The 57,671-nt window shown below is 36.5% G+C and carries 56 protein-coding genes, 2 pseudogenes, 1 riboswitch and 1 other annotated feature (2 of these 60 running past the window's edge); of the genes and pseudogenes, 32 read left to right on the top strand and 26 right to left on the bottom strand.

The genetic code is table 11. From position 1 onward, the window contains the following. From KHA87_RS15955 to KHA87_RS15940, 4 genes and pseudogenes are all read left to right on the top strand, one after another. Positions 1-360 carry the 3' portion of a cell wall hydrolase gene (locus KHA87_RS15955; protein ID WP_213095125.1) on the top strand. 81 nt of this gene lie to the left of the window's left edge, so 360 of the gene's 441 nt are visible here — the last part of the coding sequence; its start codon lies beyond the left edge, outside the window; the stop codon is at positions 358-360. Between the two features lie 299 nt (positions 361-659). Next, positions 660-1,700, top strand: a complete 1,041-nt coding sequence (locus KHA87_RS15950; protein ID WP_249310422.1) for a DUF3231 family protein — start codon at positions 660-662, stop codon at positions 1,698-1,700. 80 nt (positions 1,701-1,780) lie between these two features. Continuing rightward, positions 1,781-2,225, top strand: a pseudogene (locus KHA87_RS15945) (hypothetical protein). A 251-nt stretch (positions 2,226-2,476) separates the two neighbouring features. Next, a complete protein-coding gene (locus KHA87_RS15940; protein WP_213095124.1) occupies positions 2,477-2,983 on the top strand; it encodes a GNAT family N-acetyltransferase in 507 nt (168 codons plus the stop codon). Positions 2,984-3,751: 768 nt separating this feature from the next. Here KHA87_RS15940 and KHA87_RS15935 read toward each other — a convergent pair. Both KHA87_RS15935 and KHA87_RS15930 read right to left on the bottom strand, forming a co-directional pair. Continuing rightward, positions 3,752-4,150 carry a multidrug DMT transporter permease gene (locus tag KHA87_RS15935; protein ID WP_213095123.1) on the bottom strand — a complete coding sequence of 133 codons (399 nt, stop codon included), beginning with the start codon at positions 4,148-4,150 and terminating at the stop codon, positions 3,752-3,754. Positions 4,151-5,072: 922 nt separating this feature from the next. After that, on the bottom strand, positions 5,073-6,002 hold the full coding sequence (locus KHA87_RS15930; protein ID WP_213095122.1) for a DMT family transporter: 930 nt from the start codon (positions 6,000-6,002) through the stop codon (positions 5,073-5,075). 127 nt (positions 6,003-6,129) lie between these two features. Here KHA87_RS15930 and pdxR (KHA87_RS15925) point away from each other — a divergent pair, with 127 nt between their 5' ends. Then, on the top strand, positions 6,130-7,515 hold the full coding sequence (gene pdxR, locus KHA87_RS15925; protein ID WP_213095121.1) for a MocR-like pyridoxine biosynthesis transcription factor PdxR: 1,386 nt from the start codon (positions 6,130-6,132) through the stop codon (positions 7,513-7,515). 640 nt (positions 7,516-8,155) lie between these two features. Here the strand turns inward: pdxR (KHA87_RS15925) and KHA87_RS15920 are convergent. Beyond that, positions 8,156-8,554, bottom strand: coding sequence for a nuclear transport factor 2 family protein (locus tag KHA87_RS15920; RefSeq protein ID WP_213095120.1), 399 nt, complete (start codon positions 8,552-8,554; stop codon positions 8,156-8,158). Between the two features lie 73 nt (positions 8,555-8,627). Then, positions 8,628-9,092 (bottom strand): DinB family protein, encoded by a 465-nt coding sequence (locus KHA87_RS15915; RefSeq protein ID WP_213095119.1) that lies wholly within the window; start codon positions 9,090-9,092, stop codon positions 8,628-8,630. Between the two features lie 189 nt (positions 9,093-9,281). On the opposite strand from KHA87_RS15915, the gene KHA87_RS15910 reads away from it, so the two are divergent. After that, complete coding sequence (locus KHA87_RS15910) at positions 9,282-10,193, top strand: LysR family transcriptional regulator (RefSeq protein ID WP_213095118.1); 912 nt, start codon at positions 9,282-9,284, stop codon at positions 10,191-10,193. Between the two features lie 256 nt (positions 10,194-10,449). Here KHA87_RS15910 and KHA87_RS15905 read toward each other — a convergent pair whose 3' ends face one another. The 8 genes and pseudogenes from KHA87_RS15905 to KHA87_RS15875 form a co-directional block, all read right to left on the bottom strand. Continuing rightward, positions 10,450-10,923: a divergent PAP2 family protein gene (locus tag KHA87_RS15905; RefSeq protein WP_213095117.1), complete on the bottom strand. Its 474-nt coding sequence runs from the start codon at positions 10,921-10,923 to the stop codon at positions 10,450-10,452. A gap of 781 nt (positions 10,924-11,704) precedes the next feature. Then, positions 11,705-11,794: pseudogene (locus KHA87_RS22265) on the bottom strand (oxidoreductase); the annotation flags it as partial. A gap of 29 nt (positions 11,795-11,823) precedes the next feature. Further along, entirely contained in the window at positions 11,824-12,435 is a 612-nt protein-coding gene (locus tag KHA87_RS15900) for an alpha/beta hydrolase (RefSeq protein ID WP_213095116.1), read from the bottom strand. Positions 12,436-12,438: 3 nt separating this feature from the next. After that, the gene (locus tag KHA87_RS15895; protein ID WP_213095115.1) at positions 12,439-13,380 is read right to left on the bottom strand and encodes a ring-cleaving dioxygenase; all 942 of its coding nucleotides are present in this window, start codon (positions 13,378-13,380) and stop codon (positions 12,439-12,441) included. Positions 13,381-13,395: 15 nt separating this feature from the next. Next, positions 13,396-14,004: a flavin reductase family protein gene (locus tag KHA87_RS15890; protein WP_213095114.1), complete on the bottom strand. Its 609-nt coding sequence runs from the start codon at positions 14,002-14,004 to the stop codon at positions 13,396-13,398. A gap of 23 nt (positions 14,005-14,027) precedes the next feature. After that, entirely contained in the window at positions 14,028-14,966 is a 939-nt protein-coding gene (locus KHA87_RS15885) for a ring-cleaving dioxygenase (protein ID WP_213095113.1), read from the bottom strand. A gap of 23 nt (positions 14,967-14,989) precedes the next feature. Then, the gene (locus KHA87_RS15880; RefSeq protein WP_213095112.1) at positions 14,990-15,610 is read right to left on the bottom strand and encodes a nitroreductase family protein; all 621 of its coding nucleotides are present in this window, start codon (positions 15,608-15,610) and stop codon (positions 14,990-14,992) included. A 427-nt stretch (positions 15,611-16,037) separates the two neighbouring features. Next, complete coding sequence (locus KHA87_RS15875) at positions 16,038-16,424, bottom strand: RidA family protein (RefSeq protein WP_213095111.1); 387 nt, start codon at positions 16,422-16,424, stop codon at positions 16,038-16,040. 230 nt (positions 16,425-16,654) lie between these two features. Between KHA87_RS15875 and pdxR (KHA87_RS15870) the strand changes: the two genes are divergently transcribed. The 3 genes from pdxR (KHA87_RS15870) (at position 16,655) to KHA87_RS15860 (ending at position 20,415) form a co-directional block, all read left to right on the top strand. Next, entirely contained in the window at positions 16,655-18,073 is a 1,419-nt protein-coding gene (gene pdxR, locus KHA87_RS15870) for a MocR-like pyridoxine biosynthesis transcription factor PdxR (protein WP_213095110.1), read from the top strand. Positions 18,074-18,239: 166 nt separating this feature from the next. After that, positions 18,240-19,295 carry a M42 family metallopeptidase gene (locus KHA87_RS15865; RefSeq protein WP_213095208.1) on the top strand — a complete coding sequence of 352 codons (1,056 nt, stop codon included), beginning with the start codon at positions 18,240-18,242 and terminating at the stop codon, positions 19,293-19,295. Next, entirely contained in the window at positions 19,288-20,415 is a 1,128-nt protein-coding gene (locus tag KHA87_RS15860) for an aminopeptidase (RefSeq protein ID WP_213095109.1), read from the top strand. Before KHA87_RS15865 ends, KHA87_RS15860 begins: the two co-directional genes overlap by 8 nt. Positions 20,416-20,643: 228 nt before the next feature. Here the strand turns inward: KHA87_RS15860 and KHA87_RS15855 are convergent, their stop codons facing one another. Together KHA87_RS15855 and KHA87_RS15850 are read right to left on the bottom strand one after the other, a co-directional pair. Next, positions 20,644-21,525 (bottom strand): NAD-dependent epimerase/dehydratase family protein, encoded by an 882-nt coding sequence (locus tag KHA87_RS15855; RefSeq protein ID WP_213095108.1) that lies wholly within the window; start codon positions 21,523-21,525, stop codon positions 20,644-20,646. A 191-nt stretch (positions 21,526-21,716) separates the two neighbouring features. Continuing rightward, positions 21,717-22,733 carry a DUF3231 family protein gene (locus KHA87_RS15850; RefSeq protein ID WP_213095207.1) on the bottom strand — a complete coding sequence of 339 codons (1,017 nt, stop codon included), beginning with the start codon at positions 22,731-22,733 and terminating at the stop codon, positions 21,717-21,719. A gap of 480 nt (positions 22,734-23,213) precedes the next feature. Here KHA87_RS15850 and KHA87_RS15845 point away from each other — a divergent pair, with 480 nt between their 5' ends. Then, on the top strand, positions 23,214-23,435 hold the full coding sequence (locus KHA87_RS15845; RefSeq protein WP_213095107.1) for a hypothetical protein: 222 nt from the start codon (positions 23,214-23,216) through the stop codon (positions 23,433-23,435). Positions 23,436-23,737: 302 nt separating this feature from the next. Beyond that, a complete protein-coding gene (locus KHA87_RS15840; RefSeq protein ID WP_213095106.1) occupies positions 23,738-25,009 on the top strand; it encodes a coiled-coil domain-containing protein in 1,272 nt (423 codons plus the stop codon). A 71-nt stretch (positions 25,010-25,080) separates the two neighbouring features. On the opposite strand, the gene KHA87_RS15835 is transcribed toward KHA87_RS15840, so the two are convergent. Together KHA87_RS15835 and KHA87_RS15830 are read right to left on the bottom strand one after the other, a co-directional pair. Then, on the bottom strand, positions 25,081-25,983 hold the full coding sequence (locus KHA87_RS15835; RefSeq protein ID WP_213095105.1) for an ArsR/SmtB family transcription factor: 903 nt from the start codon (positions 25,981-25,983) through the stop codon (positions 25,081-25,083). A gap of 28 nt (positions 25,984-26,011) precedes the next feature. Continuing rightward, positions 26,012-27,238, bottom strand: a complete 1,227-nt coding sequence (locus KHA87_RS15830; protein ID WP_213095104.1) for an MDR family MFS transporter — start codon at positions 27,236-27,238, stop codon at positions 26,012-26,014. A 290-nt stretch (positions 27,239-27,528) separates the two neighbouring features. Between KHA87_RS15830 and KHA87_RS15825 the strand changes: the two genes are divergently transcribed. Next, positions 27,529-28,335, top strand: a complete 807-nt coding sequence (locus KHA87_RS15825) for a CPBP family intramembrane glutamic endopeptidase (RefSeq protein WP_213095103.1) — start codon at positions 27,529-27,531, stop codon at positions 28,333-28,335. Positions 28,336-28,393: 58 nt separating this feature from the next. Here KHA87_RS15825 and KHA87_RS15820 read toward each other — a convergent pair whose 3' ends face one another. Further along, positions 28,394-29,221 carry a class I SAM-dependent methyltransferase gene (locus tag KHA87_RS15820; protein ID WP_213095102.1) on the bottom strand — a complete coding sequence of 276 codons (828 nt, stop codon included), beginning with the start codon at positions 29,219-29,221 and terminating at the stop codon, positions 28,394-28,396. Positions 29,222-29,453: 232 nt separating this feature from the next. After that, positions 29,454-29,723 (top strand) — a binding site (T-box leader). A 59-nt stretch (positions 29,724-29,782) separates the two neighbouring features. Here KHA87_RS15820 and metG point away from each other — a divergent pair. Further along, positions 29,783-31,417: a methionine--tRNA ligase gene (gene metG, locus KHA87_RS15815; RefSeq protein WP_213095101.1), complete on the top strand. Its 1,635-nt coding sequence runs from the start codon at positions 29,783-29,785 to the stop codon at positions 31,415-31,417. A 331-nt stretch (positions 31,418-31,748) separates the two neighbouring features. Here metG and KHA87_RS15810 read toward each other — a convergent pair whose 3' ends face one another. Then, positions 31,749-32,855, bottom strand: coding sequence for a GerAB/ArcD/ProY family transporter (locus KHA87_RS15810; protein WP_213095100.1), 1,107 nt, complete (start codon positions 32,853-32,855; stop codon positions 31,749-31,751). A gap of 203 nt (positions 32,856-33,058) precedes the next feature. On the opposite strand from KHA87_RS15810, the gene KHA87_RS15805 reads away from it, so the two are divergent. After that, positions 33,059-33,448, top strand: coding sequence for a VOC family protein (locus tag KHA87_RS15805; protein WP_213095099.1), 390 nt, complete (start codon positions 33,059-33,061; stop codon positions 33,446-33,448). 43 nt (positions 33,449-33,491) lie between these two features. Here the strand turns inward: KHA87_RS15805 and KHA87_RS15800 are convergent, their stop codons facing one another. Next, a complete protein-coding gene (locus KHA87_RS15800; protein WP_213095098.1) occupies positions 33,492-33,698 on the bottom strand; it encodes a hypothetical protein in 207 nt (68 codons plus the stop codon). 193 nt (positions 33,699-33,891) lie between these two features. On the opposite strand from KHA87_RS15800, the gene KHA87_RS15795 reads away from it, so the two are divergent. From KHA87_RS15795 to KHA87_RS15765, 7 genes are all read left to right on the top strand, one after another. Next, positions 33,892-34,128: a hypothetical protein gene (locus KHA87_RS15795; protein ID WP_213095097.1), complete on the top strand. Its 237-nt coding sequence runs from the start codon at positions 33,892-33,894 to the stop codon at positions 34,126-34,128. Positions 34,129-34,170: 42 nt separating this feature from the next. Then, complete coding sequence (locus tag KHA87_RS15790; RefSeq protein WP_213095096.1) at positions 34,171-34,404, top strand: hypothetical protein; 234 nt, start codon at positions 34,171-34,173, stop codon at positions 34,402-34,404. Positions 34,405-34,431: 27 nt separating this feature from the next. After that, entirely contained in the window at positions 34,432-34,668 is a 237-nt protein-coding gene (locus KHA87_RS15785) for a spore germination protein (protein ID WP_249310420.1), read from the top strand. 190 nt (positions 34,669-34,858) lie between these two features. Beyond that, positions 34,859-35,719 (top strand): AraC family transcriptional regulator, encoded by an 861-nt coding sequence (locus tag KHA87_RS15780; RefSeq protein WP_213095095.1) that lies wholly within the window; start codon positions 34,859-34,861, stop codon positions 35,717-35,719. Positions 35,720-35,866: 147 nt separating this feature from the next. Beyond that, entirely contained in the window at positions 35,867-37,153 is a 1,287-nt protein-coding gene (locus KHA87_RS15775; RefSeq protein WP_213095094.1) for a protoporphyrinogen/coproporphyrinogen oxidase, read from the top strand. A 14-nt stretch (positions 37,154-37,167) separates the two neighbouring features. After that, positions 37,168-38,037: an RNA polymerase sigma-70 factor gene (locus KHA87_RS15770; protein WP_213095093.1), complete on the top strand. Its 870-nt coding sequence runs from the start codon at positions 37,168-37,170 to the stop codon at positions 38,035-38,037. Positions 38,038-38,134: 97 nt separating this feature from the next. Beyond that, complete coding sequence (locus KHA87_RS15765) at positions 38,135-38,446, top strand: iron-sulfur cluster assembly accessory protein (protein WP_213095092.1); 312 nt, start codon at positions 38,135-38,137, stop codon at positions 38,444-38,446. 114 nt (positions 38,447-38,560) lie between these two features. On the opposite strand, the gene KHA87_RS15760 is transcribed toward KHA87_RS15765, so the two are convergent. Continuing rightward, positions 38,561-39,049, bottom strand: a complete 489-nt coding sequence (locus tag KHA87_RS15760; protein ID WP_213095091.1) for a PCYCGC motif-containing (lipo)protein — start codon at positions 39,047-39,049, stop codon at positions 38,561-38,563. Positions 39,050-39,313: 264 nt separating this feature from the next. On the opposite strand from KHA87_RS15760, the gene KHA87_RS15755 reads away from it, so the two are divergent. Both KHA87_RS15755 and KHA87_RS15750 read left to right on the top strand, forming a co-directional pair. Then, complete coding sequence (locus KHA87_RS15755; RefSeq protein ID WP_213095205.1) at positions 39,314-40,633, top strand: alanine/glycine:cation symporter family protein; 1,320 nt, start codon at positions 39,314-39,316, stop codon at positions 40,631-40,633. A 316-nt stretch (positions 40,634-40,949) separates the two neighbouring features. Beyond that, the gene (locus KHA87_RS15750; RefSeq protein ID WP_213095090.1) at positions 40,950-41,807 is read left to right on the top strand and encodes an SAM hydrolase/SAM-dependent halogenase family protein; all 858 of its coding nucleotides are present in this window, start codon (positions 40,950-40,952) and stop codon (positions 41,805-41,807) included. Positions 41,808-41,936: 129 nt separating this feature from the next. Here KHA87_RS15750 and KHA87_RS15745 read toward each other — a convergent pair whose 3' ends face one another. Then, positions 41,937-42,728: a hypothetical protein gene (locus KHA87_RS15745; RefSeq protein ID WP_213095089.1), complete on the bottom strand. Its 792-nt coding sequence runs from the start codon at positions 42,726-42,728 to the stop codon at positions 41,937-41,939. A gap of 21 nt (positions 42,729-42,749) precedes the next feature. Further along, positions 42,750-42,835, bottom strand: a riboswitch (cyclic di-GMP riboswitch). A gap of 205 nt (positions 42,836-43,040) precedes the next feature. Here KHA87_RS15745 and KHA87_RS15740 point away from each other — a divergent pair. From KHA87_RS15740 to KHA87_RS15715, 6 genes are all read left to right on the top strand, one after another. Further along, on the top strand, positions 43,041-44,507 hold the full coding sequence (locus KHA87_RS15740) for a helix-turn-helix domain-containing protein (protein WP_213095088.1): 1,467 nt from the start codon (positions 43,041-43,043) through the stop codon (positions 44,505-44,507). A gap of 187 nt (positions 44,508-44,694) precedes the next feature. Next, positions 44,695-46,362, top strand: coding sequence for a urocanate hydratase (gene hutU, locus KHA87_RS15735; RefSeq protein ID WP_213095087.1), 1,668 nt, complete (start codon positions 44,695-44,697; stop codon positions 46,360-46,362). A 20-nt stretch (positions 46,363-46,382) separates the two neighbouring features. Next, positions 46,383-47,660, top strand: a complete 1,278-nt coding sequence (gene hutI / locus KHA87_RS15730; protein ID WP_213095086.1) for an imidazolonepropionase — start codon at positions 46,383-46,385, stop codon at positions 47,658-47,660. Next, entirely contained in the window at positions 47,654-48,655 is a 1,002-nt protein-coding gene (locus KHA87_RS15725; protein WP_213095085.1) for an agmatinase family protein, read from the top strand. The genes hutI and KHA87_RS15725 overlap by 7 nt, the downstream gene beginning before the upstream one ends. 325 nt (positions 48,656-48,980) lie before the next feature. Then, entirely contained in the window at positions 48,981-49,505 is a 525-nt protein-coding gene (locus KHA87_RS15720; protein WP_213095084.1) for an RNA polymerase sigma factor, read from the top strand. Beyond that, positions 49,492-50,445 carry a hypothetical protein gene (locus tag KHA87_RS15715; protein WP_213095083.1) on the top strand — a complete coding sequence of 318 codons (954 nt, stop codon included), beginning with the start codon at positions 49,492-49,494 and terminating at the stop codon, positions 50,443-50,445. The genes KHA87_RS15720 and KHA87_RS15715 overlap by 14 nt, the downstream gene beginning before the upstream one ends. Positions 50,446-51,304: 859 nt before the next feature. On the opposite strand, the gene KHA87_RS15710 is transcribed toward KHA87_RS15715, so the two are convergent. The 3 genes from KHA87_RS15710 to KHA87_RS15700 all read right to left on the bottom strand — a co-directional run bounded on the left by KHA87_RS15710 (position 51,305) and on the right by KHA87_RS15700 (position 53,412). Beyond that, on the bottom strand, positions 51,305-51,751 hold the full coding sequence (locus KHA87_RS15710; RefSeq protein ID WP_249310419.1) for a C40 family peptidase: 447 nt from the start codon (positions 51,749-51,751) through the stop codon (positions 51,305-51,307). A gap of 174 nt (positions 51,752-51,925) precedes the next feature. Beyond that, a complete protein-coding gene (locus KHA87_RS15705; RefSeq protein WP_213095082.1) occupies positions 51,926-52,474 on the bottom strand; it encodes an NADPH-dependent FMN reductase in 549 nt (182 codons plus the stop codon). Between the two features lie 77 nt (positions 52,475-52,551). Continuing rightward, positions 52,552-53,412 carry a pirin family protein gene (locus tag KHA87_RS15700; protein WP_213095081.1) on the bottom strand — a complete coding sequence of 287 codons (861 nt, stop codon included), beginning with the start codon at positions 53,410-53,412 and terminating at the stop codon, positions 52,552-52,554. A gap of 210 nt (positions 53,413-53,622) precedes the next feature. Between KHA87_RS15700 and KHA87_RS15695 the strand changes: the two genes are divergently transcribed. The 3 genes from KHA87_RS15695 to KHA87_RS15685 are packed head-to-tail and all read left to right on the top strand — an operon-like array spanning position 53,623 to position 55,293. Further along, positions 53,623-54,252 carry a TetR/AcrR family transcriptional regulator gene (locus KHA87_RS15695; RefSeq protein ID WP_213095080.1) on the top strand — a complete coding sequence of 210 codons (630 nt, stop codon included), beginning with the start codon at positions 53,623-53,625 and terminating at the stop codon, positions 54,250-54,252. A gap of 3 nt (positions 54,253-54,255) precedes the next feature. Then, positions 54,256-54,945 carry an MBL fold metallo-hydrolase gene (locus tag KHA87_RS15690; protein ID WP_213095079.1) on the top strand — a complete coding sequence of 230 codons (690 nt, stop codon included), beginning with the start codon at positions 54,256-54,258 and terminating at the stop codon, positions 54,943-54,945. Between the two features lie 15 nt (positions 54,946-54,960). Then, complete coding sequence (locus KHA87_RS15685) at positions 54,961-55,293, top strand: YrdB family protein (RefSeq protein WP_213095078.1); 333 nt, start codon at positions 54,961-54,963, stop codon at positions 55,291-55,293. A 38-nt stretch (positions 55,294-55,331) separates the two neighbouring features. Here KHA87_RS15685 and KHA87_RS22445 read toward each other — a convergent pair whose 3' ends face one another. Next, positions 55,332-56,780: a glycine betaine ABC transporter substrate-binding protein gene (locus tag KHA87_RS22445; protein ID WP_349305590.1), complete on the bottom strand. Its 1,449-nt coding sequence runs from the start codon at positions 56,778-56,780 to the stop codon at positions 55,332-55,334. Positions 56,781-56,896: 116 nt separating this feature from the next. Further along, positions 56,897-57,671, bottom strand: partial view of an ABC transporter ATP-binding protein gene (locus KHA87_RS15675; protein WP_213095077.1) — the 3' portion only. It continues 356 nt past the right edge of the window; the window shows 775 of its 1,131 coding nt (coding positions 357-1,131); its start codon lies beyond the right edge, outside the window — the gene reads right to left on this strand; the stop codon is at positions 56,897-56,899.

Genomic DNA, 57,671 nt, shown 5'->3' with positions numbered 1-57,671 from the left:
CAAGGAATGTTATATGTTGGAAATGTAATAGTAAATCGGTGTGTAGCAAACTGTTTAGACTTCAAAGATGTAAGAACCATTCATGATGTAATATTTCAAGTACAAGGTGGAAATTATTCTTTTGAAGCAGTTCAAAAAGGAAATATTTTTTATCAAAGAGCAAGAACATTCGAAAAAAGATTAGCAAAACAAAATTTGAATTATTGGAGAGAACACCCAGCGAAATTTGCACTATGGTATTTTAATCCACATGGTCCATGTCCTCCAACATGGTATGGTCAACCTCATACTGGTCAATTTAAAGAACATTGTTTTTATGAACCACAACCTGGAACATGTGATAGTGTTTATATGGGTTAAGCTTACTCTTTGATTAGGCTTTTTTCATGTTCAAATATTTAAATAAAATCAATCTTTAGTAATAGTTTTATACAAGAAATAAAGATTGTGAAACATTATACTTAAACTAATAGGGGCTTTAATTTATGATCCAGCTGCCATTTCGGCGGCTTTTCTTATTGAACAAAAGGGGCAGATTAGTTGAAGAAAATGGATTGTTTTACCTTTCATTATTGTTATAAGTTTAGGGTGAAATTCATTGAGTTTAGATTATTTTCCAATGGGAAACCTAAATAAAAATAAGGAAAAGGGGATTACTGATGGATATTATTAACCCAATGGACATAATGGAACCAATTAACTTAAGTACATTTGAATTAGACGAATCGCAACCATTTACTTCAATTGAAATGGCTAAACTTTGGGCTACTTATATGGGAAACAGTATGTCCACTCAAATTTTGACGTATTTTCTTCAACATTGTGAAGATGAATATATTAGGAAGATAGTGAAAAATGCACTAACTTTATCTAAGGATTTTAAGCAAAGGGTAGAAGATTTTTTAAAAAAAGAGGGCGTTGCTATTCCAGTGGGATTTACTCAAGATGATGTAAATTTAGGTGCCCCCCGTTTATACGAAGATGATTTTTATCCGCAGTACATTAAATATGCTGCTAAGGCAGGTCTTAGTTTATATGCAGTAGCAATTCCGTTAGTAATGAGGGAAGATGTTAGGGAATTTTTCGTTTATGCTAATCAATGCACTACTATCCTATTAGGACAAATAAATAATGTTATATACGATAAAAAATTAATTGCAAAACCTCCTATTCTTCCTATACCTAAAACACCTGATTTTATCAATAAACAAAGCTATTTAAACGGTTGGTTTGGGCATGTTCGACCTTTACATGCTATGGAAATTACTCATCTTTACGATAACATTGAAAATAACAGAACAAGTAAAGCTTTATTATTGGGATTTTATCAGACGGTTAGGGACGAAAAAATAAAAGCATTATTTAAACGGGGTTTAGAGATGACTGACAAAGCAGTAAAGCAATGTGTTGAAAAGCTTCAGGCAGAAAACTTACCTACTCCGTCATTCATTGACCATCTGGTTACAACGTCAAACAATCCGCCTTTTTCCGATAAAATTATGTTATTTCATAAAGTGGACATGTTCTCCATGAAGATAAGGTCATTTGGAAATTCAATAGCGGTAAACGGAAGAAGAGATATTAGTGCATTGTATCTTAGAACTACGACTAATGTTAGCTTGTTTGTTGACGATGGTGCCAATATCTTAATTGATAAAGGTTGGTTTGAAACACCGCCATTGGCATATGATAGAACATAATTTTCAATTGAAAAGCTGAAACACCTCCAATAGCAGCTAGTTGAATGAAAAAAAGACTTTTAGAAAAGGAATAGGACAATGTGGCGAACAAAAAAGATGCGTTGTTATGGAGTATTGCACTTCCTGGGTTTGGTCAACTTCTAAACGGTAAACCATTAAAAGGTATTGTTTTTGTGTTATTAGAATTTCTCATAAATGTTCAAGCAATTTTAATTAAATAATAATTTTAAGTTTTCGTAGGGAGATTGAAAAAGCGATAGAACATACTGATTATCAATGGTTAATGTTTTATCCATGTCGTATTTTTTTGCGATGTGGGACGCATTTAAAGATGCAGAGGGAGAAACAGGAAAGAATACTTTTCTACCGTTTGTATTTTCAGCGTATTTTGTAACAGTTGGTTGTATATATTCATAAAAATTAAAGATATTTGGGGTATTATTCGGTCCTGTTTGGCTTCCAATCCTATTTGTAATACCAGGATTAATTGTCGGTTTAATAATAAACAAAATTAGTAAACAATAAGTTCCGTTCTTCAACAAACAGGGGCATTAATCCAAGAAGGATTAATGCTTTTTTTGTTGAAGTTATTAAGCTAACGGGAAGATCTGTTATAGAATGAAATTAATTTTAAGTATGGAAATAATGGAGATAATTTAAGTTTTTTTCGATACTAAAATTGAAACATTTTTTATAAAATAATATTTATTTTCTACTAACAAGTAAAATAAATTGTTTCTCGTGAGAATATCTTGACTTGAAAAGGAGGTTATAAAATGACAGATAAATTCTCGGCAATGAATTTTGAAATAATAACTGAACGGCTTTACTTGAGTATGTGGGAGAAATCAGATGCATCCTGGTATAGGGAACTTGTTGGGGAACGGGGCGTTGCTAAGCCAACTCTTGAAGCTGCTCTCAATAATGTTATCAGTTTACGCGAAAGAGCACTGGAAAGTGGTATAAGTCCACTCACAATCCGACGCAAAGATGAAGGAGATATTATTGGATATTGCGGGTTAATTATCGGTCGTTCTACTATTGAAGAGCCGGAAATTGCTTATGAACTGTTCCAAAGAGTCCACGGAAATGGCTATGCAACTGAAGCCGCATCGGCAATTATAGAAGCTGCGGTCGCCACTGGACGGCGACGTCTGTGGGCTACTGTGGGTTCTTGGAATATTGCTTCCTTTCGAGTTCTTGAAAAGATTGGTTTCATTCGCCACCATAGTACCTGGAAAGAGAATGGAGAAGAAGTTGTTTGGAACATGCGTGATCTTTAGATAACAAAGGTTTGTTTTGCGAATAAACACTATTCGATTATGAAGATTACATATATAGAATACTGAATTCCAAAAGTGAAAGTAGACTGATAGCTTTATGTAATATCAGAAACACTTGAATGAGTTACCTTTTTTATTTTGTAAGAAATATGCACATTAATTAACAGATGCTTTCCTTAAATAATAAGGGTGGTTTTTTTTGTACAAAAAGTTGCTTTTTTATATAACCAGGAGAACTTTTTCTTATTATATAAACGGTGAGTACTCCTGTAATAATTGAAAATGAATCTAAAGTTTGTGATCAAATGAACTTAAACTATTGAAGACATTTCTTTAAGGGAAGCCTTTTTTCTTATGTTACAAAAGGGGCAGGTTAGTTCAACAGTGATTTTTAACTTATGTTCAACAATCGGGCCAGATTGTTGAACAAGATCAAAGTATCTAAATTAGACTTTTAAATAGAAAAAAAGACATTCTTTTCGAAAGTCTTTAACTTGTGAATAAATTCATAAACCATCTCTTTAAAACAAAGGGAAAACAAATAAAAAAGCTTGAAAAGATTTATCATTATTTTAAAAGATTAGACCGCTAGATACCTATAATCTTTAACTTGAATTCTCATAATGGAATAAAATGAAAAATTCCTTCTTTCAATATAAAAGTAGGAATTTTTGTCGTTTTAATATCCTTAGGGTTGCTCAAAAGACTAGTTCAGCATAGTGAACTTAAAAAGAGAGACCCCCAATATAAATCCCCGTTTACTATGCGTTAGACAGACATTTTTGATTGATTGCTTAAAGGATTCGAGCGCATAACCAATGTAAACCAGACGGCAAACCCAAGATAAACTAATGTCAAAATAACGAATATGAAATGAAACTGCTCCGCCAACTGCCGGATTAGAGCAAAAAAGACAACGATGTAATGTATTAGATTTCCCAATACGACAGGTTTGTTATAGATGCCGCCGATCAGGGCAGAACGTTTAAACCAGTTCAACATTGCGAACCCTAAATATAGTCCTCCGATGATTTGCAGAAGAATCAGAGTAATGGGTGAAGGGTCAGTCCCTAATATTTTTGAAATTTCTTCGGGAATAAAGGTTCCTGCCAACCCCAACAAACCCATCATCACGGCACTACTACTCAAAAGCCATTTTGTTTTCATTTTGTTTCCCCTTTTCATCTAAACTTGGAATTTTCTAAACAGCAACCAGAGAATTCTAAACAAGGCATGTGTTAGCTTCAAACCTAGAGGCATAAAATTGCTTCCCTTTAGGAGATCGATGAAAGTTTTAGACATTTTGGGCGAGAAGGGTGTGACATCAAATGTTCATGTAAACGAGTTCTTTTATTCCATAAGAGTCTCCACTAAACACAACAATCGTTAAATTAGCCTTTATATAACCTCTGGATAGGTAATTTATTATATTCGAGGAAACTCCAATTTTTACCTTCAAGCAAGAGCTAGCTTCAACAAATTTTGACGTTCCCTAATCAAGAGCATTTCAGTAGCAAGAATGACTTTCTTTTCTCATGTTTTAGGCCATGCTGGCTTATAACTCGTTGGAGTACCACTTTTCATTCTTGCAAAATTCTTTGAATGGATTTTCTAATTAGTCCAGCTATTCAACAATCGGGCGCGATTGTGGATTAAGCAAGTTTTCTCCAGCTTCTAATCAAACATGAATTTGTTGAGTTGAAAATTGTGATATATGGATAATAAGTAAAATACTTTTTTATAATGTAATCAATCGATCCTGTAACAATTATTACAACTAGTAAAGAAGTTTATTTTTTATCATATAAAATAGTTTTCTTGAGTTTAAAAAGTTTTACACGCATAACGGTAAAGAACTATTTTTTCATACAACAATTTTTTGTGGACTAGAAAAGAAAGATGTACCGTTGAAAGTTATATCGTTTATAAAAAAAGTTGCACTGTTTTACCCCTTTGGATAATTTTGTCTAAAGGGGTATTTTTATGTCCAACAGAAAAAGCACATCTAAAATGGATAAATGGATTTAAGATGATCTTTGCAAGGTAGATAAGAGGTTGTTCCCAATTATAGGTGCTAAGCCACTTATCTTTATGGCATGATTTCTGTTGTTATATTCTTTTCTTTTAATGTATTTGGCATGGATAGAAAGGTAACTGCGGATAGGATAAAGATTCCACCTAATAATTGATAAGCTCCAAAAGATTCGTTTAACCATAGGATGGAAACAATGGCTGTGACCAGTGGTTCAATACTGGATAATAGACTTGTTTCCGTTGCACTTAAGTATTTCAAACTCCCGATATAGAGAATAAAAGAGACTGTTCCGCTGATTATCACTAAGAGCATTATCGATAACGTGTTAACCGTTAATGATTGTGCCAAATGTACAATGCTAAACTCTTGTTTGTAAATAATCAAGGCAATGCCGCCAATTAACATTCCCCATCCAATAATGACAACTGTTCCCCATTCTTTAATTAGTGAAACAGGATGAAGCGTGTAAAATGTAAAGCCGAGGGTGGTCATTAGACCAAGGATAATGGCTTTTTTTGATAACACAACATTTTCTATTGAACCATTCGTAATTAGGAAAAAGGTTCCACCCAATGCTGCAATAACAGCCAGTAATTGCATTACTGTTGGTATTTTTTTTGTTTGCATTGCCACATAGATGGTTATTAAAATAGGGCCAAGAAATTGAAACAGTACTGCTGTAACCGCATTACTGACATGGATGGTTTCAATAAAAGCGTACTGTGCGCCAAGCATTCCCAAAACGCCAAAAATAATGAGTTGAATCCAATGTCGTGGATGCTTCCAAATACCAAATATATTTTTATTAGTGAGGAACAACAGCGATAAAGTTAAGGTTCCAGCTAACATTAATCGTATAGTGAGAAAGTTATTCGATGTAAGATCACTATTTTGAAAAAGCCATTGAATCATCGGTCCAGATATTCCCCATAATGTCGCCCCGCTAATAATCATTAATAGTCCAACAAAACGATTTGTTTTCATGATGAATACCTCCTTGTTGAAAAATTTCTTAATTCCAATTAATAGAATGCTTTTACAGTGGTATTATAATTAGAAACTGACATTATGTTTAGGGTCACATTTCATTAAGATAAGGGGGCCAGATGGAATGCTGGAAATAACACCGAAGCTTGATGTGCATAGTAAAGTACCTTTATATTTACAGCTATATAATTTTATAAAACAGGAAATGGAAACGGGCAACCTCAAACCATACACTAAGCTACCGTCGAAACGGAAACTTGCTAAGTATTTGCAGGTGAGTCAAAACACTATTGAAGCAGCGTACGAGCAGCTTGTTGCGGAAGGGTATATCGAAGGAATTCCACGTAAAGGATATTATATTTGTGAAGTGGAGGAAACATTTTCTAACGAAAAACAAAGCATCGTGTATATCAAAGAGAAATCTTATGAAGATAATGTTATCTTTGATTTCACCCAGACAGGGGTTGATGGTCAATCATTTCCTTTTGCTATATTTCGAAGAATATCGAACGATGTCTTGAAGGATGAGAATAAACAGTTATTAAAGATAGGACATCCACAAGGAGAGTATGAGCTTCGTGAAGCCATTGCCTATTATTTGTATGAATCACGTGGTGTCCAAACTTCGCCGAGTCAGATAATCGTTGGGACAGGTACACCAACACTTATTAGACTTCTGTTTAAATTGCTAAACGGAAGTATCTATGCCGTTGAAGACCCTGGGTATCATCAAAGACTTGTGACATATGAAATGGAAAATAAAAATATCCGGTTGATTCCACTTGACGATGATGGGATGATGATCTCCAAATTAGAGGAAAGTGGTGCTGATATAGCTTTTGTTACGCCATCACATCAATTTCCTTGTGGAATGATTATGCCCATATCAAGACGAAAGCAGTTTTTAAATTGGGCTGAGGAAGACGAAAGACGTTACATCGTGGAGGATGATTATGACAGTGAATTTCGTTATTCAGGAAAACCTATTCCTGCATTGCAAAGCTTAGATTCTCACGAAAAGGTAATCTATATGGGGACGTTCTCTAAAGCATTACTGCCGTCATTACGAATCAGTTACATGGTCCTACCAAAACGGTTAATAGAAAAATATCATGAAAACTATTTCCACTTTACTCCTTCTGTATCCCGTCTTGATCAAGAGATCATAAAAAAATTTATGCGGGAAGGATATTGGGCAAAACATATTAATAAAATGCGAGTCGTTTACAACAAAAAAAGAAATGCACTCGTTTCGGCACTTTCGACTTATTTTCTAGATTCAGTTCAAATCATTGGTCAAGATTCTGGATTACATGTATTAGTCCGTCCGAATAATGGTATGATTGAAAAAGAACTTATTGATCGGGCAGCAAAATATAGTATCAAAGTATATCCGGCATCAGAATATGGTCGAAGTGATAATCAAACAGTGCTGTTAGGTTTTGCTGTACTATCTGAGGAAGAGATCAACACTGCCGTACAATTGTTGGTGAAGGCATGGACAAGGTAACACTCAAGTGGCTAGCATAGCTTTCTTTTCCTTTTAGTTTTATTAAGTTAAGCTTTTTTCCTCTATATATTATTAAAAACCATAGTTTAATAACAAATCAAAGTGCAGTATTACCATACTTTTAACTGATAGTGATTCGATAACTACATCAATTAAACAACAATATTTTAAACCCCGTAGAACAGGGGTGTTTAAGCTTTATAATTCAATAACTTTATGGTCATTTCATAAAAGGTAAAAACCATTTTGATTAAACTTTTTTATAAAAAGTAAGTCTAGATTCATAAATGAGGAACAGGAATGATTCGAGAGATATTCGTATAAACTGAGGAAGTTGAATATGAATTAATATCTGTTTTAATAAAGTTTGATGAAAAATAACCTCTTCGGATAAATATATCCCTAAGAGGCTATTTTTACTTTTCTGAAAAGACTTAGTGACAGGGGAGTTGCTCTAGAATGATAAGTATTACTTTCATTCTTGTATCAATGGATTACACTCAAATTAGTAATTACGCTAGATTAGGGGAGATATGTTTAAAAAGAAGATTTAGAATCATTGTCTGTATTAATCTATTGGCATGCAGATCTAAAGTCCGCTTATCCCGATAATCCCCCTATGGATGCTTACCAGAAAAAATTAATCGACTAAAAAAGCAGCCTCCAAGGCACCAGTATCTTCAAAGCCACGGAAATACTTAATCTTGCCATCTTCAACTTCGCAAACCACAGCCCAATAGCTTTCAAAAACTTTATCGGTATATCGGATCCGGTGCTTAAATCTTCCCCAAGCTAAAGCGGTGGTTTCATCAGCAAGTACCTTATTGACTTCGAATTCCTGGGTATCTAGATCTTTCTCAAACTTGGACAATAGTGTCCTTACACCCTCTATCCCGTAATAGGTCCCATAAAAATAGTGTCTATCCGACTCTTTCTCGAATGCAGCGATAAACTTGGCGTCCTTGTGTATATAATGGAGGGCTTTATCGATATCCACTAAATGGTGGAAGTATTGAAGTAACACTTGATCCGGTTTCATATAGCATCAATCTCCTATTTTAAAGTTGGAATGTTATGCATATCCTTTCATCCTATTTAACAAAATGATACCTTTATTGGATTGCTTTAACTTGGCTTGAAATAACCCCAAGATGTATAGCTTCATGCATCAGAGCGAAGTTAAACAACTCACCGGAGGACACGAATTGGAATGGGCCCATGACAAAAGGAGATTCCAGGTTTATATCTAGCATTTCGGGCGTTAGCTCTGAGAATCGGATAAGTTGAGCCTTTAACTGTTCGATCAGCACTTCCTTTGAGGGTGGTGTAGTTACCCATTCCGAAGGATTCGTTCCGGTGCCGAATAACATTTCATATTCAGGCGGAATGGTAGACTTAAATCCGAAAGATAACTTTGAGTATTTATCCGTCCAGTACACTATGTGACCTATATTCCAGCGAATCGTGTTATTGAAACCTTTTGCTTGAATGTCAAATTGATTTTCCGAAATGTCCTGAAGCTGACCAATCAAGATTTGACGTAGAACCTTACCAGTAGTAATAATCGATTTTTCCATAGTTAAAATTCCTCCCGTTAAATTGTTTTGCTTTCACATCTAAAGTGTAACTTTCTCCTCACCAAGCAACAATCACGAGATTCCGATTTAATTAATCGGTTTTAGTAATGATTATATGGAATAAAATGGGTCATATATTATAATTAATAATGAAGATGAATATTTAACAAGGGGAAGGGGAAGTAGGGGATGGAATTTAGACAGCTTGAGTATTTTGCCGCGGTTTGTAAGGAATTGCATTTCACAAGGGCGGCCGAGAACCTATGCACGACACAGTCTAATCTAAGTCAGCAGATTAAATTTTTGGAAAATGAGCTTGGGATGCCGTTGTTCGACCGCATTGGCAAGCGGATTGCGTTGACAGAAGCAGGTAAGATCTTGTTGGAACAATGTGATATCATTTTCGAGCGAGTCGACTATATAAAAGGAGCTATTACGGATCTAAAGAAAATGGAAGGTGGCAGGCTGGACATTGGGATTCTTCCTGGAGATGGAGATTTGCTGTTTGATACACTATTGATCAACTTCCACCGCACATATCCCAAACTTTCCATTCAGGTTACGGAGACCGTAGATGTGTATGAACAGGTTGTCAACGGAACACGGGATCTAGGAGTTACCATTGTCCCAACGAATCCGGATGATCGCATCTCGGTCATCCCTTTGTTCCATGAGGAGTTTGCATTGGCTATTCATTCGGATCACCCCTTTGCGAAGTCAAAGGCGATCCCCTTCGAACAATTACAGCAACTTAAACTAGTAATGTTCGGCCCCGAGCATCAGATTTCAAGGGTAATCCAATCTTGTTGTAAGGAAAAAGCGATTGTTATAGACAATTCCATTGTAACCTCAACGTTATCAACGCTTCTGTCTTTAGTCGAACAAGGGATAGGAGCGGCAATTCTTCCGCGAATGCTGCTTGATTATCTGAAACGCGATAACATTTCTGTCGTATCGCTTCTCAATCCTACACCAAGTCAGGATATTTGCATCATATATCGAACGGACAAATTTATGGGGAAAGCTGCAAAAATATTTATAGACGAATTACAGTCCTTCATTCAAAATGTAGAGAATCTTTCTAATCGTTCGTTGGGGTAAAAAAGTGTAGATCAGGGGCATGTTGGTAGAGTAATGGCCAGCTTGATCGGCTGCTTCATGAATGCTTTACAATAATGCTTGTGCCAGGAGGGCTTGGAACTGGAGGTGTTGGATGGAGGCTACAATATCCGCCGTAGTTAGTGCTATTACACTATTAGCTAAAGAAGGGTAAGGAACAGAGGTAATATTACCTTTCTTTTAAAATACGACTTAGAACTTCAAGAAAAGTACATGACCTAATCCATGTGGAACTAGGTCATTTTAATGGATAAAAGTAATACGTTAACACTCCTACTAATATTCCTGTTATGGCACCAAAAAACACTTCGATTGGCTTATGTCCTAATAATTCTTTTAGTTTTTCTCTATACTCGGCTTTCTCTAAATTTGGATTTTTTAAAGTATCAATTAATCTATTAAAATCAACTAATAATTTATTTAGAACTTCTGCATGAAAACCAGCATGTCTTCGAACTCCGGTAGCATCATGCATAACGATAAAGGATACGACGATTGCGATGGCAAATTCATTTGAATAAATACCCGAAGTTAGTCCAATTGCCGTAGTCAAAGCGATAATCGTAGATGTATGAGAACTTGGCATTCCACCAGTACTGAACATTAATTTCCACTTTAATTCCCTTGTTGTTAAAAAATGAATGGGGATTTTTACAAACTGTGCAAATAGCATCCCCAAAAGAGCAGCTAAGATGGGATAAGATAAAAACATTTTTCCTCCTAATGTTTAAGAAAATATTGTATTCAAGGACTTTTTAGGATGAGATTTATAATTAATACAAAAGATTCATAAACGAGATAAGTCCTACAGTTTAAATTAGCAAAGAAGTGCTAAGAATCACTTATTGTTTCGTTAAAGTTTCATAAAAAAATCCTCCTTTTAATAAAAGACTGAGTATATCATTAAAAATGAATTAATATACAAGAATTCCTCGAAATGGGTGATACAGTGTAAGGGCTAGGACTTATAGTTGTTTTAGTCTTACTTAGAATTAATTAATCGTTATTTAAAAAATGGTTACTTATAGAACCGGAACTGAGACATATGAAAAAAATTTTGTTATTACCCCTATTACAAATGCAATTGGGGCATCATCAAGTTGCTGAGGCATTAATGGATTTATTATAAAATCATACCTATGGAATTGCTTTAAAAAAGTCAATTTGTTAAATTTTACTAATAAAATTTCAGAAAAAATGATTACAAGTGGATATTTAAAATGGATTTACTACTTACCAGATACTTATAATCTGGTCTATAATAAATTATTCTATGCACCATCAACAAAAGAACATTCATCTAGGTGGTATTAATTCATCTTTTAAAAAAATGGAGCAATTGTTAAAGAAATGTCTCCATTTTGGGATATTCCTTTCTTCTACCAATAATATTTAATTCCTTCATAAAAAACAGGGTACGCTAATCGAAGAAGGATTAACGCACCCTGTTATGAAAATTATTAAGCAAACTGGCTGATTTGTTGAAAAAGGGACCCAAACCGTCCGAATAATTTCTGAGTTCTATAAAAGAAGAACACAATTCCAACCATTATGCGAATTAATTGTAGCCCTAATTCTTGCATAAAATATAAACTCTAACTTTTATTTTCAATTACTTAAATGTTTTTTGTTTATACCATTGAGCGGCTGCTTCGACTTCATCAATTGTTAATTGATGACCTCTATTTTCCCAATGAAGTTCTACATCAGCATTAGCATTCTTTAATAATGATTGTAACTCTTCCGATTCCAATGGGGAACAGATTGGATCGTTTGTTCCTGCCGCAATAAATATTGATTTCCCTGATAAATCAGGAAGATTAATTCCTCTTCTCGGTACCATTGGATGATGGAGAATTGCCCCTTTTAAGGCATTCTGATAATGAAATAATAAACTTGCTGCTATATTTGCCCCATTAGAGTAACCTATTGCGATGATATTATTTCGGTTAAACTGATATTTTTCAGCTGCTTCATCGAGGAAGTCATTTAACTCCTTTGTACGAAAGATTAGATCTTCTTCATCAAAGACGCCTTCAGCTAATCTACGAAAGAATCGTGGCATCCCATTTTCTGATACATTTCCGCGTACACTTAATATGGATGCTTCATCGTCAACTCTTCCCGCAACAGGAAGTAAATCCAACTCATTACCACCTGTACCATGCAGCAACAGTAAAGTTGGCTTTAAAGAGTCCTTTCCTTCTTGAAAGAAATGTTTCATCTTTTATTCTCCTTTCAAACTCTTAACCTCAATACGAGGAAGTAGTTCTTCCAATCCTTTTCGTTTATCCTCTAGCCATGGGGGTAACATGAGATTATTCCCCAGTTCAGACAGTGGTTCATCAACAGTAAATCCAGGTGGATCTGTTGCGATTTCAAAGAGAATTCCCCCGCCTTCATGAAAATAAAGTGCTTTAAAGTAATTACGGTCTAATATCTCAGTTGGAAAATATTCTGCTTGTTCGAGCAATTCTCTCCACTTCTGAAGCTGCTCCTCATCCTTGGCTCTCCATGCAATATGGTGGACAGTTCCCGCCCCCATTAGCCCTCTTACTGATGCGGACAACTTAATATCAATAATATTCCCAAGGTGTCCATCGGCCGTAAACCTTAGGAATTCCCCATCTTGACCAAGACATGTTAATCCTAAGACAGCTTCTAGAACCTCAGAGGTCTTATAAGGGTATCTTGACAATAGAGTCGCTCCAGCAAATCCTTTTATTGCATATTCAGCAGGGATGTCTATTACTTCCCGTGCATTTATTGCCTCCGCTTCTCGCTCCACTAATTCAATGTGTAGTCCGTCAGGATCACTTAATTCCAAATAAGATTCACCAAATCGAGAAGAAGATTGATAGGATATCTGATATTTTTGCAAACGACTTTCCCAGAAAGAAATAGAGCCTTTTGGAATCATATAAGCCGTTACGCCGACCTGTCCTGTTCCGATACGCCCTTTCAGTTGTTTTGCCCAGGGAAAGAAAGTAATTATCGTACCTGGTTCTCCTGTCTTATTTCCGAAGTAAAGATGATAAACTTCAGGACGATCAAAATTAATAGTTTTCTTTATCAGCCTTAATCCAAGTACTCCTGTATAAAAATCAATGGTTCTTTGCGCATCATTTACCATCGCGGTTATATGATGAATCCCTTCTGTTTTCAACATGTGAACACCTCCTTTTTACTTCGGTCTCTCCATGGAAAAAACCTCACCTATTTTCGCGTAATTTATTCCTGCCAATCTACTTACTGCCGCTAAACCTGCTGGATTGATTCTTCCATCTTCATAAATTTCCTCGTCTATATGAAATTGAACTATTTTCCCGATAATTAGGTCACAGCCTATCGAATCATTCTCTCCTAGTTCTATAGAGTATTCCAAAGCACATTCCATCCGAACCTTTGACTCGCTCACCCCAGGCACCTTGATTTTTTCACTATCAACCAGCGTTAAATCAGCTAATTTAATTTCACTTTGATTTGGTGGAAGATTAGCGGCCGTTTGATTCACCTTTTCCACGTTTTGCTCATCCACAATATGAACAACAAACTCTTTTGCATGAATAATATTACGTGCAGTATCCTTTTGTTTCCCTCCAGAACGCTGTATAGAGAGGGAAATCATTGGCGGGTTCGCTGAAACAATATTGAAGTAGCTAAAAGGCGCTCCATTTATTGTCCCATTGTTTGAAACCGACGTTACAAACGCGATTGGTCTTGGAATAATGCTTCCAATTAAAAGTTTGTAGTTTTCCCTTTCTGTATTTAAAGATGGGTCAATAGAGAGCAAAGAAAATCATTCCTTTCGAAAAATTAATCTATTTCTCTTACTTGAATCGGAATCAAAGCATCATTTAGTCGGCTTCGGTACATTTCATATTGTTGTGGCAACATCAATTTTTCACCCATTGTCTCGTATGATTCATCATGAGCGAAGCCTGGAGGGTCTGTAGCAATTTCGAATAATATTTCTCCATGTTCTCTAAAGTAAATAGCGTTAAAATAATTGCGATCTCTAACAGGTGTCACTCCATATCCATATTTGCTGACATGTTTTTGCCAATCTAATTGATCCTCGTCATCTTTGGCCCTCCAAGCAATATGGTGGACAGTTCCAACTCCCATCTCTCCGCGTCCTACAGGAGTTAATTTTAAATCGATGATATTTCCAATATCACTCAGTGAACGGAAACGACGGATATCATTTTCTTCTCCAACAACTTCTAATCCTAACACTTTTTCCAAAAGTTCTGCTGTCTTATCCGGACGGGCCGATAATAAGGTAGCACCGCCAAACCCTTTAATGGCAACATCAGGTGTTACTTCTCCAAATTGCCATGTATTATTGTCTCCTTCTTCTCTTTCGACAATTTCCAAATGAAGACCATGTGGATCATCAAATTCTAAATAGGTCTCACCAAATCGTTCTGTCTTAACAAAGGAGATATTAAACTTTGTTAATCGATTTTCCCAAAAATTCATTGCCCCTTCTGGAACTACATAAGAAGTTACTCCTACTTGACCGCCTCCGATTTTCCCTTGTGAAGCATTTGCCCAAGGAAAAAAGGTAATGATGGTCCCAGGCTTTCCGCCCTCATTTCCGAAATAAAGATGATACGTTCCTGGGTCATCAAAATTAATAGTTTTCTTAACCAATCGTAAACCTAAAACCCCTGCATAAAAATCTACATTTTCCTGTGGATGTCCTACAATTGCAGTAATATGGTGAATTCCCATTGTTTGTTTTTTCATTCTACACACGTCCTTTCGAATTTTTAAAAGTAAGATACAAATTCACTGACAGGTTTTCGATAGCCTCTCGGTTTTCTGCTTTCCACTTTTTCTTTCCCTATTGTGATCATCATAGCTACTTCGTGTTCATCATTAATACATAACAATTCTTTAACAGCTTTTGGATCAAATCCTATCATCGGGCAAGTATCCCAACCTTTTTCCTTAGCAGCTAACATAAAAAGCATAGCTGATAAGGAAGCATTTCTTATGGCATCTTCTTTATGAAATTCATGTCCCCTTGATTCATAAAAGGAGATAGTATCCGAGACCAATTGATTGTATTCTTGCTGATTGACAATCCCTAACATTTTCAAGCCTTCATAGATCTCAGGAGCTTGATTAAAGGCATTCTTATCACCTAAGACTAAAATGACCGCAGATGAACTTTTCACCTTATATTGTCCATTTGCCGCTAATCTCATTTTTTCCTTTATCTCAGGATTAATTACGACAAAGTACTTGGTATGTTGCAGATTAAACGCAGAGGGAGCCAGTTTTACAAGTTCAAAAATTTCATTAAGCTCCTCTTTAGTGATAGGAATATTATCAAGAAAGTTACTTGTAGATCTTCTTTTATTCACCAAATCAATAAATTGAGTCATATTATCAACTCCTGTTATTTGTTTCGTATTACTAATATCTCGAATTCGAGATATTTTGTAAAAAAATATATGCTTCTAATCAAATCGAAGATAAAGTTCATAATAAGTTACAAAAAGTAACTAACTATATCTTAGTTAGTATTATATAAAACTAATTTGTAAAAGTAAAGATTATTTTATAAGTAATTTTACTTAAAATGTTTTCCTAGCTTCTCAAGAAACTAACGGATTGAATTGATTCGACTCTTAGTTAAGCTGTCGCCTTTCCTCACCTCCAAAATTGCTTGGGAGCATCATTTAGTAAGAGTAATATGGTAAATGTTTAATGGAAAATAGGCTTTGTAAAATGGGATTCCTCCTATTATTACCGCGGAAAAATAAAATAGGTGCACTTAATGCACCTATCTAACTAAGAAATTACTATTTATTATTTCGCAGCCCAGGCTTCCACCTCTACTTTTAATTCAGGTCTGGCTAATGCTGCAACATATGCCAGGGTAGTAGCAGGAGGAGACTGATGATGGAATTCACTCCACGTTTTTAAGTACACATCTCTGTTGATACTTTCCGTTAACCAAATATTTATTTTAAATACATTAGTAACATCAATACCCTCGCTTTGTAGTATGGATTTAATATTTTCTAGAGCATTGACAAATTGAGTTTCAATATCCTCTGGTAAAGTCCCGTTTTTGTCATTACCTACTTGTCCAGATAATACCACTAATTCAGCATCTTTTGGGATTACGGTTACATGATGATACTGCGCAATTGGGGGTGCAACATTTTCTGGATTCACTTTTTTGATTTGCATTTTTTTACCTCCTTTAAATACAGTATACCAATTTTTTAAAAAGTTCGTAAATTCGCTGAGTGATTTAACATTATAATCATTGAATAGTGTGACGAAAGGACCATTAGAATAATTACGGATAACTGCAATTTTTTTCGTGTTTGTGGTATCTGGCTAATTTATAATGTTGTTAGCGAGATTTTGAAGTCGATTGAATTTTTTAGAGTATATATGATAAACGGAGGGTTTTGATGAATAAACTTTCTCTTCTTACTCCAAATCTTCAAAAGGATGGGGATAATCCACTATACTTACAATTGTTTTTATTCATTAAGAAAGAAATAGAAACACAAAAACTTTTAGAAGACACTCGTTTGCCATCCATTAGAAATTTGGCTGAGTATCTATGTCTCAGTCGTAATACGGTTGATCTTGCTTATCAACTATTAATACAAGAAGACTTCATTCGATCAGTACAAGGGAGTGGATTCTTTGTAAATAGAGTTCGGGAGCATAAGGAAATTCCTCGAGAATCAACCACATCATTACATAATCCCCCGATTCGTTATGATTTTTATCACAAAGCAGTAGATTATCGTGAATTCCCTTATGCAATTTGGAATCAAATTGCAAAGACAAATTCGTTACTCAGTGGTTCGGATGACACTCATTCGATGGATCCGAAAGGAGAAGGGTATTTAAGAAAAGAAATAGCCAAATATCTTTATTCGGTCAGGGGGCTACATTGTAACCCTGATCAAATTGTGATTGGAACAAGCTCTACCCAATTATTACAAATTCTTTTAACCTTAACAAACTCTAAGTCGCATGGAGATACAGTAGTTTATTTCGAAGATCCAGGATATGATGTAGTCCGTAATTTTTTCATACATCAGGGTTATGAAATCCAACCAATTAGAATGGAAGTTGACGGACTATGTGTGGAAGATTTAAAGAAGCATCAGTTAAATGGATATCTATACACTAGTCCATCACAACAGGTTCCATTAGGAAGCATGATGTCTCTAACGAAAAGAAAAGCTTTAATGGAATGGGCAGAACAAAATCAAGTTTATGTGATTGAAGATGATTTTGATTGTGCTTTTACTTATGAACATTCACCCATACCAGCTCTTCAAAGTTTTGATCAAAATGAAAATGTAATTTATCTAGGAGGATTCTTTCGGATTCTCTGCCCTGAAATTTTATGTAGTTATATGGTACTTCCCCCTCATTTATTAAAAAAATATAATTCGACAGTAGCTACCTATTCAACTCCTGGAATTTCTATTCATCTGCAAAAGCAATTGTTTACCTTTATCTCAGAGGGGAATTTATATAAGCATACTAAGAAAATGAAGATAATTTATAAACAAAAAAATAAAAGGATTATTGAGATAATTGAACAAAATTTTGGACCTACAGTTAATGTTATCGATACAGGAGCAGGAACTCATTTGGTTCTTGAACTAGTGACAAAAGGGATAAATGAGGAAGATGAGTTGGCTCAATTAGCTATAAGCTCAGGCGTTTATTTAATATCTACGAAAAAGTACCGTTACCTATATACACCAGAAAATCCACAATTCATTTTAAATTATGGTGGTTTGCAAATCGAGGAACTAGAAGAAGCAATTGTTCATCTAAAAATTGCCTGGTCAATAGAATAGAACTAAAAGAAGGGAGTCACCTTCTTTTTTTATTTTGAAATGGAAGAGGTACAGTTTAAAGAGATTTATTAAAAAATTGCACCTTTTTGAGAAAAAATAATAATGATACCATTTACATGAATTCACGACATAAAGAAAGGTGGAGCATGTAATGAAGGATTTCGCTATGGAAAATACCTACAATCTACTAAAACAGTTGGTGGAAATACCTAGCCCTGCAGGGAACACCTTCGGAATCATATCCATTATTGATGAATACCTACATGAATTGTGCATTGAAACAAAGTGGAATCATAGAGGGGCTTTACTAGTAACTTTGCCAGGTAAGGATCAGAATCATCACCGCTTTGTAACAGCGCATGTAGATACATTAGGTGCTATGATTAAGGAAATCAAACCTAGTGGTAGGTTAACCATGGATTTAATCGGTGGTTTCACTTTCAATTCTATTGAAGGGGAAAACTGCAGAATAGAAACCTCTTCAGGTAGGGTCTATACAGGCACCATTTTAATGCATCAAACTTCACTACATGTTTACAAGGATTCTGCAAAGGCGGAAAGAAATCAAGCAAACATGGAGATTCGAATCGATGAACAGGTAAGTAATGCGGATGATGTTCGATCATTAGGAATCGAAGTGGGAGATTTTATTTCGTTTGAACCAAGAATGGAGCTTACCCCATCAGGTTTTATAAAGTCCAGGCATCTTGACGACAAAGTCTGCGTAGTAATAATGCTTCAAATACTAAAGAAACTTCATATGGAAGAAATTTCTTTACCTTATACCACTCATTTCCTTTTTTCTAATAGTGAAGAAATTAGATATGGTGGAAATGCTAGTGTACCTCCAGCAACAGTGGAATATCTTGCACTTGATATTGGTGTTATCGGTGACGGCCAAGCTTCTGATGAGTATTCTGTCTCTATTTGTACCAAAGACTCAAGTGGTCCTTATCATTTGGGGTTAAGAAAAAGTTTACAACAGCTTTCCGAAAAAAATAATATTGCTTACAACCTTGATATATTTCCTTTTTATGGATCAGATGCTTCCTCAGCTATTCATGCTGGACATGATATTATTCATGGCTTAATTGGGCCGGGAGTAGATGCCACCCATGCATATGAAAGAACCCATTTATCGTCCATTCAACAAACAGCTTCCTTACTCTTTTGTTATTTACAATCCAATATGATGATAGAAGGAGGGATAGAAAATGGATAGAAATGCATTATTGTCCAGTCAAATTGTTCATCACTCTTTAGGTCTTCAAAAGAATGAAAAAGTTCTAATAGAAGCATTTGATGTAGAACGTATCGAAATTATACGATCACTTATTGAAGAAATACAAAAAATTGGGGCATATCCAATTGTAACATTACGGGATAACCAAGTAATAAGCGACTTATTATTGAATGCTTCGAAAGAACAGATAGAATTATGGACGACTGTTGATAAATATCAGATGGAAACCGTAGATGCCTATATAGGAATTCGTGGCAGTCATAATTTATATGAATTATCAGATATTCCGGGTGAAATCATTCAGACTTACAATCAGATTTACCAAAGGGAAGTTCGTTTTTTAACTTGTGTAAAACAAAAAAAGTGGGTTATATTACGATATCCTAACCCATCATTTGCACAGCTTGCCAATATGAGTACTAGAAAGTTCGAGCAATTCTTTTATGATGTCTGTACAGTTGATTACAAAGAAATGAGTAATGCGATGACACCTTTAATCGAACTCATGGATCAAACCGATATAATAACAATTAAAGGAAAAGATACCAATTTACAGTTTTCCATTAAAGGGGAAAGCTCTTATAAAAGTGTCGGAACTTTCAATCTCCCAGATGGAGAGATATATACTGCACCAAATAAATATTCAGTAAATGGATATATCACTTTTAATACCCCTTCTCCATATGGTGGGTTTATATTTGAAGATATAAAGTTGTTCTTTGAGGATGGAAAAATTGTCCGATCTAGTGCGAATGACTCAAGACGTTTAGAAGAAATATTAAATACGGACGAAGGTTCCAGGTACCTTGGTGAATTTGCTATTGGTGTCAACCCTCATATCCTAACACCAATGAAGGATATCCTATTTGATGAAAAAATAACTGGGTCGATACATTTGGCGATAGGTGAATGCATTGAAGGTTGTTCGAATGGCAATCACTCCTCTATTCATTGGGATATGGTACTCATTCAACGGGAGGAATATGGCGGAGGAGAAATATGGTTTGATGATCAATTGATTCGTAAGGGAGGGGAATTTGTCCATCCAAATTTGGTCAATTTAAATCCAGTTCAATTACTATCGCTGGATTCTAAATAGTATATAAAGCTAAGAGAAATGAATTATAGCCAAAAAAATTTCCTGTTTCTTCCGTACAGAAACAATATTTTCGAGGTGGATATGAAAAATAAGTCTCCTCGCTAATTAGACAACACAAAAATGAACTCTATTAAACTTCAAAGAACTTAAGAGCTTATTTTAATTTTAAAGATAAAAATAAGCTCTTATTTTTTAATTACCTATTAAAATTAGTTTTGTATTAAGCCCTTATTCTTTATTACTCGCGATTGCCTCCACTAAAGGCTTTAGCCAATCCTGTAAGTTTGAAAATACGAAGCCACTATTTATTGCTTTTTCATTCGTCATATACCAGGACGCAGGAATAGCATAAGGAGAAAGGATATCTTCATTTTCTTCTAATAAGATTTTGGCAGTCTTACCGGTGACATCTTCAATCAGTTTAATAAGATCAGATAATGATATTTTTCCAGTAGCTATTGCATTATAAGGTCCTTCAATGTCATTTAAACCTGCCCATTTTAAAAACTGAGCTGCCTCAGATGCTTGGATAAATGACATTTCAGCATCCATATTGATAAATCCAATTGGAGTTTCATCTACTATTCTTTCGACGTGGAAATGTAAACGCCGTGTATAATCATCCTCTCCCATTACGATTGGGAAGCGAACAGCGACAACAGGGAATTTCGCATATTTAAAGAAGACGGCTTCTGCCTGGCGTTTTCCTTCACCATAAGTAAAATCTTTACTGTCACCCATCTGAATTTCATAGTTATACGGGTTAAAATCAGGTTCACTTTTTTCCTTCCCATCTATCTCATAAGTGGAAAGTGTGGATGTAAAAACCAGCTTTTTAATTTTTCCATTAAATAACTCGCAAAATGAATAAGCTTCATTTGGAGAATAGCAAATATTATCATATACAATATCAAAAACACGTCCGTCTATTTTTTGGGATAATTCTTCTTTATTTAAACGGTCGGCTACAATATGTTCCACTTTATCCCCAAATGGATTACCTGATTGCCCGCGAGTCAGAATTGCAACATTATGTCCCTCTTCCAGTAATAGCTCTACTAATTTTCGACCAAAGAAACGAGTGCCGCCTAATACCAAAATGTTTTTCATTTGTATGTCTCCTTAAATTATATTTTGAGATTTCATAAATGACATGTATAAAGCTTTTATAATATTAATTCTCTTTGTATTATGTATATCCTTCTGTATAGCCTATATTTCCATAGTTTGCATGCTAAATAGCGGGTGCCAGATAAAAATAAATGCGTTATCTATTGATAGACAACGCACAATTAATCGTATTATTTCTCTGAACCTTGTACAAGAGACTTTCTGTCAATTGCTTCGGGTTGTTTTTCTAACCATCCATGTTTAACCATAATGTTGTAAGAAATTACACCAGCCTCCATAGCATGGGTAAATACTTTGGAATAGTTAACCATTATATCTGATCGGAGGCTGGAGCCTAATGATGCGCCATAATAACTAAGGGCTGCGTTTACTAAAAATCCCGCATGAAACATGATTAATTTGTCAGAAAATGGACTAATTGTAGAATCAGTAATCTCGGCATCCCATTTCTCCGGTATTGGTAAATGATCCTGTTTCAATATCGTGTCAAAGCTATCTGTATCTTTTCCTGCTAATTTAACGTTTTTTAACATAAAATTACGGACTTCCTCTAACTCTGCTACCTGACTAAAAGCCAAACTCAATGCTTTAATAAATCCTGTTTTCGTTGAATTAAAGAAAAGAGTGCTGATTTCCGAACTATTTAGTGGTCTTTTGTCACCAATTAAATTTGAAACGAAGCCAGGAGATTCTATAAATTTTCCCCCATGTGGGGAAGGAATGGAAGGAACACTTGAATATTTTGGATGGTTTTTTGCTAATTTCACTATTTTCTGGAACAATTCCTTAGAGGATGTCGTACATTCAAGAAAGTAATCCTGAATGTCATACTGCTCCGAGTTTGTAATAGCTAAGCTATAAGCGTTTAACCCATGTATTGTCATAATATAGGAGTAAAAAAGTAAAAATTCATCAGAGAATAAGCGTGGGGCATTAACATTCACGTCGTTTTCCGTAAATCCAATGGGGACTTGGAAATTTGCCTTTTTAAAGAATTCCTTGATTTTCGTAATATGGCCCTCAGCAAGTTGTAATGAGGATTCTAATATAGGCTTTATCTCTTGATTTTCAACAATGTTAAGAAAATATTTGTACACACATATTGCCATACTATCGCCCGTATACTGAAGCCATAGGGCGGATATTTCTGCAGCGGTTAAATTGTTTGTTTTTTCACTTCCAAACATACCCAAAGGAAATACCCTCCAACATTCTCATTTATCATTCCAAGTTTATTTTGTGGTATTCGTAATGAAATATACAGATAATCGAAAATTTTGGTTGACCATTTAAAAGATCAATATGATAAAGAAGTTTTACAGTGATGGTTATTCTCGTAACTTATAAACAGGATGATACATAGAAAATAAGTGCCTACATTAGGCAGTGAATTTCATTTACCTAACTTGAGATTTCCCTAGTTTCAAGATGAAAAAGTGATTTACATTGAGATTTCCCCTCAAGCTGAGCTAGTCGCTCGCCTCTCGCCTCTCTCTAATCATTTTTTGAAATTCTTTATTTTTCTCATTCCTTCTCTTTATTTCTTGTTTTGCAAAGATACATCACATGGTATACCTCATTGTATTTCTAATATTTTGAAAAGAAGGGTTTTAGTACCCTTTTAGCTAATATACACCTAACAGAAAACACTTAGAAGGAGATATCCAATGAAGAAATTTTTAATTGAGGGAGCAATATATGGTTTCCTTATTGGCCTCGCCATAGGATTACTTTTTGTAAAATATAAGACTATTACATTTGATTCGGGAATATATACAACCTCCTACAAGCCTATAAGTGAATATATAATTATTTTACTTAGATGTGGAGTAATAGTTTCAATATTAGGATGCTTAAGTGGATTTGTATTTTTCCAACGCAAAAAGTAAATATTGTGTTTAAAATGGAAATATGTAGAATATGGTCGTATTGTGTGCACATAAAAAAATAAGAGGATGGGAGGATTAGGTGTTTAAGACATTAAGTATTGCAACAGTATTATCAATTCGCAATAGACACAGACAAATGATTCTGTGTCATTTTTGTAAAAGCAGCGTTTGAAGTTAAAGGGGAAATTAGACGATTAAACAACTCGTTATTACTGCAACTTTATTATCATTCAATTTCGAATTTTCTATACTATACACCTTGTTATTCGGATATTATTGTAACTAAAGGGGAGGGATGTGAAGTGAAGATTTTAAAGTTGGTAGGTGGATTAGTATTATCTGCCTTGTTGGTAAGCGGCTTTGGTGTGATTCAAACACAGGCTGCAACAAAAAGTTATTCGTATTCTGTAAGTGCAATGAAAGCAAAATATGCAAAGCAGATTAAAGAATATCGAAGCATTATCTCATCCAATACTTCTTCGCTTAACGGACTGAAAAAAGAATTAAATGGTTACAAAGAATTAGGGAAAACCAAGTATGATAAAACATTATCGTCTTTAGAGGCGAAAGTAGTTAAGGAAGGCAAAACAAATACTACTTTATCCAGTAATGTAAGCAAGTTTGAAAAAGATATAAAGGCACAGAAAAATACTAAAAAAGATGCTGCATTTGGAAATACCTCTGCTTCTATAAAGAAGCAATTAGTCAAATTAAAAACGGAGATTAGTAAAACAAAAACAGAAATAACAAGTGTAGGTAAAAAGAAGAAGGCAGAAGTAGAGTTAGAGTTTGCGAAGCTAGCGATAACGAACAGGATAGATCGGGATCTGGATGCCGTTTACTATTTTAAAACAAAAATACAAGAATTGAGAGATAAGATAGAGGACCTATTGGTATCTACCCCTAGTCAATATGATGGAGATTTAAAAAAGATTGATAAGCAGCTAGTGGAGCTGGGAAAGAGTAATGATGATTTGAAAAAGGAAGTACTCACTCTTCAGAAAAAGGTAAAAGAGGCAAAATCAACGTCTGAGATAGCAAAGTTGTATAACCATGACCTTAATATACTAGCTTCAAAGTTTGAAGATTTATCGGATATGTTAATAGAACATTGCACAGAAAACTTTTACATGGTATCGGATAAAATTGACGAAGTGGCAATCGAACATCGAATTGGACACTATATGCAGCATTATGATGAAATGAACTTGTTGAAAGAAAAGCTTATAATGGCTTCAACACCAGATGAGAAAGATGCGGACGACTTAAGAAAGCTGCTATATCAGAAAGGGGTACCGTCTGTTGAACTTGATCGTGTTGCATGGAGCTACTTTAACAAATTACAAGAATTTCGCAGAACAAATTATAAAGTGGTAGAAGACGCATATGACCAGCTGCAAAAATTAGCCACACAAGAAGACGATCAAGCATTTGCAGATCAACTCACTATGGTAAATGGTTTAATAGATACATTTATATGTGATCGAAATGCGTACGCACAAAAGGAAAAAGAAGCAATTTTGGCGAAGTATGATGGAACTGGTGGAAATAGCGGAGGTACTGCGACTCCATAAAATCAGGAAAGAGACATTGATGGGAACATGAATGTCTCTTTTTATCTTTTGAAAAAATTAGAATGGTTTTCTTAGCATAAACCTATACTATGAAAATGTTTAGTTAAATCTTCAACCGAGGAAGGTCTGAGACTATAGAAGGCAACCTGACTTGAACCGTAATAATGCCTATTTATTAAGCCCGCTTGACCTAATAACGTTAAATGGTGATGAACAGTACTTTTGGCTAAACCTGTTTTTTCTTGGATGGAAGTCAGGGTATGATTACCTTTGGTCAATAATAATAATATGTCTAAACGGCTTTTATCAGCTAATCCTTGTGACTTTTTTAAAATAGACTCTAATTTTTCCTCATGAGGTGTCATTTTTTTGTATGGATAGAGAAGGGTAGCCATGCCTCGGTGGAAATCCAAAACATTATAAGGATACATATGATATTGCGGAACTAGGATTACTTCATTAAGTGTCTCCGTTGGCTCCAATACTAATCCGTTTGATACGGTATTTAATAAGTAGGACGGATTTTCTTTCTTTGCTAATTCCTCATTTTGCTTGGACCGTTGTTCCAGCTCTGAAAATAAGGTAGGATCTAGCTTTGAAAAATATTGATCATTCCATTCTGATAGAATATAAACACTTTTATCCCTTATTTCTTGTAAATTTAACGGGATGGTATGGACCCAAGGTGCAAGGCGATCATACAGCTCACCTGTTGAGATATTTTCAAACCAGGATAAAAAATCCTCTACAGATTGATTTTTAGGACATTTTGAAATGAGAAGAACAGTCCGATGCAATACTTCCCATTTTTCATTTTCTAGTTCATCTGCAAATTGCTTAGTTAATGTTTGTTTCGTCTCTTCTTTCCATTGTTTTGTCATTTCGCCGTTTTTATGTTGTTTAATATTTATATAAGTATAAAGACTGGTAATTAGCTCATATACGGGAGAATATGAAAATTGGATTTTGTACATTTTATTTCGCCTTCTTTTTGTGTAATAGTTATGTACTTGTATTCATTCCAGTTTGTGAGTGGATCTTCCTTCTTAAATAATGTCCCTTCATATAAAAAGCCAAACTAATAATTGCAAAGATCATCATCGAGAAAAACATTGGCTTTCCGCCCCACTTAGAAAGTAGGATGCCCCCAATCCAAGGACCCAAAAAGCTACCGATAGAGGTGAATCCTTGTGCCCCATAGTAGGCTCCTCTCAGATGATTAGGTGTAATTTCATCTATTTGTTCATTTTCTGCCGGAATAATTAAAATTTCCCCTACCGTAAAGATTACCATAGAAATAATAAACCATGCCCAATTGGTTGAAAAGGCAAATCCAGCTTCACCAAGAATGAAAAATCCAATTCCACATGATAACCGTTGTAAAACAGTACACTTATGAAAAAATCGAAGAATCGGTAACTGCAAACATATTACACTAATTCCATTTGTACTCATAAGAATACCAAATAAAGCGGCTCCATTACTCATCCTCTCATTTAAATATTGTGAAAGAATAACAGATATTTGACCATGAACCATCGTAAGGAGGATTCCTCCCATGATAAAAAACCATAATATGATATCTTTCCTAACGGTTGTGAAAGAGATAAGAAAAGTGGTTTTTGGACCACAATCCTTGATAGATGGACCCGTATGTATGAAACAAAGAAGAACGGTTAATCCAATTCCATATAAAAGATAACATAATGCCGTATATATAAAAGTGAATTGATTTTCCGTAGCTCCTAAAATTACTCCTATCATGGGCCCAATGATATATCCTATGTTCACAACTAGATAATGACTGGAAAATAATTTATATCGTTTCTCTTTTTTCGTTAAATCAGCCATTAGTGCTTTTGAAATGGTAGTAAAAAAGGAAGAGGATAATCCTCTCAAACTATTAATAAGAACTAAAACAATTGGATTAGCTGTTAGTACCAAAAATACGTATGACACGGACTGCACGAATAAGGAGACGATCAATAGCTTCTTACGTCCTAGTCTATCCGATAGTATACCTCCGATAATTCCACCGAATGCAGCGGTTAAGGGGGTTACTCCAACAATTAATCCGATAAGCCCGTAGCCCAAATCAGTTGATCTTTTTAAGTAGATGGCTAGAAAGGGAGCGCTCATGGAAACAGTCATGGAAATAAACAATGAACCGAACAAGAGAAAATTAACCGTAGGATGAAAATAAGAAAAAAGTAATTTTATTCTATTCACTTTGGTATTCTCCTTTACTTTTGCTTGTTCTCAAGTTTATGCTCATACGTTATATTCGATGAACATCGAATGGTAAATTCATTCTAATATTCACGAATAATATCGTCAAGAGAATTATTGAAGAAGAACTAGGAGAGTATGAATGAATAGAAGTGACAAAAGTCCTATATTGTGATATAAAAAGGATGATAAAAAATTCAAAAAACAGTTTGCAGCATTACTCGTTTTCTAATACGTTGAATAAAATTTACGCATCGGCTTACTAAGCTAATATGAATTAAAGGTGGATAATGATTAAATTTAAACAGGGAAACTATTATTATTTAAAAGTGTTACTAGGACTTATTTTGTTGGATATTTATTTAAATGTTTTTATTGCCAAGACCAGCAATATTGTTATCCAATTATTGCTTGTTATTTTGTTTTTTCCGTTATTGAAAATAATACTTAAAGCAACAAAGCTTAATTCTTTTAAAAGCATTGGTATCGTGTTTCATCAAAAATGGAAGAAAAATTTGATAATAGGATTTAGCATTGGTTTTACCTTTTGGCTAATAAAATATGCTATTGTCTATTCTTTTCACGGATTTGAAATTGTCTCAGTGAAAAATGTAACTGAATCATTGATTGCATTCTTTTTTGTTTTTTTTGCTTTTTTTATCGCTTCTTTTCTAAATGATATTATTATCAGAGGATATATTTTTGGGCATTTGAAAAAAAGAATGAATGGGAAATGGATTTTCATTATTTCCCTCTTTTTGTATGCAGTGGATGATAGTTGGAACGAAGGGTTTAGTTTATCGAACACATTGTTCTCCCTTGCAGTGGGATTATCATTGACCTATGCTTATTATCGGACACAATCGATTTGGGTAGATACTGGGATTCATTGGGGATTAAATGTTTGTTACGGAATTTTTAATGGAATGATTGGAAGTTCGGATGGAGGAATATTTGTAACTGCCTTTCATCCACATCCATCTATTTTTATAGAGTTAATTTCATATTTTATACCTTTGCTCATGTTTCTATTTCTTTATCTGCTTCGTGGAAAACTTACTGTTTTTACAAACAGTTTTAATGCGACCAAGGAATGAAAAAACGGGAACTTCTCTGATGAATGAGAAGTTCTCGTTTTTTTATTCTATGATTATATTATTTTGCACAAAGAACAAAGCTATTTAATGACTGTTCATCATGTCCGTTCGAATCATTCATTAATTCATAATAACTAATTATCAATGTTTGTATCATTTCGGAAGCTTGATTGAATTCGGGTCGTATACTATTTGCATAGCTCTTTTCCCACTGCCCATCTTGTAGATAGGTGGCATCGATAATATGTTGTTTTTCGATTTCAAAACCCGCTTGTTCTAGTAACTGTAGAATTTGTGTTTTATGGAATAGATTTTGGATATTTCCTTCATTATTTACAAAGTTGGAATACAAAGCCAGAATGGAAGCTGCACAAAAATGAGCGCGTTGAGAGATATGGGTAAAGTCAAGATCCCATTCTGCAAAACATATACGTTTGGCAACCCTGCGCAATTTTTTAAAATACTGCAGTAAATCGTCAGGTCGCTTAAAGTACCACGAACAATGGGATAATACCGCCATATCAAATGTTACGGAAGATTCATATGTTAGAAAATCCACTTCAAAGTGGAAGTCTATACGTTCTCCTAATGGAGACCTCTTAATTCGGTCTGTTGCTTGTCCCAATGTTAACGGGGCACCGTAATCGGGACTGGCAATATCAATTGCGACAACATTTCCTTTTTCTCCAACAGCATCTGCTAGTGCAGCCGTTGTATCCCCTTGACCACATCCAATTTCTAATATATGCATTCCTTTTTGAATCCCAAATGCCTTCATTAACGATAAACGATGCTGCAGCTGAATTTGTTGAATGGAATCATTTTCGAATAACTTATATTTCGATATAAAACTGGATGTTTCATCATTTATTAGAAATTCTGTCATGTTCTTGCCTCCTGTTCCTGGTAAATGCAAAGCTGGTTCTGTGTTTTTGGTGTGATAAAAGTAGAAGCTAAAGCTACTTTAACTAATGATAATTACTGTTCTAATAGACTAATCGTATAGAAATAATACTGAATAAGCAATGAGAAAAAGCGATTCTGGAAAAGGGAGAATCATACAATTTTCCATATTGACTTCTGAAGAAAAGTTGAATAAACTATTTCTAATTATCAATATAAAGGCTTTGAAGAGAAAAAGTAAAATGATGTTGTTTTTTAAAGAGAGCTCCGGCAGCTGAAAAGGAGTAAAAACACCCGTTTGAACAATGGTCTCTGAGCTTCGCACTGAACATACTTTTTGTATTAGTAGGCTGCGGCGAGTTTTGGCACTCGTTATCCATGTCACAGTATCAGAGTTATGAAAGCTCTCGTACTAGTTGAGGTAAATGATGTGAATCATTTGCGAAATAAGGTGGTACCACGTGGATATAAACCTCGTCCTTAACTTTTTATAGTTAGGGACGGGGTTTTTTTGTTTTTCATTCTAAATTAGGAGGTAATTTACATGAGTATTTTTATTGGTGGAGCATGGGCTTATGCGAACGGATCACTGCATCTGGGCCATATTTCAAGTTTGCTGCCCGGTGATATTTTGGCAAGGTATTATCGATTGAAGGGGGAAAAAGTTCTATACGTATCAGGAAGCGATTGTAATGGGACGCCTATTGCCATTAGAGCAAAGCAAGAAGGAGTGGATCCAAGCGAAATTGCGGATCGTTATCATCAAGAATTTGCAGAATGTTTTTCGAGACTCGGTTTTTCATATGATATTTATACAAGGACGGACACAGAGCATCATCACAAGGTAGTTCAAGAAATTTTTCTCGAATTGCTTGCAAAGGGGTTTATCTATAAAAAAGAGATTGAACAAACATATTGTGAGAGCTGTGAGCAATTTTTGCCGGAGCGGTATGTGGAAGGGATATGTCCTGTGTGTCGCCATCAAGCGCGTGGAGATCAGTGCGATTATTGTTCAACCATACTAGAGCCACTTGAATTGCTGGATAGTAAGTGCAAAATATGTGGAAACTCTCCAGCTGCAAGATTAACAGAGCATTTCTATTTCTCATTAAGCACTTTTCAAGAAATCTTGGAAAACTATACAAGGGAAGCGGAAAATCAGTATCTGTGGCGTGAAAATGCAATATCTTTAACAAAACGTTACTTAAAGGAAGGGTTACAGGATAGGGCAGTTTCTAGGGATTTGCCTATAGGAGTAAGTGTTCCCGTTTCCGGATATGAGGATAAAAAAATATACGTATGGATTGAGGCAGTTTCAGGATATTATTCTGCAAGCAAACTGTGGGCACAGGAAAGAAACGAGGATGACTCATCATTTTGGAATGCTGCCGCTGTATCCTATTATGTACATGGTAAGGATAATATTCCATTTCACTCGATTATTTGGGCGGGAATTTTAGCTGGATTGGACAAACAGCCATTACCAACTCATATGGTATCAAACGAGTACTTGACATTAGAAAGAAAAAAGCTATCTACAAGCAAAAATTGGGCAGTTTGGGTTCTGGATCTTTTAGAAAATTATGACCCTGATTCTATCCGCTATTTTTTAACCATTAACGCTCCTGAAAGCAGAGATGCCGATTTTTCCTGGAAGGAATTTATTTATAGTCATAATAGTGAATTGTTAGGTGCATACGGAAACTTTGTAAACCGCACATTGAAGTTCATTCAAAAGTCATTTAGTGGGATTATACCTGATAAAATAGTTTCCTCACATATACGGCAAAAAGTAGAGATTTTATATAAAGAGGTAGGCTGTAGTATAGAGGCTTTATCCTTTAAGCAAGGCTTGGAAAACATATTTAAGCTTGTCAGGTACTCGAATAAATATTTTGATGAACACGAGCCATGGAAGCAAATACATGAAAATACGGAGTCCTGCCAACAAACCCTTGCCGATTGTGTATATTTGATTGCAAATTTTGCACATATTTTGACTCCGTTTTTGCCATTTTCCAGCGAAAAGGTCAAAAAGATGCTGAAAATTTCAGAAACAAAGTGGGGACCTATCCAGTTCAGACCCCAAACTCTATTATATGCAGAGCCCCTGTTTGAACGGATTGATCCAAGGAAAATCGAGGAAGAGTTAGAAAGGTTAAATAACCAAATCGTGTAACAGTGTTAACGATTTCGATAGTAGTATTAATCAATCTTTTTTCCTTAATATTAAAGTGAATAATAATATAACAGTACTAGCAAGAAAAATCCCTGTCCCAATAGTGCTCACTAATTTTAATCGGTCTAATGGTGTCGGCGATGTATTCATATTGCTTATATGATGAGGGGAAAGATGGGAATAAAGCCATAAGATGAAGGACAGGAAGAGAAAAATAAAAGAACTGATCAAAAATTTTATCAGCACTAATCAAACACCTTCTTCCTTGAAACTGTTTTATCATTCATATTCATCTTAAGGCTAAAATATCCTTCCTTTCCCAGTTTCTTTTCTATTTCCTTTTTGCGGCTATCTTTTTCACTTTATTTACCACCATTAGCAGCACAAATAACATAGGGATATAGACATAATTTAGAATAAATCCGATGTTTGCTATTAAATTATTAATGGTATCTACATTCATTCTTGTTTTTAATTGTTGGCATCCAATAAAAATAAAAAAGCTTAAGAGCACGACCCCATATTTTTGTTTTACTTTTAATGTTCTCTTTAATATTCTGCTTGCACTCCATAATGCTATACAAATGATGGGTAGGACCACTAAGCACCAGTTGGCTATTCCAATAAACTCAAATCGTTCCACAACGGGAAAATGGATGATTTTAAAAGTGGTTAAAGTTGCCCAGACATTTTTTTGAAGCTGTTCCTGTGGGTAAAAGGCAAAGGTAATGAGCGTAACATATAAATTTAAGATGGTTGTGAAAATTAAACCGATATGGGCCCATTTCTTCGATTTGTTCGGCTGTTTAATATATGGATAATAAACCAATAGCACTTCATAGCCAAGATTGGTTAATGTCATACCTTGAGTTGCCGTTATTACTTCTTGAAAAGAGTGATTAAATATTGGTAAAAAATGACGGAAATCTGCAAAAGGAATTGCAAAACCATAAAAATAAATAATATAGTATGGAAGAATAGAGCCAAAAAAGGCGAGGCCAACTATGGTTCGAATCCCACCGTTAATAACATAAATACATAAAAGAAGATACAATAACGAAAACCATGCGGCGCTCATATCCGGAAACATCCACACTTGAACAACCTCAAGATAAGTCCTTAGAACAGTGACTACCAACAAAGAGAAATAAAAAATAAAGATTATATTGAAAAGACCCCCAATCCATTTTCCAAAGACGGTTCTGTGAATATCGGTAATGTCCCCATTCACGCTTTCTAATTGCTTATAAAGAAACCACACGATAATATGAGTACTTAATCCAGCTATAATAACCGATTGCCATGAATCATACCCGGCAATTTTGGCAATGATTCGTTGAAACCCGAGTACACCAACACCGATTTGCATGGCTGCAACGGTGAAGAACACTAGATAAGGGGAGAACTTTCTGTTTTCTGGAATTATTGGCGGTTGCATTTGTTAACCCCCGAAATTTAGCAACTAAGGAAAGCGTAAATAAAATGGAATCCGTCTATCCTCAACACTATCTTCCCCAAAAATAGGGGAAATATGTAATTTTTTCAATGAAAGGTGCTATATTCTAATTAAGATCTAAAATTTTGGTATACTTATTTGTGATAAACTGATGATTTAGATACTTTTATAAAAAGGGTGATAAAATGAAGGAGTCCAAGCAAAAAATTACTACTTTTCTCATGTTTGAAGGCAAAGCAAAACAGGCAATGGATTATTACTTATCCATCTTTGATGAATCTGAGATTAATCATATTCTCTATCAAGAGGATGGAAGTGTTCTACATGCAACCTTTACACTAAATGGACAACCCTTTATGTGTATAGACAGTTCCATTTCACATGGCTTTTCTTTTACCCCAGCTATTTCATTATTCGTGAACTGTGAGTCGGAAAAAGAGGTAGAGGAGAAATTTGAGAAGCTCTCCCTTAACGGAAAAGTGTTAATGCCATTATCCCCTTCTCCTGTTAGCAAGTTGTTTGGCTGGGTGGAGGACCAATTTGGTGTCTCCTGGCAATTAAATTGTGCAAAATAAACTTTGAATGGAAAAAGGCCAATAATTGGCCTTTTCCTCTATACTATTCAGCTTCTTCAGCGGGCATGCTCTCAGTCCCTACTGCCTCTATATTCCCCTGAGTCCTAGGCTGTCCTCTCCAAAAGAAATCCCACGGGTTTCTTCTTTCCGGCTCCGTATGCACTGGCCTTTCCTGAATAATCTCCACTTCTTTGGCATGTATGACAAGCTTATCGACATGAATAACTTTTTCGCGTTTTTGATTAGACATGTTTCCCCTCCTTTTCTTCCCACTACTGTAATGGTATTCAGGCGGAAATGAATTGGTATAGGCGATAATCTATAGTGCTATAGAAAGTGACATTAATTCCGGGAAAGCAAAAGAGTTCCTTTGAATAATATATTTCTACAACGCATAAGATTAATTAATCCTTATAAATTCAATTTGGAAAGGGTAAAAGAGCATGGATACAAACTTAACCAGAATTAATCTTGGTGATTTAATAATCGTGAATGCAGACCATTCGAGTACAATATCTTTGGGATCCACGGTTCAAATAAATAAAAATGTCAGCGCTAAAAAAAATCAGGCAATTGGACAGAAATTAGGTGATTTCAGCGGTGATTTTTTTTCTATAACAAAAATAATGGATGATGATGTATCAGACTTTGTTAGTTTAAAACAATCCGATATTGAATAAATGCTTTTATCTTAAACTCCGTCTCAAAATAGGAGGAATAATATGAACTTTGCACCAGTGGAGATAAATCTACAATATTTTAAATTAAATGCTGTTGACCATGCTGCGGTTGTAAATATGGGACCAAGTCAACACATCGATCTGTTCGTTTCTTATAAGCGAAACCAAGGAACTGGAGAACTGAATGGTGATTTATCACCTGTATTTTTCCCTATAACCACGTGTATAGACAGTGATTATATTGATACACCTTCTGTCAAAAATAGCATACTATAGGCTTATGGACAAAAAGGAGGTATAAGAATGGTGTTTTTTACACCTTTTGCTCTTAATTTGCTTGGATTTAAAATTAATTCTATCGATAATGCATCTGTAGTAAATGTTGGCCCTGTTCAATATATTGATCAATTTACTTCTTATAAGCGCAATCAAGGTTTTGGAGAACTAAATGGTGACTTATCACCAATAACGATTCCAATTGACTACTTATTAGATCCAGATATAAGTGATAGTGCCTCTATTAAAAATAGTATTGTGTAAACCGGAAAAAAGTACATTTTACGTACTTTTTTCTTTTTTTATGAAAGAATATCTTTTGAACAGAGGGGAAAATGATCCGATTATAGAAATCTATTTTTACCCAGTGCATAAAAAAACTGTCTTAACACAGCACAAATTGACAGGTAGAGAGAAAGTACAGCAGGTAAGATATAAACAAGGAGTGAGCTTTATGGCATGGGTTGAATCATTGCAGAGGGCAATTGATTATACGGAAGAACATTTGCTGGATTCTCTTACTATCGATGATATTGCAAGGCAGGCAAACGTATCAGTATTTCATTTTCAACGAATATTTGCTGTATTAACAGATACCACGGTGGGTGAGTATATTCGACGCAGACGTCTGACGCTTGCTGCAGAGGAATTGTCCAGAACAAGTGAAAAAATAATTGATTTAGCCTTCAAATATGGATATGACACTCCCGAGGCTTTCACAAAAGCTTTTCGTAGGCAACATGGTGTTTCACCGAGTGAAGTAAGAAAGGGATTGGGAAAGCTGCAATCTTATAACCGCCTGACTATTCAGGTGAGTCTGAAAGGGGTAGAACCAGTGAAGTATAGTATTGTGGAGAAGGAAGCATTTGAAGTAATTGGAATAAGACGAGAGTATTCTGTGTTGAATAATGAAAATCTGATTGAAATTCCAAAGTTATGGGAAGAGGTTAATAGGAATGGTATTAGCAGTCGTTTGTCCAGTTTGAATAATGACTCTCTCAAAGGTGTCTTAGGTGTATGTGTAGATAATAGCGATACAGAATCAAGAAAGATTAATTACTGGATTGGTACTGCTTATAAAGGGGAAAGGCCTGGGGACCTTCTTAGTATGGAAATTCCAGCTTCTAAATGGGCTGTTTTTGAAGTTCATGGGCCGATGCCAGAAGCGATGCAGAAAACATGGGAGAAAATTTTCACAGAATGGTTTCCTTCAAGTGGGTACAAACATGCTGGTACTCCGGAATTAGAAGTGTATCCTGACGATGATGCATATCAGGATGATTATTACTCGGAAATTTGGATTCCGGTAATCTAATGAAATAGTTATTTAAAGAAGAGGTAACGAGATTCCAATGTAGGAATTAGTTACCTCTATATTTTTTTTAGGCGATTTAATTATTATAAATAAAATTGTCACAGATCATCTCCTTGAATCGTCTTGAGGATAAAAGGAGGAATTCAAATGGAAAATGTAGATGTTATTGTCATAGGCTCAGGGTTATCAGGGTTAACAGCGGCAAATATCTTAGCAAAGGAAGGAAAAAATGTAGTCGTTATAGAGAAATCGAATAGATTGGGAGGGCGATCTATTACAAATTCATCACAAGGATTCCTATTCAACATTGGCGCTCACGCTTTGTATACCTCTGGTGAAGCTTTTGAGGTATTGGAGGAACTAAATTTAACTATCAATGGAGGAGATGCTAATACTCCGGCTCATGGGATATGGGAAAATAAAGTGTATCCAATTCCAACGGGATTCGGATCGCTGTTAGCTACTCCATTATTATCGTTTAAAGAAAAGATTCAATTTGCAAAACTAATGATGAAGCTAATGAACATGAAAATGGATCAAATTCCAGTAATGAGCTTAGAGGAATGGGTAGAGAAGGAAATAAAGGAACCTTTAATTAAAAAACTTTTCTATGCACTGTCTAGAACAACTACCTATACAATTGCTCCAAGTTTGCAAATGGCACGTCCAGTTATCCGGCAATTACAAAGGGCAATGAAGAAAAATAGTGTCCTGTATGTGGATGGCGGATGGGAGAGTATCGTTTCGGAACTGAGGAGAAATGCTTCTAGCCTTAAGGTGAAATTTTACTGTCAAAGTAAAGCGGTGAAAATGGAACAACATGGCCATCTTCATAAGGTTTATTGCGCAAATAATGATTGGTTTACGGCTGAACATGTCATTCTAGCCATTCCGCCTTCGGATGCTTTTCATTTAATCCAAGATGCAGAAAGTACGTCGTTATACCAATGGAAGAAGCAATCGATTCCGGTTACAGCAACTTGTCTTGACCTCGGTCTAAAAAAATTGCCGGTACAGGAGCACCAGTTTGTCTTAGGATTAGATCAACCTGTCTTTTTTACGAATGAATCGAGAGCAGGAAATGTAACGACTAGTACCGGAGTAGTGGTTCATTTAATAAAATATCATAATCCAGAGGAGCAACAATACGACCCCAAAGTGAATAAAAATGAATTAGAAAAAACAATGGACCTTGTCCAACCTGGCTGGAGAAAAGAACTTATCGCCGAGCAATTCCTGCCTAAAATAACGGTAGTCCATGATTTTCCACACATAAATAGAAAGATTATACCAGAACCGGAGATCCCTGAAATCAAAGGAGTTTATGTAGCAGGAGATTGGGCGGGGAATGAGGAAGTATTATCTGATGCAGCTATAGCAAGTGGAAAACGTGCGGCAACACATATATTGGCAAAAAATAAATTGCTAATTTAAAAAGGAGGGTTAATTTGCAAACTGAAATACTGTACCAAACGTATAAACCATTGCTTTTCTCACTAGCCTATCGAATGCTTGGCAGTGTGATGGATGCGGAGGATATTGTGCAGGAAGTGTTTCTGCTGCTAGAAAAATCAGAAGACCTTTCGAGCATTCAAAATATCAAAGCCTATTTATGCAAAATAGTAACCAACCGTAGTATCGATAAACTTCGTTCTTCCGCTAAAAAGCGGGAATTGTACGTTGGAACATGGCTTCCAGAACCTTTTGTAGAGGACTTTGCTAAAGATCCTTCAAGCTATTACGATACAAAGGAATCTATTTCAACAGCTTATCTATTATTATTGCAACAATTATCAGAAGTGGAACGTGCTGTTTTTCTTTTACGTGAAGTATTTCAATTTAATTATAATGAAATAGCCTCCATTGTAGGGAAAACTAGTGCCAATTGCAGGCAAATTTTTCATCGGGCCAATAAAAGTATAATGATTAAAAACCATTCTACCTTACAAGATAATATAGATCTGAGTCGGTTTGTAGAGAAATTTGCCGATGCAGTACAAAATGGAAATATTACAGAAATCCTTTCTATGTTAAAAGAAGATGCTGTCTACTATTCCGACGGCGGTGGAAAAGTTAACGCTGCATTAAGGCCAATTTATAGTGCAGACAAAATTGCTCGTTTCTTATTAGGAATAATGAAAAAGATTCCGGAAAATTCCACGGTATGTTTCAAAATCGTAAATGGAAGTCCAGGAATTATTTTATTAATCGATGATATGGTTCAATATGTACTTTCATTTGCAATAAAGGAAGGAATTATTGAAGAGGTATATATGGTGGCTAATCCGGATAAACTCATTCATTTAAAACATCTATAAAAATGAAAAATCAGTGAAGGACTCGTTCATTATGTTTACGTTTTTTATTGTGATAAAATGATTAAAACATTATATGAATGAATTGAGGTCCTTATCGATGCAAGTAAAAATAAACAGAAACGCAGCTAAAATTATGAACAAGATGTTAAATGATGAAGAGTCAGAAGGAAAGATGCTACGGGTCATTATTACGGAAATTCATGGAGATCACGCCCATTATGCCCTCCAATTTGATAATCCGACTGAATACGATGAAATAGTTCATACAGATAAAGGCATCGATATTCTCTTAGACAAGCGGGATGCAGAATACCTCGACGGCGTTTGGATTCAATTCTTCTTCGTACCCGAAGAGGAATTTGTCATTACCAATCCGAAAAAAGGCCACACAACACACCACCACCATTAAAATGGTGGTTTTGTTTTTGGGGTGTATTTATGGTGCCAGGGATCACTCGTGGACTATAAGCTGGTTGTCTACTGTGGTTAGACAATTTCTGCCTAGCACCATATTAAACAAGAATTAGATTTTCGGTGTTGGGGTTGGGGTTGCATAGCCTTCTTTGTATTTTTGGTCAATGTCGTTTCTGATTTCTTTAATGGACTTACCATTATGGTAGTCTGTGATAGACTGAGCTGCAATTTCCAAGCACACGTCACAATTAACTCCATGGGAATCCCATACAACCTCGCCATTTTTCTTGTTTTCATGGACAAAGCAATCATAATTATTTTTATGTCCGACACTATCTCCACAACCGCAGAAGCACGGTATTTTTTCAAGCAATTCTCTACTGGAAGCTGACGCTTGATAAATACTCTTAATAGTGTCATCTTCTCCGCTTAAAAATTTAGGCAGTTCATTCACCGAAGCAGTCTTTTCCACCATATCTCCCATTGATCCATGATTGTTATCTTTTACTACGTTAATACTATTTTCTGTACTTGAACATCCGGCAGCAAGAATTAATACGAATACTATTAGAATGCTCAACAAATACCTTTTTACCATTATTATCACCTGTCCTTATTTTAGTTTCCTAACCTGAAGCTAAATAATAGTATAGTAGCAATCAATGACCTTGTTAAAAATGACATATTAAATTCAAAAGAATTTTACAAATAATAGAACTTTTAGGAGATATATAAAGGACTTTAAACAATGGATGTTGAATATATTAAAAAGATTCATAAAATTACATAAAATAGAGGTGGTTTAGTGAAGGCGTTAGAGGATTTTATAAGTAAAGCAAGTGATATTGTATGGGGACCTGCAATGTTGATTCTTCTTGTTGGAACTGGTATTTTTCTGTCATTCCGTCTCGGTTTCATGCAATTTTCTAATTTACCATATGCATTAAAACTTGCTTTTACGCGCAGCCAAGATAAGAAATCAACCGGAGATATTTCTCATTTTCAATCACTAATGACAGCGCTTGCAGCTACAATTGGAACGGGGAATATTGCGGGTGTATCGACGGCAGTTATAGCCGGAGGACCTGGTGCGGTCTTTTGGATGTGGGTAACTGCAATTTTTGGTATGGCCACGAAATATGGGGAAGCCATATTATCTGTTAAATATCGTGTGAAAAATAGCAAGGGTGAAATGTCCGGCGGTCCAATGTATTACATTGAAAGAGGAATCGGCTGGAAGTGGCTTGCGGTACTCTTTGCCGTTTTTGGTGCAATAGCATCCTTTGGGATTGGCAATATGGTTCAGTCTAATTCAGTCGCAGAAGCATTAAATGGCAGCTTCGGAATAAATCCTTGGATCACAGGTATTGTGCTGGCAATTTTTACAGGGCTCGTTATATTAGGTGGTATAAAGAGCATCGGCCGAGTAGCAGGAATTGTTGTTCCATTTATGGCAGTTTTTTATGTACTTGGCGGATTAATCATTATCCTCATGAACATTCCGGAAATTCCACACGCCTTTGGACTAATTTTTGGAGAGGCGTTTACAGCGGAATCCGTTGGTGGGGGTGTCCTTGGAACTGCCGTTCGTTATGGTGTAGCAAGAGGGGTGTTCTCTAATGAGGCCGGACTTGGTTCAGCACCAATTGCTGCAGCTGCTGCAAAAACGGATTATCCTGGCCGTCAGGCTCTTGTTTCGATGACAGGTACATTTCTTGACACCATTGTTGTTTGTACCATTACAGGATTAACGCTTGTTATGAGCGGCAAATGGGTTGGGGCAAACACGGATCAAAGCTCGTCATTGACAGTATCTGCATTTGAAGGGTTTTTCCCGCATGTAGGGGGATATATTGTAACCTTTGGTCTGATTTTCTTTGCTTATTCAACTGTCATTGGTTGGTCCTATTATGGTGAAAAATGTGTAAGTTATTTACTTGGAGACCGTTCTGTTTTTGTTTATAGGGTTATTTTTACAATAGCTGTGCTTATTGGGTCTGTCTCTAGCCTTAAAATTGTCTGGGGCATTTCAGATGTGTTTAATGCATTGATGGCAATACCAAACTTAATCGCACTTCTTATGCTCTCAAAGGTCATCGTATCAGAAACAAGAATTTTCAAGGACGTACGAAGGCAGGAGAAACAAAAAAGAGCTCCGAAAAATGTTATTCTTGATTCATAAGTCTGAATAAGTATAAGGTAGAATCGGCTATTTACTATTTCAATATCAAGTTTTGAACATTCCAATTTTTGTTCAGTATAACAACGTAAGACTTATAGAAGAATAGGGTAAAACCATGATATATTTTTAGGTTCCACGAGATTGGTACTCGTTATCGAAATCCTCAGTATAAAGGTCTCTTATACTTGATGGTGCAGTAGGTGTGAGTATACAGTGAAGTAATGTAGTACCACGTTGATTCCAACCATGTCCTTGTCATTAATTGATTAGGGCGTGGTTTTTTATTTATCTTATACGTAAAATGGAGGAAAAGAAGATGGGAAAAAGCTTAGTTTTTCAAACAGACTTCGGTACTAGTGACGGTGCTGTAAGTGCCATGAAGGGTGTGGCAATTTCTGTGGATTCCAAGCTAAATCTGTTTGACTTAACACATGATATCCCTCCATACAATATATGGGAAGGTTCCTATCGTCTTTATCAAACAATTTCCTATTGGCCGGAGGGAACAGTATTTGTATCTGTGGTAGACCCTGGGGTTGGATCTGATCGAAAAAGTATTGTTGTCAAAACATACGATAACCGATTTATTGTGACGCCGGATAATGGAACGATTACTCATATAAAACAGAACATTGGAATAAGAGAGGCGCGGGAAATTGATGAAACAGTAAATCGTTTGCCAAACTCAAGTAATTCCTATACCTTTTATGGCCGTGATGTATATGCTTACACAGGTGCACGATTAGCGGCTGGGGTTATAAGTTTTAAAGAGGTCGGCCCTGCTTTAAATGTGGAGGAGCTTATAATATTACCTGTATTGGAACCGGTATTAACGGAAGAAGTTCTAAGCGGTTCCATCGATATTCTTGACATTCGATTTGGAAACCTTTGGACAAATGTCGATAGGCAACTTTTCGAAGATGCAGGAATTGCCTATGGTGAATCAGTAGAAGTCTCCATCTCAAATAACGAACGTCTCGTATATAAGAACATTATGATTTTCGGACGTTGTTTCTCAGATACTCATATAGGGGAACCGATCTTATATGTAAATTCCTTAGACAAAATAGGTGTTGCCATAAATCAAGGCTCGTTTGCAAAGGCTTATCATATTTCCACCGGTGTCAATTGGAAAATTATGATTCACAAAGTGCATAAAGGCTCATTTTATTGAGATAAAATGAGCTTAAAAGAGAATGATTGCTTTGATGGAGCTGAAAAGAATGAATAAATCTAATTTAATAGCCAAGGAAGGCAAGTAAAAAAAGCCAGCAAAAAGCTGACCTTTTCCACGTCATGTCTATTATTGAGCAGACTCTCCTGATGGATCTGTTGGAGAAGCTGGATCCGTTGGTGCTGTCGGAACATCCGGATTAGATGGCTGTGTAGGATCTACAGTAGTTGTTCCTTTATCACTGCCAGATGCATCGCCCGTTTTATTGGATGCAGCTTGATCTGTTAATGACTTTAATCGCTTGATTTCATCGGCTGCCAATTGTTGAAGTTCCTTAATTTTTGCCTGAAGTGTATCTATTTCTTGAGTAGAAATATTTTTCTTTTTCTTATAGTTTGCTAGCAATTTATCTATTGCCTTCAATTTATTTATTTCCGATTTTAGTTTTCCGGAGTAGCTTCTATATTTATTGGAAGCAGAATTTTTACTTAATACTTTTTCGGTATCAGTATCACCGGATACTCCAAAGAATGAATTGATTGATTTCGTTATCTTATTAATGCTTGTTTCTGACGAATTAATTCGTTTTTCGATAGATTTTCCAATTTTAGATTTAACCATCTTTTTAGCTTTTGCAGCTTTCTTTTTGGAAGATTCGCCTTTTGAATGTTTTTCTTTTGATTGCTTACCCTTACCCTTTTCCTGCTTATCTTTCCCTTGATTGTCTTTTCCGCGCTTATCTTTTTCTTGCTTATCTTTTTCCTGATTACCCTTTTGTGAGTCATTTTGATTTTCGTTTTGATGCTTTTCACTATTGCCTGCCACTGGTTTTTCTTTTGCACTAGCTAAAGTAGTAGAGCCAAGCATAAGTGCAATCGCAAATGTTCCTGTTGCTACTTTTGAAATCCATTTTGTGTTCAATTCTGATATCCTCCTTTTGTTAAGGGCAGCTGGCTGGCGTGGGGATACACCCTTTAGCCCCGATAGCTTTGTGACACTAGGTTTCCCTAGTTGTACCTTTGGATTAATTTTATATCTATTTATTTTAATAGAATAGGGGCAATTTTCATATAAATAGTGTTATTTAATAAATCAGTTCTAAAGTCCTGATAGATTTCTATTACTCTTCCAAATATTCATTAAAAGAATACTAGTCCTATCTAGCAATTCTTTACCTTGCATCTTGTCTTTGCGATAATCATGTTAAAAGCGGAATGAAAGAAGGTGAACCAGATGATCAAAATCTTAATTGCGGATCGTGATGAATTTGAAGCAAAAGGTATTCAATGGCTTATTACATCTTCGATTTCCAATGCTGATGTTTTGGTAGCAGTCCATTTGGATGATACTCTGCTGATGTTGGAGAAGGAGCAACCGGATATTTTTATATATGATATGAATATTGGCAACATGGAATCCATTGAAAGGTTATTGAATATTATGGAGCCTAATTTAGTTTGTTTAACAATGGAGGCAACCTATGAATCAGCGAAAAAGGCTATTGATCTAGGAGCAAAAAGCTTATTAATTAAACCTTTTTCTCCACAAGAGCTTTTAAAACAAATAAATTCGATTATCCGTAAGCACCTTCGAAAACAACAAAATACTCTCTTTCCTTCCAATCTCGATGCTAGACAAGAGGTAGTATATGAAGAGTTATTTATGGAGGAAAGCAAGAACGCAAATCCCTATGTATTTATCGCCTTTCAACCAGAGAAAGCCTCCTATCTGCCGGAATTAAACCGGTTTATAAAGGAATATATGTTTCCAGCTCCTCCTATTATTTTTCCGCTGAGTGATATGTTTATTTGTTTATTCAAAAAGACACGGGACGCGGATTGGGAGGAAACGGGCAAACGTTTTTTACATGATTGGGAGCTTGAGGAGAAGGAGCCAATATGCATCATTATAAATGATGAAAAGGATAATCAGCTTACGATTCATGATAAATATATTCGAACTAGAAGGATGGCGGAGGTTACCTTTTTTGTAGGGTATCAGCAGGTATTGCATTTTGTGAAACCATTAGAATGGGATTTCATTGATCCATTTCTAACTCCTGACGAGCAAAGACAGTGGATTAGCTTTTTAAATGAAGGGGATAAAGAGGGAATTTCCGAATTTTTAACAAGAGAATTTTTGAACTTTTCCAATCCTTATCCGGATCCAGGATTACTAAGAATTCGCTTAACTAGTATTCTTGCACAAATCCGAAGGTATATGAAATCGGCCAATATAGACCTGAACAAATTTGAACTAGAATACCTGGGAATCTTTGATACGATTCTATATGACCCTTTAATCTATCGAATCGTACAAAAACTGCTTATTTTTACATCTGAGTTGGTAGATTCGGTATTTGATAGTACTAGAAATCAGCATATGGAGCTAATGGATAAATGTATCCATTATATGGAGCTTAATTACTGGAAAGCTCATCTTGATTTACGGAATGTGGCAGATTTTGTGGGAAGGAATCCAACCTATATCAGCTATTTGTTTGTCAAAAAAACAGGTAAGACATTCCGAGAACGACTTACACTATTGCGTATGAGGGAAGCTAAAAAATTATTAGAGGAAACAGAACTTGCTATAAAAGAAATTTCCATACTTACAGGCTTTCATAATCAGCATTATTTTTCTCGAGTGTTTAAAAAAATGGTTGGAAAAACACCGAAGCAATATCGACAAAGATATTGAATTAGTATAAAAATATATAATAAATATAAAAAATACATGGTTTTATTATAAAAAGATTGGCGAAATAACAAATCAGTATAAAAAGTCAAACATTATTTTATAACTTTCCTGAATATTTCCTTTATATAATAAAAGAAATAAGCACTCAATTGAAATCATGAGTGTAATTTCACCAGGAGGGAATAAAATGAAAACGGATACAAATCGTGAAATTGTGAACTACACTGGCACTGAACTACACGCAAAAGGCTGGATTCAAGAAGCAGCATTACGTATGTTGATGAACAATTTAAATAAGGATGTAGCGGAACGTCCAGAGGATTTAGTTGTTTATGGAGGTATCGGGAAGGCTGCCCGCAATTGGGATTGCTATGATGCTATTGTGAAAACCTTGCATGAGCTGGAATCCGATGAAACCTTACTAGTTCAATCAGGTAAGCCTGTAGCCGTCTTCAAAACACACACGGATGCACCGCGGGTATTAATTGCCAACTCTAACCTTGTACCGGCATGGGCAAATTGGGACACATTCCATGAGCTTGATAAAAAAGGGTTAATGATGTACGGACAGATGACGGCAGGAAGTTGGATTTACATTGGCAGCCAAGGGATTGTCCAAGGAACATATGAAACATTTGCAGAAGCGGGAAGACAGCATTTCGGCGGATCCTTAAAGCAAACCATTACAGTTACAGCAGGTCTTGGTGGTATGGGTGGAGCACAGCCGCTTGCAGTAACGATGGCAGAGGGTGTATGTATTGCCATAGAGGTGGATGAAACAAGAATTGACCGCCGAATTGAAACAAGATATTTAGATACAAAGACTAGCTCCTTAGAAGAGGCTATTCGTCTTGCAAAAGAAGCGAAAGCAGCAGGCAAAGCATTGTCTATTGGATTATTGGGCAATGCAGCGGAAATTTTACCGAAAATGATTGAAATTGGCTTCATTCCCGATGTATTAACCGATCAAACATCTGCACATGATCCATTGAATGGCTATGTTCCAGTAGGCTACACCCTTGAAGCGGCTGACGTCTTGCGTGCAGAAAATCCCACAGAATATGTGAAGAAGTCTAAAGCTAGCATGGCAGAGCATGTGAAGGCGATGTTAGTAATGCAGGAGAAAGGCGCCGTTACGTTTGATTACGGAAACAATATTCGACAGGTTGCAAAGGATGAGGGTGTAGAGAATGCCTTTAATTTCCCTGGGTTCGTTCCTGCTTATATTCGTCCGCAATTCTGTGAAGGAAAAGGTCCTTTCCGTTGGGTAGCTTTATCTGGAGATCCTGAGGATATTTATAAAACAGATGAAGTGATTCTTCGTGAATTCAGCTACAACACTCATTTGTGCAACTGGATTAAAATGGCACGTGAAAAAATTCAATTTCAAGGGCTTCCGGCACGTATTTGCTGGTTGGGCTATGGAGAACGTGCCCGATTCGGAAAAATTATCAATGATATGGTGGCAAGCGGCGAGTTAAAAGCACCAATCGTAATCGGTCGTGACCATTTAGATTCCGGTTCTGTTGCATCACCGAACCGTGAAACAGAAGGAATGAAGGATGGCAGTGATGCAGTGGCAGATTGGCCAATTTTGAACGCGATGATTAATGCGGTTGGCGGCGCAAGCTGGGTATCCGTTCATCATGGCGGCGGAGTTGGTATGGGTTATTCGCTTCATGCAGGAATGGTTATCGTGGCAGATGGTACAAAGGAAGCGGAAAAACGTCTTGAGCGTGTGTTAACAACGGATCCTGGAATGGGCGTTGTTCGACACGTGGATGCTGGCTATGATTTAGCAATTAAAACAGCGGAAGAAAAAGGAATTCATATTCCGATGCTACGTTCGAAATAATTTTTTGCGGAGGTGCCACTATGTCAGAAAAACCAATTTTTATTCAACATGCGAATGAATTAATTACGGTAAAAGGCGGATCGGAAAAGCCTTTAACAAGGGAAGCAATGAATGAGCTTCATATACTTCATGACGGAGCTATTTGGTTAGAGGACGGTAAGATTCAGGCTGTTGGGACGACGGAAGAATTGATGGAGAAGTATTCAAGCCGTGTCTTGGATGCGAAGGTAATCGATGCAAGCGGAAAAATTGTGATGCCAGGTCTTGTGGACCCCCACACACATCTTGTATATGCGGGAAGCCGTGAAAACGAGTTTAACATGAGGCTGAATGGTGCAACATATATGGAAATCATGAATAATGGTGGTGGTATTCATGCCACTACATCGAGGACTCGTTCCGCTTCACCAGAGGAGCTATTTTCTGAAAGCATAAAGCGCTTGGATTCCTTTTTGAAGCATGGTGTCACAACTGTGGAAGCCAAGAGCGGTTATGGCTTAGACTGGGAGACTGAAAAAAAACAGCTGGAAGTGGCTAAATGTTTAGATGATGCACATGTAATAGATGTTGTCCGAACTTTTATGGGAGCTCATGCAGTTCCTGGAGAATATAAAGAAAATCCGGATGAGTTTGTGAGAATAGTCATAGAAGAAATGATTCCTGCGGTAGCTGAGGGAAAATTAGCTGAATTCAATGATGTTTTTTGTGAAAGAGGCGTGTTTACTCCGGAACAAAGCCGTTTGATTCTGGAAGCTGGTAAAAACCACGGACTTATTCCAAAAATTCATGCGGATGAAATAGAGCCATATGAGGGAGCGGAATTAGCTGCTGAGGTTGGCGCGATTTCTGCAGATCACTTATTAAGGGCATCTGACAGAGGAATTAAAAGGATGGCGGAAGAAGGAGTTATTGGAGTTTTACTTCCTGGTACAGCTTTCTTTTTAATGGCCGATTCTGCACGTGGCCGAAGAATGATTGATGAAGGTGTTCCAGTTGCATTATCAACCGATTGTAATCCTGGTTCATCTCCAACTACGTCATTGCCATTCATTATGAATCTCGCGTGCATGAAAATGGGAATGACACCAGCAGAGGCTATTACGGCAACAACAATTAATGCTGCACATGCTATCAACCGTGCAAATGAAATCGGCAGCTTAGAGGTTGGCAAGAAGGCGGATGTTGTCATTATGAACGTACCGAATTATATGCAGCTGCAATATCATTATGGAATGAATCATACAGACACCGTTATTAAGTCTGGAAAAATTGTCGTAGAGAGTGGTCGGCTATGTTAAATAAAATTAGCAATTTACCGATTGAGACCCCAGCTTTTTCTTGGAAAAAAACGGATTGGGGACAGGATTTAAAGGTCAATGAATGGATTCAATCTATTCACCATTTGAACGAAGTAGCTGGGAATAAGCAATGGGACGTAGTGATGATGGGAGTACCCATCTCCCGTTCATCTATAAGTGCATCGGGAGCATCGGAATTTCCGGAGAGTTTTAGACGTGCTTGGAAGGGGTTTAATACGTACAATCTGGATGAGGAAGTGGATTTAAGGGATTTGTCCGTAGTCGATATCGGCGATGTGAAAATGCATTTTACAGATATTCTATTGAGCCATCAAAATATTAAAGATGCTTTTCATGGACTTACAAAGGAATTTTCAGGCTCCATTCCTGTCAGCATTGGCGGAGATCATTCCATTACGGCCATGCTCGTGAAAGGATGGAAGGAAACATTCCCGAATCAAGAAATCGGAATTCTACAGCTGGATACTCATTTTGATTTGCGTGATTTAAAGGATCATGGACCAACGAACGGGACACCGATTCGCAACTTGATTGAAAGCGGAACGATCAAAGGGGAAAATGTATTTAATATAGGACTACACGGCTTCTTTAATGCACCATCCTTAGTAGAATGTGCTAAGGAATACGGTGTGAACTACGTTACATTAAAGAAGGCGCGGCAAGTTGGGGTGAAGGAAACGGTTGAGCAAGCATTGCAAACATTAGCAGGAAAGGTAGACCGCATTTATCTCACTGTTGATATGGATGTGTTGGATATCGCCTATGCCCCTGGCGTTCCAGCCTCCACTCCAGGGGGAATGAGGACGGATGAGTTATTTGATGCAGTCTATTCTGCGGGACTGCATCCAAAAGTAGGTGCAATGGATATTGTTTGCTTGGATCCGATGAGGGACGGTGTTGTTCAGCCTACTGTTAAGGCAGGAACACATGTGTTCTTATCGTTTATGACAGGGTTGTATCAGCGGAAGAAATAATGTATTGAGGAGCGCTCTAGCACAGGGTGCTCTTTTTTGGGTAAGAGTATGGAACGTACCCGCAGAAGGGGAAAAAGAGGGTAGACAGACACAAAGGAAGGAAAACCACCATTTTGTCATAGATAGCGAAACAAGAGTCCACAAGCTCAACCTATGGCCATTACTCCATTACTGTTCGTCTGTGTTTAAATTGCCTATTAACGCTCTCTATTTTATAGGGGGCATCTTGATTTTCCGGCTTTTGAAAAAGTTATTATAAAAATGTAATTTCCATTGATAACGGCCGTCTAATTATAAATAGCATTTTTAGAGAGGAGGACCTTCAGTGGATAAGGAACGGATAATAGAAGATTTATTTCAAAAATACAATTCCTATATTTATCATTTCTTGGTATATTACACGCAAAGCACCGATGTGGAAGACCTGGTACAGGAGTGTTTTTTAAAAGCGTTAAAAGGTATTCAACATTTTGAAGGCAAGGCGGATCCGAAAACATGGCTAGTCTCCATTGCCCGCAGAGTTGCCATTGATCACCACCGCAGAAAAAAGAGGTTATTATACCTGCCGGAAAACATTTTACCACTCATCCCATCTAATCAACTCCATCTAGAAGAGTATTTAATCCAAAAAGAAGAAATTCAACAAATATACAAAGCAATAAACGAAATGAAAAGGAAGGACCGAGAAGTTCTGATATTAAGAGGAATTATGGATTTATCGGTATTGGAAACAGCTGAAGTATTAGGCTGGACGAAGAATAAAGTGAATGTAACATTACATCGGGCACTAAAAAAGCTCCAAATACAATCAAAGGAATGGAAGGAGGAACGGGATTATGGAATTCAATAAGGAGGAAGAGTACAAATTATCCCTTTTACGATCCATGCCAAAGCAGAAATTAGGGCCAGTCAAACAAAAAGAAATCCTCCATCAATTGCGTCTTGCTTCTAGAGAGAATACAAGAATTCTCGATTATAGCGGTCTTTTTAAAAAGCTAGCCATTGCTATTGCGATGTGTTTCATCGTGTTCATCCCTGTCTTATTATTCATGTCTCAAAATCCGACTAAACCAACTCATACAACGAAGCCACTCCAAACAGAACAATGGAAAGTAAGTCCTACATTTGATTTATTGGATCGCGATGGTTCCTTAGTGTATAAAAATCGAGTGCGAGGAATCAAAGGGAAAATCGGATTTCTAGATACTGAATTTATCGCAAAGGACCCACGGGCAGGTTCCAAAATGTTTTGGTATGTTTGGGGAGATTATGATAAATTGGCAAACAAAACTTTAAAGGCAACAGCTATACATGAGGGAACAGGTGAAAAATTTGTTGTAAACGAAACGGAGCTTCAAGGCCCTATCTATGGAGCAGATGCAAGTACATTGACAAGCTTTAAGCCATTTCCCAAAAAAGGATTATGGAAAATGAATATATCTATCGACGGAAAGCCATACGGTTCGATTGTAGTAAATGTAAAAGCACCTTATATAGCAACCAAAAACGCCGAGTTCTATTTAACGGAAGATGATGTAAAAGTAGGATTAAATTCGGATGTTATATTAGAGGTTAAAGGAGAGCGAAAAGAGTCAAAGATTATAGTAAAAGCTGCCTTAATAACAGATGAAAGTCATATTCTAAGCTTTCCATATTATCAAGATGCTTCATTTTATAACGTAACGGGAAATACAATTACTCATTTTACCGGTGATCTGATATTTGATACACCTGGCAAATGGAAAATTACTGTACTTGGTGAGAGTACCGTTGTAAATGTAAAAAAATGAGGTCCTATTTTGCCTAGCTCCCATGGATTTTTACAGTTGCTACCTTTTGTATTTTGATGAGAGTAGATAGAAAGGGATAAGTTCTCACCAAGGATTAGAAGTCGAGAATGGGTCACCAAAGAGAGGGATAGGTTCCCGTTAAAGGGTTTGAAGTGGAAAAAGGGTCACCAAAGAGAGGGATAGGTTCCCGTCAAAGGGTTTGAGGTGGGAAAAGGGTCACCAAAGAGAGGGATAGGTTCCCGTCGAAGGATTTGGAGTGGAAAAAGGGTCACCAAAGAGAGGGATAGGTTCCCGTCAAAGGGTTTGAGGTGGAAAAAGGGTCACCAAAGAGAGGGATAGGTTCCCGTTAAAGGGGTTGAAGAGGGAAAAGGGTCACCAAAGAGGGAGATAGGTTCCCGTTAAAGGGTTTGAAGTGGAAAAAGGGTCACCAAAGAGAGGGATAGGTTCCCGTCAAAGGGTTTGAGGTGGAAAAAGGGTCACCAAAGAGAGGGATAGGTTCCCGTCGAAGGATTTGGAGTGGAAAAAGGGTCACCAAAGAGAGGGATAAGTTCCCGTCAAAGGGTTTGAGGTGGAAAAAGGGTCACCAAAGAGAGGGACGATTCTCACCAAAGGATTAGAAGTCGAAAGTAGGTTACCGAAGAAAGGAATAGGTACGCCCCAAAAATAGTTCTGTGCAAAAAAACAGACATGAAAAAGAGTTGTACATGTGTCGAGCAAAATGGAAGCATGTTTTCATAACAAAGCACGAATAAGAAACCAAAGTAAAGTAAATCGATCTGTAAATTCAGCTCGCCTTACTTAACTCAGAAGAATATCAAACAAAAAAGCTTCGGTCTGCACCGAAGCTAAATTTATATTATTATATATGCTTTGCTCCAACATAACGAGGCTTCCAATAAGGATTGCTAAGAGTAGTAATAGATACTCCCTTAGAAGAAGAAGCATTAATAAATTTTCCGCTGCCGAGATAGATACCGACATGAGATGGTTTCGAAGCTTTATTTTGAGCGAAGAAAACTAAGTCTCCTGCTTTTAATGTTTTAGCACGTGTACCTTTAGAGAACATATCTCCAGCTGTTCTAGGCAATGCTACTCCAGCTTTGCCGTAAGAATATTTTACAAGACCAGAACAATCGAATCCTGCAGGACTAATGCCTCCGTAGCGGTAAGGAACACCAAGATTACTTTTGGCAACAGAAATCGCCTTTGTGTTGTAATACGCAGCTTCAGCGTTGTGACCTTTTGCTGTGAATCCAAAGATAAGCGCAGATGCAATTACTACAGTCGAGAAGATTTTTTTCACCATGTTGTTGTACCTCCTGATGTTTATTTGCTATATCCACTATACAAGTTTTTATATAACCGCGTCTTCACAGGGGGGTTACAGTTATATTACATAATGTGACAGAGTTTGACAGCAATTCAAAGTATTTGTGAATACGATAAAAAAGATCAAACCAAGTGGTTTGATCTCTTCAAATTAATATCGTTTTGTTTGCTTAATCCAATCGATGAAGTTTTCCACTACTTTATCTAAAAATTGAATAGTCGCTTCATCAACAAGCTTTCCAGTTTCATCTAACTTACTTTGGATTGCACCGATAAATACTTCGTTACCTGGTAATGTTAAGGCGGAAACACCAGGTGAGTTCATGATTTGACGAAGATGCATTTGAGCTCGAACAGTACCTAGTACTCCTCCTGAGCCGCCAGCAATCATTACAGGTTTATGAACCATTACTCTTTCCACGCGTGAGAACCAATCAATTGCATTTTTTAAAACGGCTGGAATAGAATGGTTGTACTCAGGTGTTACGATAAGGATACCATCACTTTCAAGAACTTTTCCTTTGATATCTTTTACAATGTCGGCAGGGTTAAGTTCATCATCCTGATTGTACATTGGAAGTTGCTCGATTGGTAATATTTCAATGTCCAGTTTCCCCTTATATCGTTCTTGCATATAGACTGCAAGCTTCTTATTATAAGATTCTTTACGGTTACTTCCAACTAATGCTACTATTTTCAAATTCAATTCCCTCCTAAGATGTTAGTTACAAATTGTAATCTGCTTATAATAGTATATCAACTATTGTAATAAATCAATTAAACTGCTGGCTGGCCAAACTTACCATCATGATAGTCGCGAAAAGCTTGTTGAATTTCTTCCATTGAATTCATGACGAATGGGCCGTACGCTACCACTTCTTCTTTGATAGGAACTCCGGAATATATAAGAACCTTTGAGCGTGTATTTGCCTTAATAATCAGTTCGCTGCTGCCAGTTCCATTTTCATTGCATGTTAGGGTAGCTGCATTTGTTTTCCGTAAAGCTGTTTTACTTTGGCCAAATTCTAGCTCACCTGAAAGCACATAGAGAAAGGCATTGTGATTCTCCGGTAATACATGAGTGTAAAATCCGCCGGCAGAGAAGCTTATTTCCGCCATTGTAATAGGAACTACACTTTCCATTGGTCCCTTCACACCTGCAATTTCACCTGAATACACCCGTATTCTTCCTTTGTCAAAGGAAACCACAGGGGCATCCTCCACATAAATATTTTGATAGGATGTTTTGGTTGTTTTTAATGATTTAGGTAAGTTCAACCATAATTGCAATGTATGTATAAGGTCATCATCAACTGCTTCTTCAGCATGTCTTGCAGCCCAGCCTGCATTCATATATTGAACATCACCGGCCTCCAAAATAGAATGCCCGCCATGATTATCAATATGCTCCAAACGTCCATCCACAACATACGTAATGGTTTGAAATCCACGATGCGGGTGATCAGAGAAGGTCCCACGCTTAAACCAGTCCTCCGCCATTAAAATAAATGGATCGAATTCCTTTTGCCTTTCCGGATGTAATACCCATCCTTGCTGTACATGGGGGTAGCCATTTTGATTATAAGTTACATTCCAATGATTTTTTATATCTCTTTGAAAAGGAGTAAGTTCTGTCATTGTGATTTCCTTCTTTCAGATAGAATCGCTTTTCTTTTATTATGATATACATGCTGGGCAAAAATGAAAAATAATATGATTCCCGTTCTATAATGATTTTTTGATAATAGGCAAAAATATTTTGACAATAAACTAACCATCGGTTATATTATAACCAACGGTTAGTAACCAATGGTTATAATATAAAATTCAAGTAGTTAGGAGAAGAGCATGAGTAAACAGGAACAACGAGCGGAAGAGACAAAGAAGAGTATCTTGCTTGCAGCAGGTAAATTGTTTGCGAAAAGGGGTTATGACCATGTGACAATGCGGGAAATTGCGAAAGAAGCTGGATGTTCCCATACCACCATCTATATTTATTTTAAGGATAAGGAAGCTTTGCTCCATAGACTTTCCATGCCTGTATTAGAGGATTTGAGGAATAAAATGGAATATATTTCAGCTGATTCATCCATAAGCTTTGAGCAGCAGTTGAAGGAAATTAGCAGGGAATTTATCTATTTTTGTCTCCTTAATCGGAGTATGTATACCATTTTTATTACAGCACAATCCTCCAGAGTGGATGTGGAAGAACCGAATTCAGAAATCAATAAGCTGCGGTTGGAGTTATTTAATATCATTAAGCAGGTAATTCGAAAATGCCTTTCCATTGACGAGGGTGAGCAGCTGTTAGCCTTTGCACGTATTTTCTTTTTTAACATCCAAGGAATAGTTGCAACTTATTCTTACCCCCATGAAACTCTTGATACTTTAATGGAAAGATTAATTCCTACTTTTGATGAAGCGGTTGCCATTCTGCTTTTAGGCTTTAAAGAGAAATTAAAACAAAAGGGGCTGTAAAAAGTGAAAATCGAACAAATTTCGGAGCATATTTGGAGCTTGAAAACGTGGATGTTCATTCCTATTCATGTCTGGCTAGTAACGGATGAACAAGGGGTTACATTGGTAGATGCAGGTATATCTCCGATGGCAAAAGGAATCCAAAAATATATCCAGGAGATTCAACGCGGGCCACTTCAAAATATTTTATTAACACACGGTCATTCCGATCATGTAGGTGCATTAAAATCAATTTTAAAAGAAAAAAATGTCCCTGTATACGCACATCAAATCGAAATTCCATATATGGAAGGGGAGTTTCCGTACCCTGGAAGGAAAAAACCATCACAGTTTGTGGCAAAGGGCATAGCAAGAACATTACCGACAGATGATCAGGGTAATCTCCAAAGGATTGCGGGATTACGTCCATATCATACGCCTGGTCACTCACCTGGTCATGTTGTATATTATCACGAGCAGGATCAAGTTTTACTAGCTGGAGATTTATTTACCTCCAAAAAGGGTCTACTGCAAAAACCAATGGCCATGTTTACACCAGATATGAAAGAAGCAGTAACAAGCGGCAAGATTATAGGGGACCTGCAGCCGAAGCGATTAGAAGTATGTCATGGAAATTCAGTAATTGAACCTGCCAATCAAATCGATGGCTATATTCGGAAAATGGAACGGGAACTCGGTGTAACTAATTTATAAAAGGAGGCTTCTTGTATGTTTGCATATTTGTTTTTGACTATTCTTTTTCTCATCGAGCTGGCGGCATTAGCTGCATACAGTTATTGGGGGTTTCACGTGGGAAAAGGAATTGCGATGAAGCTTCTTTTAGGAATTGGAACCCCACTTTTTGTTGCCTATGTTTGGGGGTTATTTCTTGCACCTAAGGCGAAAATTCCAGTAAATGCTCCATTAAATATTATGCTAAAATTAATCGTTTTTGGATTAGCTTCAGCAGCTTTATATGCAACTGGAAGGCACATAATAGCTGGCGCATTTTTTATGGTTGCATTGATTGCACTAGTATTAGATAATCTGCTGAAAATATAAAAAAGATCAGCGTGCTATCACACTGATCTATCATTCTATTAATTTTCTATTAATCCCTCTTCTACTAAAAACTGATGGGCGACATCTTTATATGTTTTCTTATGAATATCGACTTCGGCATTTAATTCCTGCATTTTTTTATCAGTGATTTTTCCTGCGAGTAAGTTTAACACCTTTTTTAGCTCTGGATGTTTTTTTAGCACCTCGCCTCTCACTACAGGGACGGCATTATATGGTGGAAAAACATGCTGATCATCTTCAAGCACCTGCAAATGAAAGGCAGGAATTCGTCCGTCCGTCGTATAGGCATCGATAACATCTGCTTTATGGTTTTTAGCAGCACTGTAAATAATTCCTGAATCCATAGCCTGTGTTTTTCCGAATTGGATTCCGTAAGCTTTTTTCAAGCCGGGGTATCCATCGTCACGTTCAAGGAACTCTGGTTCAGAAGCGAGTGTCAGCTGTGGTGCCTTTTCTTTTAAATCGGAAATGGTCTTGATATTCCACTTTTTTGCATCCTCTTTTCGGATGGTTAAAGAGTAGGTATTATTAAATCCAATTGGATCTAACCAGATTAGATTGTATTTCTTCTGGAAACGTTTTTTAACATATTGATATACCTTTTCAGGATCTGTAGTACCGATGTCTTCTTTTAAATAATTCATTAATCCTGTACCGGTATACTCAACACTAATATCATAGTCACCCTTTTTTAAGCCTTGAAAAACAGCTGCTGATCCGCTTATAAAGGATTGTTTATTAACTTTCAGGTTGGTTCGATCTTCGATTAATTCTTTATAGATATTAACTAAAATCTCTTGTTCGGTAAAATTTTTCCCTGTTATAGTAATAGCATTTTTATTATTGACTGCTTTCACAATTCCTACCGAAATTCCGGAAATAAGTACGGCTGCGGTGATTCCTACGGTAACCCATCTTTTGGCTTTTGAAAATTTCTTTTTACTGCCAGGTTTCGCCGCGTTTTCAAACCGTTTTAGGATTAAGTCAAATAAAATTGCAATCAAAGCAGAAGGTAGTGCTCCAGCAATAATGAGTCCGGAGTTATACGTTTGTAAGCCACGGAAAATTAAATCTCCTAGACCTCCAGCACCTATTAAACCTGCAATTGTTGCTACTCCAACGACCATAACAGCCGCAGTGCGAATACCTCCCATGATTACATTTAGCGCGAGAGGGAGCTCAATTTTCCAAAGAACCTGCCTGCTTGTCATTCCCATTCCGATACCAGCTTCCACCGTACTACTGTTCACATTCATAATACCTAAATATGTATTACGAAGGATGGGCAATAATCCATAGATGGTTAGTGCGATAATAGCAGGCGGTTTTCCTGTTCCGATAAAAGGAACTAAGAAAACAAGTAATGCAAGGCTGGGAATGGTTTGCAGTGCTGCGGTAATACCAATGACTATATCCGCTATCTTCTTTTGGCGAGTTAAGAAAATTCCAAGCGGAACCGCAATCACAATAGCAATTACAATAGAAATGAGTGAAAGATAAATATGTTCAACGAGTAAACTGCCAACCTCTGGTAGTCGGTTAACGGAAACATCTTTTATTTCATTCCATAAACTATTAATAGCTAAATCCCTCCTGTCGAATCGTCAAAGCGGTCTGCAACAAATTTTACAATGCTTGAGCGATTAATGATTCCTATTACTTTTCCGTTTTGGTCAATAACTGGAACGAAGCCATATGGGGAGTCATTAACTAATTGAAATGCCTTTTCGGGATTTTCATCGGGTGTAATAGTAGGAATGTCCTTGTGGATGAGATCAATCAAGGTCAATTGCTCGTTTCCGTAAGCTCTCCTCATATCCCAAATATTGACGACCCCATAATAATGGTCATTTTTATCAGCTATGATTAAATTATCCACTCGTTTTTGGCGCATGATTTTCACTGCTTCCGCAAGTCCGCGTGAAGGATAAGCTGTGATTGGGGGGGCCATGAGCTGTTCGATATTAGGAAGGGTATTGGAGTCCTGAAGACGATCTTCTCCTAGAAATTGACGGACAAATTCATTAGCAGGATGTCTTAAAATCTTCTCAGGCTCGTCAATTTGAATTATTTCTCCGTCTTTCATTATACAAATTCGATCAGCTATCTTTAATGCTTCGTCCATATCGTGTGTAACAAAGACAATAGTTTTCTTTATTTCTTGCTGCAGACGAACTAATTCTTCCTGCAATTGTTCACGGCTAATTGGGTCCAATGCACTGAAAGGTTCATCCATTAATATGATATCCGGGTCAGCTGCTAATGCCCTTATAACACCAATTCTCTGCTGTTGCCCACCAGACAATTCGTCCGGAAAACGGTCCCCTATTTCGGCTGGATTTAGCCCCACCATTTTC

It is taken from the genome of Bacillus sp. FJAT-49736 (assembly GCF_018343615.1).
GTDB lineage: Bacteria > Bacillota > Bacilli > Bacillales > Bacillaceae_C > Margalitia.
The sequence above is the reverse complement of the archived record's forward strand: the minus strand, read 5'-3'. Positions and strand labels throughout refer to the sequence as shown.

Bases quoted from the DNA above. Each gene is read 5' to 3' on its own strand.
- metG (WP_213095101.1), top strand. From the start codon at position 29,783: ATGAGTATTTTTATTGGTGGAGCATGGGCTTATGCGAACGGATCACTG.
- KHA87_RS15835 (WP_213095105.1), bottom strand. From the start codon at position 25,983: ATGTACAAAATCCAATTTTCATATTCTCCCGTATATGAGCTAATTACC.
- KHA87_RS15905 (WP_213095117.1), bottom strand. From the start codon at position 10,923: ATGTTTTTATCTTATCCCATCTTAGCTGCTCTTTTGGGGATGCTATTT.
- KHA87_RS15895 (WP_213095115.1), bottom strand. From the start codon at position 13,380: ATGTTGAAAACAGAAGGGATTCATCATATAACCGCGATGGTAAATGAT.
- KHA87_RS15780 (WP_213095095.1), top strand. From the start codon at position 34,859: ATGGCATGGGTTGAATCATTGCAGAGGGCAATTGATTATACGGAAGAA.
- KHA87_RS15880 (WP_213095112.1), bottom strand. From the start codon at position 15,610: ATGACTCAATTTATTGATTTGGTGAATAAAAGAAGATCTACAAGTAAC.
- KHA87_RS15920 (WP_213095120.1), bottom strand. From the start codon at position 8,554: ATGAAACCGGATCAAGTGTTACTTCAATACTTCCACCATTTAGTGGAT.
- hutU (WP_213095087.1), top strand. From the start codon at position 44,695: ATGAAAACGGATACAAATCGTGAAATTGTGAACTACACTGGCACTGAA.
- KHA87_RS15940 (WP_213095124.1), top strand. From the start codon at position 2,477: ATGACAGATAAATTCTCGGCAATGAATTTTGAAATAATAACTGAACGG.
- KHA87_RS15805 (WP_213095099.1), top strand. From the start codon at position 33,059: ATGAAGGAGTCCAAGCAAAAAATTACTACTTTTCTCATGTTTGAAGGC.
- KHA87_RS15715 (WP_213095083.1), top strand. From the start codon at position 49,492: ATGGAATTCAATAAGGAGGAAGAGTACAAATTATCCCTTTTACGATCC.
- KHA87_RS15755 (WP_213095205.1), top strand. From the start codon at position 39,314: ATGTTGATTCTTCTTGTTGGAACTGGTATTTTTCTGTCATTCCGTCTC.
- KHA87_RS15795 (WP_213095097.1), top strand. From the start codon at position 33,892: ATGGATACAAACTTAACCAGAATTAATCTTGGTGATTTAATAATCGTG.
- KHA87_RS15765 (WP_213095092.1), top strand. From the start codon at position 38,135: ATGCAAGTAAAAATAAACAGAAACGCAGCTAAAATTATGAACAAGATG.
- KHA87_RS15950 (WP_249310422.1), top strand. From the start codon at position 660: ATGGATATTATTAACCCAATGGACATAATGGAACCAATTAACTTAAGT.
- KHA87_RS15710 (WP_249310419.1), bottom strand. From the start codon at position 51,751: ATGGTGAAAAAAATCTTCTCGACTGTAGTAATTGCATCTGCGCTTATC.
- KHA87_RS15850 (WP_213095207.1), bottom strand. From the start codon at position 22,733: ATGTTTGGAAGTGAAAAAACAAACAATTTAACCGCTGCAGAAATATCC.
- KHA87_RS15775 (WP_213095094.1), top strand. From the start codon at position 35,867: ATGGAAAATGTAGATGTTATTGTCATAGGCTCAGGGTTATCAGGGTTA.
- KHA87_RS15910 (WP_213095118.1), top strand. From the start codon at position 9,282: ATGGAATTTAGACAGCTTGAGTATTTTGCCGCGGTTTGTAAGGAATTG.
- KHA87_RS15790 (WP_213095096.1), top strand. From the start codon at position 34,171: ATGAACTTTGCACCAGTGGAGATAAATCTACAATATTTTAAATTAAAT.
- KHA87_RS15900 (WP_213095116.1), bottom strand. From the start codon at position 12,435: ATGAAACATTTCTTTCAAGAAGGAAAGGACTCTTTAAAGCCAACTTTA.
- KHA87_RS15695 (WP_213095080.1), top strand. From the start codon at position 53,623: ATGAGTAAACAGGAACAACGAGCGGAAGAGACAAAGAAGAGTATCTTG.
- KHA87_RS15865 (WP_213095208.1), top strand. From the start codon at position 18,240: ATGGAAAATACCTACAATCTACTAAAACAGTTGGTGGAAATACCTAGC.
- KHA87_RS15825 (WP_213095103.1), top strand. From the start codon at position 27,529: ATGATTAAATTTAAACAGGGAAACTATTATTATTTAAAAGTGTTACTA.
- KHA87_RS15930 (WP_213095122.1), bottom strand. From the start codon at position 6,002: ATGAAAACAAATCGTTTTGTTGGACTATTAATGATTATTAGCGGGGCG.
- KHA87_RS15700 (WP_213095081.1), bottom strand. From the start codon at position 53,412: ATGACAGAACTTACTCCTTTTCAAAGAGATATAAAAAATCATTGGAAT.
- KHA87_RS15935 (WP_213095123.1), bottom strand. From the start codon at position 4,150: ATGAAAACAAAATGGCTTTTGAGTAGTAGTGCCGTGATGATGGGTTTG.
- KHA87_RS15725 (WP_213095085.1), top strand. From the start codon at position 47,654: ATGTTAAATAAAATTAGCAATTTACCGATTGAGACCCCAGCTTTTTCT.
- KHA87_RS15800 (WP_213095098.1), bottom strand. From the start codon at position 33,698: ATGTCTAATCAAAAACGCGAAAAAGTTATTCATGTCGATAAGCTTGTC.
- KHA87_RS15860 (WP_213095109.1), top strand. From the start codon at position 19,288: ATGGATAGAAATGCATTATTGTCCAGTCAAATTGTTCATCACTCTTTA.
- KHA87_RS15685 (WP_213095078.1), top strand. From the start codon at position 54,961: ATGTTTGCATATTTGTTTTTGACTATTCTTTTTCTCATCGAGCTGGCG.
- pdxR (WP_213095110.1), top strand. From the start codon at position 16,655: ATGAATAAACTTTCTCTTCTTACTCCAAATCTTCAAAAGGATGGGGAT.
- pdxR (WP_213095121.1), top strand. From the start codon at position 6,130: ATGCTGGAAATAACACCGAAGCTTGATGTGCATAGTAAAGTACCTTTA.
- KHA87_RS15845 (WP_213095107.1), top strand. From the start codon at position 23,214: ATGAAGAAATTTTTAATTGAGGGAGCAATATATGGTTTCCTTATTGGC.
- KHA87_RS15785 (WP_249310420.1), top strand. From the start codon at position 34,432: ATGGTGTTTTTTACACCTTTTGCTCTTAATTTGCTTGGATTTAAAATT.
- KHA87_RS15750 (WP_213095090.1), top strand. From the start codon at position 40,950: ATGGGAAAAAGCTTAGTTTTTCAAACAGACTTCGGTACTAGTGACGGT.
- KHA87_RS15760 (WP_213095091.1), bottom strand. From the start codon at position 39,049: ATGGTAAAAAGGTATTTGTTGAGCATTCTAATAGTATTCGTATTAATT.
- KHA87_RS15810 (WP_213095100.1), bottom strand. From the start codon at position 32,855: ATGCAACCGCCAATAATTCCAGAAAACAGAAAGTTCTCCCCTTATCTA.
- KHA87_RS15740 (WP_213095088.1), top strand. From the start codon at position 43,041: ATGATCAAAATCTTAATTGCGGATCGTGATGAATTTGAAGCAAAAGGT.
- hutI (WP_213095086.1), top strand. From the start codon at position 46,383: ATGTCAGAAAAACCAATTTTTATTCAACATGCGAATGAATTAATTACG.
- KHA87_RS15875 (WP_213095111.1), bottom strand. From the start codon at position 16,424: ATGCAAATCAAAAAAGTGAATCCAGAAAATGTTGCACCCCCAATTGCG.
- KHA87_RS15855 (WP_213095108.1), bottom strand. From the start codon at position 21,525: ATGAAAAACATTTTGGTATTAGGCGGCACTCGTTTCTTTGGTCGAAAA.
- KHA87_RS15820 (WP_213095102.1), bottom strand. From the start codon at position 29,221: ATGACAGAATTTCTAATAAATGATGAAACATCCAGTTTTATATCGAAA.
- KHA87_RS15915 (WP_213095119.1), bottom strand. From the start codon at position 9,092: ATGGAAAAATCGATTATTACTACTGGTAAGGTTCTACGTCAAATCTTG.
- KHA87_RS15885 (WP_213095113.1), bottom strand. From the start codon at position 14,966: ATGAAAAAACAAACAATGGGAATTCACCATATTACTGCAATTGTAGGA.